Annotated in this window: 54 protein-coding genes; 28 read left to right on the plus strand and 26 right to left on the minus strand. The window is 57.9% G+C overall.

What is annotated here, in order from left to right; all coding sequences use genetic code 11:
- The 3 genes from ACIY1O_RS11150 to ACIY1O_RS11160 form a co-directional block, all read right to left on the minus strand.
- Positions 1-307, minus strand: a 307-nt coding sequence (locus tag ACIY1O_RS11150; RefSeq protein ID WP_397475162.1) for a type II toxin-antitoxin system RelE/ParE family toxin, incomplete at its 3' end; no start/stop codon positions are given.
- The gene (locus ACIY1O_RS11155; RefSeq protein WP_397475163.1) at positions 304-588 is read right to left on the minus strand and encodes a YlcI/YnfO family protein; all 285 of its coding nucleotides are present in this window, start codon (positions 586-588) and stop codon (positions 304-306) included. The genes ACIY1O_RS11150 and ACIY1O_RS11155, both read right to left, overlap by 4 nt.
- A gap of 269 nt (positions 589-857) precedes the next feature.
- Positions 858-4,208: a DEAD/DEAH box helicase gene (locus ACIY1O_RS11160; RefSeq protein WP_397475164.1), complete on the minus strand. Its 3,351-nt coding sequence runs from the start codon at positions 4,206-4,208 to the stop codon at positions 858-860.
- Positions 4,209-4,429: 221 nt separating this feature from the next.
- On the opposite strand from ACIY1O_RS11160, the gene ACIY1O_RS11165 reads away from it, so the two are divergent.
- Positions 4,430-4,669 carry a DUF2191 domain-containing protein gene (locus tag ACIY1O_RS11165; protein WP_397475165.1) on the plus strand — a complete coding sequence of 80 codons (240 nt, stop codon included), beginning with the start codon at positions 4,430-4,432 and terminating at the stop codon, positions 4,667-4,669.
- Positions 4,659-5,093, plus strand: a complete 435-nt coding sequence (locus ACIY1O_RS11170; RefSeq protein WP_397475166.1) for a TA system VapC family ribonuclease toxin — start codon at positions 4,659-4,661, stop codon at positions 5,091-5,093. Before ACIY1O_RS11165 ends, ACIY1O_RS11170 begins: the two co-directional genes overlap by 11 nt.
- A 144-nt stretch (positions 5,094-5,237) precedes the next feature.
- Here the strand turns inward: ACIY1O_RS11170 and ACIY1O_RS11175 are convergent, their stop codons facing one another.
- Complete coding sequence (locus ACIY1O_RS11175) at positions 5,238-5,984, minus strand: O-methyltransferase (protein WP_397475167.1); 747 nt, start codon at positions 5,982-5,984, stop codon at positions 5,238-5,240.
- 170 nt (positions 5,985-6,154) lie between these two features.
- Between ACIY1O_RS11175 and ACIY1O_RS11180 the strand changes: the two genes are divergently transcribed.
- From ACIY1O_RS11180 to ACIY1O_RS11205, 6 genes are all read left to right on the plus strand, one after another.
- Positions 6,155-6,250, plus strand: coding sequence for a TIR domain-containing protein (locus tag ACIY1O_RS11180; RefSeq protein WP_397475168.1), 96 nt, complete (start codon positions 6,155-6,157; stop codon positions 6,248-6,250).
- Positions 6,251-6,283: 33 nt separating this feature from the next.
- On the plus strand, positions 6,284-6,760 hold the full coding sequence (locus ACIY1O_RS11185) for a YkgJ family cysteine cluster protein (protein ID WP_397475169.1): 477 nt from the start codon (positions 6,284-6,286) through the stop codon (positions 6,758-6,760).
- A 323-nt stretch (positions 6,761-7,083) separates the two neighbouring features.
- Positions 7,084-7,626, plus strand: a complete 543-nt coding sequence (locus ACIY1O_RS11190; protein WP_397475170.1) for a hypothetical protein — start codon at positions 7,084-7,086, stop codon at positions 7,624-7,626.
- Positions 7,627-7,642: 16 nt separating this feature from the next.
- The gene (locus ACIY1O_RS11195) at positions 7,643-8,680 is read left to right on the plus strand and encodes a tetratricopeptide repeat protein (RefSeq protein WP_397475171.1); all 1,038 of its coding nucleotides are present in this window, start codon (positions 7,643-7,645) and stop codon (positions 8,678-8,680) included.
- A 351-nt stretch (positions 8,681-9,031) separates the two neighbouring features.
- Complete coding sequence (locus ACIY1O_RS11200) at positions 9,032-9,784, plus strand: class I SAM-dependent methyltransferase (protein WP_397475172.1); 753 nt, start codon at positions 9,032-9,034, stop codon at positions 9,782-9,784.
- Between the two features lie 72 nt (positions 9,785-9,856).
- Positions 9,857-10,198 carry a zinc ribbon domain-containing protein YjdM gene (locus ACIY1O_RS11205; RefSeq protein WP_397475173.1) on the plus strand — a complete coding sequence of 114 codons (342 nt, stop codon included), beginning with the start codon at positions 9,857-9,859 and terminating at the stop codon, positions 10,196-10,198.
- Between the two features lie 52 nt (positions 10,199-10,250).
- Here ACIY1O_RS11205 and ACIY1O_RS11210 read toward each other — a convergent pair whose 3' ends face one another.
- Positions 10,251-11,138 (minus strand): SIR2 family NAD-dependent protein deacylase, encoded by an 888-nt coding sequence (locus ACIY1O_RS11210; protein WP_397475174.1) that lies wholly within the window; start codon positions 11,136-11,138, stop codon positions 10,251-10,253.
- A gap of 154 nt (positions 11,139-11,292) precedes the next feature.
- On the opposite strand from ACIY1O_RS11210, the gene ACIY1O_RS11215 reads away from it, so the two are divergent.
- Together ACIY1O_RS11215 and ACIY1O_RS11220 are read left to right on the plus strand one after the other, a co-directional pair.
- Positions 11,293-12,441, plus strand: coding sequence for a cupin domain-containing protein (locus ACIY1O_RS11215; protein ID WP_397475175.1), 1,149 nt, complete (start codon positions 11,293-11,295; stop codon positions 12,439-12,441).
- A gap of 110 nt (positions 12,442-12,551) precedes the next feature.
- Positions 12,552-13,091, plus strand: a complete 540-nt coding sequence (locus ACIY1O_RS11220; RefSeq protein ID WP_397475176.1) for a YaeQ family protein — start codon at positions 12,552-12,554, stop codon at positions 13,089-13,091.
- Positions 13,092-13,117: 26 nt separating this feature from the next.
- Here the strand turns inward: ACIY1O_RS11220 and ACIY1O_RS11225 are convergent, their stop codons facing one another.
- Together ACIY1O_RS11225 and ACIY1O_RS11230 are read right to left on the minus strand one after the other, a co-directional pair.
- Positions 13,118-13,912, minus strand: a complete 795-nt coding sequence (locus tag ACIY1O_RS11225; RefSeq protein WP_397475177.1) for an alpha/beta hydrolase — start codon at positions 13,910-13,912, stop codon at positions 13,118-13,120.
- A 47-nt stretch (positions 13,913-13,959) separates the two neighbouring features.
- A complete protein-coding gene (locus ACIY1O_RS11230) occupies positions 13,960-15,039 on the minus strand; it encodes a 2,5-dihydroxypyridine 5,6-dioxygenase NicX family protein (protein WP_397475178.1) in 1,080 nt (359 codons plus the stop codon).
- Between the two features lie 229 nt (positions 15,040-15,268).
- Between ACIY1O_RS11230 and ACIY1O_RS11235 the strand changes: the two genes are divergently transcribed.
- The 4 genes from ACIY1O_RS11235 to ACIY1O_RS11250 all read left to right on the plus strand — a co-directional run bounded on the left by ACIY1O_RS11235 (position 15,269) and on the right by ACIY1O_RS11250 (position 17,914).
- A complete protein-coding gene (locus ACIY1O_RS11235; RefSeq protein ID WP_397475179.1) occupies positions 15,269-15,427 on the plus strand; it encodes a hypothetical protein in 159 nt (52 codons plus the stop codon).
- 87 nt (positions 15,428-15,514) lie between these two features.
- Entirely contained in the window at positions 15,515-16,249 is a 735-nt protein-coding gene (locus ACIY1O_RS11240; RefSeq protein ID WP_397475180.1) for an AzlC family ABC transporter permease, read from the plus strand.
- Positions 16,239-16,577: an AzlD domain-containing protein gene (locus ACIY1O_RS11245; protein WP_397475181.1), complete on the plus strand. Its 339-nt coding sequence runs from the start codon at positions 16,239-16,241 to the stop codon at positions 16,575-16,577. The genes ACIY1O_RS11240 and ACIY1O_RS11245 overlap by 11 nt, the downstream gene beginning before the upstream one ends.
- Positions 16,574-17,914, plus strand: a complete 1,341-nt coding sequence (locus ACIY1O_RS11250) for an MATE family efflux transporter (RefSeq protein WP_397475182.1) — start codon at positions 16,574-16,576, stop codon at positions 17,912-17,914. Before ACIY1O_RS11245 ends, ACIY1O_RS11250 begins: the two co-directional genes overlap by 4 nt.
- A 94-nt stretch (positions 17,915-18,008) precedes the next feature.
- On the opposite strand, the gene ACIY1O_RS11255 is transcribed toward ACIY1O_RS11250, so the two are convergent.
- The 7 genes from ACIY1O_RS11255 to ACIY1O_RS11285 form a co-directional block, all read right to left on the minus strand.
- Complete coding sequence (locus ACIY1O_RS11255; protein WP_397475183.1) at positions 18,009-18,965, minus strand: arsenic resistance protein; 957 nt, start codon at positions 18,963-18,965, stop codon at positions 18,009-18,011.
- Positions 18,966-18,980: 15 nt separating this feature from the next.
- Positions 18,981-20,093 carry a Rieske 2Fe-2S domain-containing protein gene (locus tag ACIY1O_RS11260; RefSeq protein WP_397475184.1) on the minus strand — a complete coding sequence of 371 codons (1,113 nt, stop codon included), beginning with the start codon at positions 20,091-20,093 and terminating at the stop codon, positions 18,981-18,983.
- 29 nt (positions 20,094-20,122) lie between these two features.
- Positions 20,123-20,902 carry an ABC transporter permease gene (locus ACIY1O_RS11265; protein ID WP_397475185.1) on the minus strand — a complete coding sequence of 260 codons (780 nt, stop codon included), beginning with the start codon at positions 20,900-20,902 and terminating at the stop codon, positions 20,123-20,125.
- Positions 20,902-21,657, minus strand: coding sequence for an ABC transporter permease (locus tag ACIY1O_RS11270; RefSeq protein ID WP_397475186.1), 756 nt, complete (start codon positions 21,655-21,657; stop codon positions 20,902-20,904). Before ACIY1O_RS11270 ends, ACIY1O_RS11265 begins: the two co-directional genes overlap by 1 nt.
- A gap of 11 nt (positions 21,658-21,668) precedes the next feature.
- Positions 21,669-22,412 (minus strand): ABC transporter ATP-binding protein, encoded by a 744-nt coding sequence (locus tag ACIY1O_RS11275; protein WP_397475187.1) that lies wholly within the window; start codon positions 22,410-22,412, stop codon positions 21,669-21,671.
- 77 nt (positions 22,413-22,489) lie between these two features.
- Positions 22,490-23,470, minus strand: coding sequence for an ABC transporter substrate-binding protein (locus ACIY1O_RS11280; RefSeq protein ID WP_397475188.1), 981 nt, complete (start codon positions 23,468-23,470; stop codon positions 22,490-22,492).
- Between the two features lie 94 nt (positions 23,471-23,564).
- Complete coding sequence (locus ACIY1O_RS11285) at positions 23,565-25,139, minus strand: sulfatase-like hydrolase/transferase (protein WP_397475189.1); 1,575 nt, start codon at positions 25,137-25,139, stop codon at positions 23,565-23,567.
- Between the two features lie 140 nt (positions 25,140-25,279).
- Here ACIY1O_RS11285 and ACIY1O_RS11290 point away from each other — a divergent pair, with 140 nt between their 5' ends.
- The gene (locus ACIY1O_RS11290; protein ID WP_397475190.1) at positions 25,280-26,236 is read left to right on the plus strand and encodes a LysR family transcriptional regulator; all 957 of its coding nucleotides are present in this window, start codon (positions 25,280-25,282) and stop codon (positions 26,234-26,236) included.
- Positions 26,237-26,346: 110 nt separating this feature from the next.
- On the opposite strand, the gene ACIY1O_RS11295 is transcribed toward ACIY1O_RS11290, so the two are convergent.
- The 3 genes from ACIY1O_RS11295 to ACIY1O_RS11305 all read right to left on the minus strand — a co-directional run bounded on the left by ACIY1O_RS11295 (position 26,347) and on the right by ACIY1O_RS11305 (position 31,900).
- Positions 26,347-27,825, minus strand: a complete 1,479-nt coding sequence (locus ACIY1O_RS11295) for a 4-hydroxyphenylacetate 3-hydroxylase family protein (RefSeq protein ID WP_397475191.1) — start codon at positions 27,823-27,825, stop codon at positions 26,347-26,349.
- 282 nt (positions 27,826-28,107) lie between these two features.
- Positions 28,108-30,222, minus strand: a complete 2,115-nt coding sequence (locus ACIY1O_RS11300; protein ID WP_397475192.1) for a hypothetical protein — start codon at positions 30,220-30,222, stop codon at positions 28,108-28,110.
- A gap of 235 nt (positions 30,223-30,457) precedes the next feature.
- Positions 30,458-31,900, minus strand: coding sequence for an NAD-dependent succinate-semialdehyde dehydrogenase (locus ACIY1O_RS11305; RefSeq protein WP_397475193.1), 1,443 nt, complete (start codon positions 31,898-31,900; stop codon positions 30,458-30,460).
- 302 nt (positions 31,901-32,202) lie between these two features.
- Here ACIY1O_RS11305 and ACIY1O_RS11310 point away from each other — a divergent pair, with 302 nt between their 5' ends.
- From ACIY1O_RS11310 to ACIY1O_RS11320, 3 genes are all read left to right on the plus strand, one after another.
- Entirely contained in the window at positions 32,203-34,218 is a 2,016-nt protein-coding gene (locus ACIY1O_RS11310) for a S8 family serine peptidase (RefSeq protein ID WP_397475194.1), read from the plus strand.
- Between the two features lie 34 nt (positions 34,219-34,252).
- A complete protein-coding gene (locus ACIY1O_RS11315) occupies positions 34,253-34,711 on the plus strand; it encodes a hypothetical protein (RefSeq protein WP_397475195.1) in 459 nt (152 codons plus the stop codon).
- A 139-nt stretch (positions 34,712-34,850) separates the two neighbouring features.
- Positions 34,851-36,857, plus strand: a complete 2,007-nt coding sequence (locus ACIY1O_RS11320; RefSeq protein ID WP_397475196.1) for a S8 family serine peptidase — start codon at positions 34,851-34,853, stop codon at positions 36,855-36,857.
- Positions 36,858-37,054: 197 nt separating this feature from the next.
- Here the strand turns inward: ACIY1O_RS11320 and ACIY1O_RS11325 are convergent, their stop codons facing one another.
- Entirely contained in the window at positions 37,055-37,519 is a 465-nt protein-coding gene (locus tag ACIY1O_RS11325; protein ID WP_397475229.1) for an Lrp/AsnC family transcriptional regulator, read from the minus strand.
- A 127-nt stretch (positions 37,520-37,646) separates the two neighbouring features.
- Here ACIY1O_RS11325 and metC point away from each other — a divergent pair, with 127 nt between their 5' ends.
- A complete protein-coding gene (gene metC, locus ACIY1O_RS11330) occupies positions 37,647-38,840 on the plus strand; it encodes a cystathionine beta-lyase (protein WP_397475197.1) in 1,194 nt (397 codons plus the stop codon).
- A 188-nt stretch (positions 38,841-39,028) separates the two neighbouring features.
- Positions 39,029-40,054: an acyltransferase gene (locus ACIY1O_RS11335; RefSeq protein WP_397475198.1), complete on the plus strand. Its 1,026-nt coding sequence runs from the start codon at positions 39,029-39,031 to the stop codon at positions 40,052-40,054.
- 33 nt (positions 40,055-40,087) lie between these two features.
- Here ACIY1O_RS11335 and ACIY1O_RS11340 read toward each other — a convergent pair whose 3' ends face one another.
- From ACIY1O_RS11340 to ACIY1O_RS11355, 4 genes are all read right to left on the minus strand, one after another.
- On the minus strand, positions 40,088-41,236 hold the full coding sequence (locus ACIY1O_RS11340) for an ABC transporter substrate-binding protein (protein ID WP_397475199.1): 1,149 nt from the start codon (positions 41,234-41,236) through the stop codon (positions 40,088-40,090).
- Between the two features lie 187 nt (positions 41,237-41,423).
- Entirely contained in the window at positions 41,424-42,593 is a 1,170-nt protein-coding gene (locus tag ACIY1O_RS11345; RefSeq protein ID WP_397475200.1) for an acyl-CoA dehydrogenase family protein, read from the minus strand.
- Between the two features lie 22 nt (positions 42,594-42,615).
- Positions 42,616-43,434, minus strand: a complete 819-nt coding sequence (locus ACIY1O_RS11350) for a crotonase/enoyl-CoA hydratase family protein (protein WP_397475201.1) — start codon at positions 43,432-43,434, stop codon at positions 42,616-42,618.
- A 16-nt stretch (positions 43,435-43,450) separates the two neighbouring features.
- Positions 43,451-44,461, minus strand: coding sequence for a 3-hydroxyacyl-CoA dehydrogenase NAD-binding domain-containing protein (locus ACIY1O_RS11355; RefSeq protein WP_397475202.1), 1,011 nt, complete (start codon positions 44,459-44,461; stop codon positions 43,451-43,453).
- A gap of 354 nt (positions 44,462-44,815) precedes the next feature.
- On the opposite strand from ACIY1O_RS11355, the gene ACIY1O_RS11360 reads away from it, so the two are divergent.
- The 4 genes from ACIY1O_RS11360 (at position 44,816) to ACIY1O_RS11375 (ending at position 48,983) form a co-directional block, all read left to right on the plus strand.
- Positions 44,816-45,169: a DUF1428 domain-containing protein gene (locus tag ACIY1O_RS11360; protein WP_397475203.1), complete on the plus strand. Its 354-nt coding sequence runs from the start codon at positions 44,816-44,818 to the stop codon at positions 45,167-45,169.
- Positions 45,170-45,424: 255 nt separating this feature from the next.
- The gene (locus tag ACIY1O_RS11365; protein ID WP_397475204.1) at positions 45,425-46,297 is read left to right on the plus strand and encodes a tripartite tricarboxylate transporter substrate binding protein; all 873 of its coding nucleotides are present in this window, start codon (positions 45,425-45,427) and stop codon (positions 46,295-46,297) included.
- Positions 46,298-46,414: 117 nt separating this feature from the next.
- Positions 46,415-47,944, plus strand: coding sequence for an FAD-dependent oxidoreductase (locus tag ACIY1O_RS11370; protein WP_397475205.1), 1,530 nt, complete (start codon positions 46,415-46,417; stop codon positions 47,942-47,944).
- Between the two features lie 40 nt (positions 47,945-47,984).
- Positions 47,985-48,983: an SDR family oxidoreductase gene (locus ACIY1O_RS11375; RefSeq protein ID WP_397475206.1), complete on the plus strand. Its 999-nt coding sequence runs from the start codon at positions 47,985-47,987 to the stop codon at positions 48,981-48,983.
- Between the two features lie 134 nt (positions 48,984-49,117).
- Here the strand turns inward: ACIY1O_RS11375 and ACIY1O_RS11380 are convergent, their stop codons facing one another.
- The 4 genes from ACIY1O_RS11380 to ggt form a co-directional block, all read right to left on the minus strand.
- Positions 49,118-49,852, minus strand: a complete 735-nt coding sequence (locus tag ACIY1O_RS11380) for an amino acid ABC transporter ATP-binding protein (protein WP_397475207.1) — start codon at positions 49,850-49,852, stop codon at positions 49,118-49,120.
- Positions 49,853-49,869: 17 nt separating this feature from the next.
- Complete coding sequence (locus ACIY1O_RS11385) at positions 49,870-50,559, minus strand: amino acid ABC transporter permease (protein WP_397475208.1); 690 nt, start codon at positions 50,557-50,559, stop codon at positions 49,870-49,872.
- Between the two features lie 10 nt (positions 50,560-50,569).
- The gene (locus tag ACIY1O_RS11390) at positions 50,570-51,310 is read right to left on the minus strand and encodes an amino acid ABC transporter permease (RefSeq protein WP_397475209.1); all 741 of its coding nucleotides are present in this window, start codon (positions 51,308-51,310) and stop codon (positions 50,570-50,572) included.
- A gap of 109 nt (positions 51,311-51,419) precedes the next feature.
- Positions 51,420-53,180: a gamma-glutamyltransferase gene (gene ggt / locus ACIY1O_RS11395; protein ID WP_397475210.1), complete on the minus strand. Its 1,761-nt coding sequence runs from the start codon at positions 53,178-53,180 to the stop codon at positions 51,420-51,422.
- 234 nt (positions 53,181-53,414) lie between these two features.
- Between ggt and ACIY1O_RS11400 the strand changes: the two genes are divergently transcribed.
- From ACIY1O_RS11400 to ACIY1O_RS11415, 4 genes are all read left to right on the plus strand, one after another.
- Positions 53,415-53,759 carry a hypothetical protein gene (locus ACIY1O_RS11400; RefSeq protein WP_397475211.1) on the plus strand — a complete coding sequence of 115 codons (345 nt, stop codon included), beginning with the start codon at positions 53,415-53,417 and terminating at the stop codon, positions 53,757-53,759.
- A gap of 348 nt (positions 53,760-54,107) precedes the next feature.
- The gene (locus ACIY1O_RS11405; protein WP_397475212.1) at positions 54,108-55,274 is read left to right on the plus strand and encodes an ABC transporter substrate-binding protein; all 1,167 of its coding nucleotides are present in this window, start codon (positions 54,108-54,110) and stop codon (positions 55,272-55,274) included.
- 308 nt (positions 55,275-55,582) lie between these two features.
- Positions 55,583-56,227, plus strand: coding sequence for a nuclear transport factor 2 family protein (locus tag ACIY1O_RS11410; RefSeq protein ID WP_397475213.1), 645 nt, complete (start codon positions 55,583-55,585; stop codon positions 56,225-56,227).
- 63 nt (positions 56,228-56,290) lie between these two features.
- Positions 56,291-56,806: a MarR family winged helix-turn-helix transcriptional regulator gene (locus tag ACIY1O_RS11415; RefSeq protein ID WP_397475214.1), complete on the plus strand. Its 516-nt coding sequence runs from the start codon at positions 56,291-56,293 to the stop codon at positions 56,804-56,806.
- Positions 56,807-56,908: the final 102 nt, after the last annotated feature.

Genomic DNA, 56,908 nt, shown 5'->3' on the forward strand with positions numbered 1-56,908 from the left:
AATGGTAGTCCGACTCGCGCTGATGACGCACGGCCAGTATCGTCACGATGTCGTCGCGCTCGATCTCGAAAAGCGCCACATATCCAGCGGCGCCAAACGAGATCACCAGTTCACGCAGATAAGGGTTGTGGGCCAACGTCTTGCGACATGTAAACGGAAATTGCTTCAGTAAATCGATGGCCTGGACGATACGCGCCAAGGCTCGTTCAGCTAACTCCGTGCCGTATGGGTCTTGCTCTAATAAGAGTTCGTACAGCCTCACTAAATCCGCCTCGGCTTCCTCCGTGAAACGAACGGTATAGCTCATGAGCGACTGGTACGCGCCTTGGCCGCATCCAGTTTGGCGTGCAATTTGCCCAACACTACATCGGCGTCGACATAGTGACCAGTCTGCCGGGCCCGGTCGCGCGAGGCCAAGCCACGCGCCAGGAAGGCTTCATTGGCTTTGCGTAGCTCAACCTGACTGCGTACGGCCTGTTCGATGAACTGCGACAGACTTTCTCCTTCGCGCAAGACGCTTTCAGTGTCTTGGCGCAACTGCGGGTCAACCCTGAGCGGTGGAAATGTGGCGGTTTTCATACTACTCATACTACCCTCGGATGCTTGCATAGCAATTGCGATACATTGTAGGTCATTGCCGATCACATCGGCAAGACGAGGCCGGGGTAATATTGTCTGTCCAGGGCGTTACCCCTAAACTGTTCCCTCGACATCAATCACTTTTCAAAAGGTTCAATGTTCATGCTGGCTTACGATCATTTTTCGATCGTGCCCCAGCCACCATTCGCCTGTCTCGCACGATCGGGGACGGGGATGGCCAAAGCCGTCGTCGCATGAACTGACGCACCGTTTACCAATTACCCATGCTGCTTATCTTCGGCAATTCTTTCTGTTCCTGGCACCCGGTTGTTAAGCACACGAAAATGTGGGCGCTTGCTCCAAGCAGCGCGATCTCCAATCACGTACAAGCGTGCCTTGGCCCGACTGACTGCAACGTTGAGCAAGTTAGGCGTTTTTGCAGCCCAATCCTTGGCTCCCTCACGCTGAGGACTCCCGCCCAGTACCAAGATGACGGCTGCGGCCTCCTTGCCCTGAGTCGTGTGCACAGTACCTGTCTTGGCGGGATCCAGCCCAAGCTCCTTGGCCATCGCGCGTAGTTGCGTCGCCGTGTCCTTGAAGGGTGAAATCAAGAAAATGTCCTTCGGCTCTACATCGTGTTCGGCCCGCAGGCGTTGCACCAACCGTCGAGCAGCCATACCCTCTTGGGGTATCCAGTTGCCCTCGCCGGTTTGCGCACGCACGTCAATCCAGTGAGAGTCCGGCCAAGCACATTCGGTCGTGGGTTTCCCATGCACCATCAGGCCGTCATAGGCAATGTCGTTACTGATGGAAAACATCGGGTCATCGCAACGCCGATGTACGCGCAAAGGAGAGCCCACCCACACTTTTTCGTTATCACTCCCCGGCAGCCAGGTGCCCGTCGACATGCTCTGATCAGACAGGCGCTGCGCCGATGTGGCGCTCGGCCACCAGTATCGGGGGACGCCATAGTGCTGTGCCAGCGCGCCTTCGACCGCGACTGGCAAGCCCAGAACAGGCTCGAGCTGGTTCGGGTCTCCTACCACTACAGTGCGTTCAGCGCGCCAGATGGCGCCCGCGGCCTGTTCGGGCAACGCCTGGCCCGCCTCATCGACAAGAAGCCAGCCTATCGATTCGCGCCCAAGCCGGCTGAACATTCGGGGCATCGAAGCGAAGGTAGTGGAAATCACCGGCACCACGAGTGCAAGGCTGTCGAGTGCCGTGCGCGCCATTTCTTCCGGCATGTCCTTGCCTTGCAGCCAGTTCGAGGCCAGGCCCAGATTTTCGATGATTTCTTGAGGATGCGCTTCAATGAAAGCACGGTGCACATCAAGCGCTGCCAGAAACAAATCCTGGCGCGTACGACGCCATTCAGGCGTAGACCACGGGGCGGAAAGCTCCCGCTCTCCGTCACTGCCATTGGTTTGAGGCCAAGCCGCCCCCAACCGCCGCATCGCCAACTGGCATGCTTGGCTATGGGCTTCAACCTGGTTCAATGCCTGTTGGTGGTCGGCCCTTTTTTGAGTCAACGCCGCCATCTGCTCCGCAACGCCTCTATTTTCCTTCACATGGGCCGCCTTGGCGTCTTCGTACTCGGCGGCCAAGGTGCCGTAATCAGTACTGGCTCGCCTGACTTGAGCGTCGATTTCCTGCCTCCTGCTCCACCATTCACGGTGCGAACGTCCCAAGGTAGAAAGCCAGATCAGGAATCCAGGTTTAGCCTTGTCGTGCGCCGCCAATTCTGTTTGCGCTGCGGCACGCCGATTGAGCACACCGGCAAGTTGTGCGTCCAGACTCTCAACGCGCGCCTGTAGCGTCGGCAGCCCGGCTTGTCCCGTGGAGAGGCACGCCTGGATATTTTGCACGGCATGCGCAAGTTCCTCGACCCGTGCCCGCGCCTGGGTAACATCGGCAATAAGTTTCGCGTTTGCCAGCAAAGCGTGTCGGCATTGACGTTCCGTTTTTTGAGCTTTCTGGAACCGGGCCACGGCTTCCGTCCACCTGATCGCAGGTTCACGCTTACCCTCCTGGATCCGTGTTAGATGGTAGCGCAGCCCTTCCCCGCCTAAAACAAAGGGGTCGGCGTCTTGCCTGGCCTTGAGCTCTGCCTCTTCCGCAGTATCGCCTTGCGAGTGCTTCCGATCGTGCCTGGATCTAATGCCAACAGGCTCTTTCCACCAGAAGCCGCTCATGAACGCATTGCGGTTGGCCTTCGACCCCATGCGCGCCGCCAAGAGTCCCCAGGCAGGTTTGCCCAAGACGTTTGTGGCGAGCTGCTTATAGTAGCCATCTTGATGCGCAACCCGCTCCGCGACATCAGCGGGTGCAGCCTTGATGCCAGGCAGCTCCAGCGAGATGTTTTCCACCGCGCCATTGTTGGCCGAAGCGACGACGATCGAAAATCCCGTCAGATCGGGACGCAGCGGCTGATAGTTGCACCAGAACTCACCCAGTTTCTTCTTCATGCGACCGGCAAATGCCCGCTCCCCCACCTGCACCAGGCGCGCGGCGCGCGCGGTGACGACCGCGGCAACAACATCACGCAGCAAGGTGGTTTTCCCTGTACCCGGCGGCCCGTTAATCGCGAAGATTCCAGGCTCGGCTTCGAGCCGGCGCCATAACTCATTGACCGCCAGTTGCTGGCTGAATGCCAGCGGATGATCCGACGGCCAACTGCCGTCGGGGAAGCGCGTGGGATCCAGTTGCTCGAAGGCGCTTGACACTCCGTCTGCTGTTCGGACATCCAGACGCACGGGATTTTGCTGCGCTACCGCTCGCACATACTCGGTCAGCCCCTTCCCGACATCCCTCTTGGCCCAGGCGCGGCTCAGCGCATTGAGATCATTCACAAAAAAACTATTCAGTAGGTCTACTTCCGGGCTTTGAACCGGCTGCGGAGCCGTTTTGCCAGGCGTAGCTTCGGGCTTCTTTACCTGGAAGCACTTGGCCACGTGAGTCGATGTAACCAGCCCGGCAGGCAGCAAACAAATGTCGGAGATACGCCCGGTCAAGGCATCGAACCAAGCGCGAGAGGGCGGGGTTTCTTTTCTGCGCGCTTCAGCAGCTTCGTCAGTGATCCATTGGATTAACCGCTGTACGAGCACGTCGAACCCCGAATAACCGCTATACGGGCTTGGAATGTCCTTGTCAGCCTCGGGGAGGCCATCGGTGATAGTCGTGCCGCCGTCTTCCAGCACGGCGATGCCGTTGGGATAATGCAGAATCTGACCGGCAGCCCAACACGCCAAGGACAACACGAAACTCTGCGCAAGAGGGTAACCATCTTCATCGCAGGCCAGATCAAAAAGACGGGCCTGGCCAGAGGGCCGGCGCTCATCGAACACGTCCTCGTGCGCGCCCAGCTTGTCTTCCAACAAGGTCGAGAACTTCTCAATGTCGTATACCCCGGCTTGCAGCGTATAGCGCCAGACGCGATTGGGCGCGACTCGCTTGCTCCGGTGCTTGGGATTGAACCAAGGCAAGGGGTCTGGCACGCTCAACCTATAGACAGGCTCGGTGGTGTGACTCGGGTTGGTTTTTTCGACTTTCTGCGGAACGCACGCCTCAACGGCGCGCCAGAATCGTAGTATGCGTAGTTCCTGGGCATGTGCCTGTTGTTCTATCATCATTCTTTCACTTATAGCCCAACATACGGCTCCATGCTGGCTGGGCGTTCTCCATGAAGAGGACCATAACCTGCAGCCAGCAGTTCAGACCAATTCTCCCTTTCATAGAGCATGCACATCTGGCGAGCATGACTGACGCCCCACGCCCATCGGCATGACACCATGGTTGCATCTAGACGTAATCGGAACTAAAATACAGAAATCTGTATTGAGAGGATCAATCCATGAAAACCACTCTCGACCTCAACGACACCTTACTCGCTGAAGCAAAAGTCGCCGCTGCGCGACAGCGCACGACCCTAACCCGTCTGATCGAAGAAGGACTTCAGTTGCGCCTGCAGAAACAGCGGATGTCCGCCAAGCCCGTTCACCTGCCTGTCTATCGTGGAAAAGGCGGGCTGATGCCTGGTCTTGATGGCCTCAGCAACAAAGCCTTGCTGGACGCCGCCGACCATGACGCCTGACGTCAATATTCTTGTCGCCGCATCGCGCAGCGATCATCCTCATCACGCACCCGCACGTGCTTGGCTGGAACAAGCTATTGCCAACTCAAGCCAAGGAACCGCCTTTAGTTTGCAGCCCATGGTGATTGCAAGCTTCCTTCGGCTAGTCACGCATCCAAGAATTTTTGTGCATCCCACGCCCATGACTGATGCACTGAATTTCATTGACGCGCTTTTAGAAGCGGCCGATATAGAGCCTGCCACCTTGAGCGGCGAATGGTCCATTTTGAGCCAATTATGCTTGGATAAAGATCTTTCCAACAACGACGTACCAGACGCGTGGCTGGCCGCCGCGGCGATCCATCAGAGCGAACATGTCGTAAGTTTCGATGCTGACTTCAGGCGCTTATTGCCAAGAAACCAGTTCACCCGACTTCCGCTGTAAGTTCGAACAAACTGCAAGCCCAAAAAGATGCCTGCATCCTTCCGCAAACCGAATACTCAATGCGACGCTGCAAAACCTATCCCGCAGTGTCCACAACTGCTAAAGATGCGCACCAGCTCACTCATCAAGCCTCCGGCTTTCGAGCTATCCAACTCTGTTGGGCGTCTTGCGTCGTATAACACTGATGCCATCTGCGACCGGCAGCATGGTCACCTCTAGGTCGGGGCGAGCAGCAAGCAGCGCTGAGCAGCGGCGCATGCCCGCTGTGTCGGCGTCGCCGCGATCCGGGTCCAGCACCCAACCATGCCACAGGACGTTGTCCAGCACGATGAAGCCATGCGGCGTCAGATGCCGCAAGACAACCTCGACATACTCATGGATGCCAGCCTTATCGACGTCGATAAAAACCATGTCATACAGCTCATTCGCCGGCATAGCGTCCAATATTGCGGCGACTTCGCCCACCCGCACCTCGATACGGTCTTGCAGCCCCGCCATACGCCAGTAGGTTTCGGCCATTTTGATCCAGGCGGGATTGCGATCCACCGTGACAACGCGCCCCTGCTCGCCCACGGCCTCGGCCAACGCCATCGCTGAAAGCCCTGTGAACGTGCCCAGATCGAGTACCTGCCTGGCGCGAGCCAACGCGGCCAGGAGTCGCAGCACGCCGTACTGCTCTGGAGCGATCATCATAACGGCAGGCTCTCCGAGCGCCGCAGTGGCCTGCACCAGTGCCTCTCCCGCTGGGCCGTAGCTCGTACTGTGCGTCAGCAAATACTGGGCAATATGAGGCGGCAGCTCAAATGCCATCGTACCCGGTGTCCAGTCCTCAGCGACATCCGCTGGCTGACCTTGACGGGCGACCCCAACAACGGTGTCGCTTGTCTTCATGTTCTTTGCCCCTCCGCACCAAAATTTGCATGCATAAAATGTTATTTGCATACAATATTAGATGTAAACATACAGCCAGTCAATGCTTCAGATGGGCCCTAGGGATTTACCCGAAATCAGGAAGGAATATTTGAGGTAATCGCGAGGAGTTCCGCCTAGGTGAGCGCGCTGTGAACACCCGAGGCACTGAGAAACTAGCGGTTCGAGATAACGTTTTGTTCGAACTGGGTCTCTTCATCGGAAAGCTTGGGCGAGCGCCGGTGTAAAATTCACGCTCTCATTTTTCGTGTCGAACGTTTATGAACGACAAGCGCACTGGCCTGGCGCAGGCTCGGTTCCCCATTTTGCGGGGCCACACAGCTTCGAACGACGACATTCATACGAATCCATGCCTTAGCTGTGGTGCATGCTGCGCGCATTTTCGCGTCTCTTTCTACTGTGGCGAAATCACGGGTGAAGATGGAGGGACGGTCCCACCGGAACTGGTCAGCCAAGTCGGCCCTTTACGTGCATGCATGAAAGGCACGGAAGAAGGCGGGCAACGCTGCGTAGCACTTCGCGGCGAGATAGGGCTCGAAGGAATACATTGCTCTATTTACGAGCAGCGTCCTTCACCCTGTCGAGACTTTCCTGCCTGGGAGGAAGACGGCGCCCCGAACCCGGACTGCCAAAGAGTAAGGGCCAAGTTCGGTCTGCCTGCCTTGCCGTCCATCCCCGGTGATGACGGCCTGAACTCCAGTAATACACCCCCCAGGCGGGGTGACGTGGCGGCGTAAGCCCGCAATCGGCGCCGCAGCTGAACATCGCACTTCATTTATAAATCAAAGGGTTGGCAAGAAATAAGCTTGTTCAACAGGACAGTTGTGGCTACTATCGTTCCAAACTGGAGTTCAAAACGGAAGCCACCATGAAACCCAAGCATGAAAACTGCAGTTTTTCGTCTTATTCAGGCTGGCTGGCTGCTTGCATGTCGGTTACAGTCCTCTGTGTGGCGGCAATCGGGCTCTCTCCTGCCCAAGCTCAATCGGCAAGCTCAATAAATAACTGCGGTCAGCGCATATTCTCAGACATCTCCCCCGCAACCGCGAAGCAGGCCGGCATGGCTGTTACCCCTGATGGCCTGTACGAGATGAACATGGACGAGCTGGCGGCAGCAGCCGGAGGGCCCGCTCGGCTTTTGCGATTGAGCCGTCAGCAACATGCATCAAACCTGCACTGGTTGTCCGCGATGGAGCGCTTGGTTGTCGACCCTGGCACTCCCGTACTGCCCGAGGCCCAGGCGGTTTACCAGCAGGGCTGGGAAACCAATGTCGTTGAAATGTCGATTATTCACGCGATGGAGTGCCGGCTCGGCCTGCCGCTGTCTGATTTGACGACCCCAAAGCCACCCGCCGCCGCCATAGCCGAACGCGAAGCTCGTATCGCCCAGGCGAAGGCCGACGAGCAGGCGCGGGTGGATGCAGACGCCCGCCGGCTAGCCAATAAAGCCGGTATCAACAAGACGCTAAGCGGCCTGGCCAACGTGCTCGGCGCCGCGGCAAGCGTCTTGGGTTCGGGTTCGGCATCCGGCGCGCGACCAAGCGGGGGTGATTGTCCGTGGGATGGGCACGATTACAGTTGCGAAACCGCCCGGGGAAATTAGCCGAAATTCAGACGCCATGAAAATCAATTCGACGCCTGGCTGTGCCTCCCTCTTGAATCACAACGTTCGCAGTCTAAGCCGGCGCTGGCTTGCCGCCCTGCTTCCGCTACTGCTCGCGGGTTGCGCAGCCAACAACGGTATTCAACTTTCCGACGTATCGCTGGGCGGCTTGTTTGGAAGCAAGCAGCCCGAATCTATCGTGCCAGCCCAAGCTTTAGCCGATATCGGCGTGACGCAGTGTGACCGACTCACCGCCGATAGGAATGATCCGGACCGCGCACCGGGAATCGCTCACGTGCAATGGCACGAATTGGACGCCGCTGCCGCAATTCCCGCCTGCGAGCAGGCGTTGGAGCAACACCCCGGCCATCGACGGCTGCAAGCGCAACTTGCGCGAGCCTATATAAAAGCGCGCTTTTACGACGATGCCTATGTCGTCGGCAACGAGGCCGACCGCGCCGGCAGCATCCATGCTGTTTATCAATTGGGGCAGGTGTATAGGGACGGCAAAAAGGATAACGAAAAAGCGATCGAGGCCTTTGCCCGTGCGGCAAAGGCCGGGCACCCGGACGCGATGACAGATCTAGGCTGGCGTCTGTTCGAGCGGGATGGCTGGGGAGACAAACGCGAAGCAGCATCCTGGTTTCAAAAAGCAGCCGAGACAGGCAACCCATACAGCCTGGCAAGTTTTGGCGACATGTATGTTCTTACGGATAGGCAATTCGATAAAGCTTTCCCTTGGTATCAGCGCGCCGAGCAACAAAATTACAGACATGCCCTATACATGATCGGCCGGTACTACGTAATGGGCTTCCCTCCTGTGGCCAGCAACCCCGATCTGGCCCTGTCATATTTTGAGCGCGCCGCACAACAAGGATACGAATTCGCCAGCGTTGACGCGGCAAAGCTGTACTTACAGACGCGATATTCATCGGCAGCATCGGGAGGCGGCGGGGTAAGTGAGCCACTTCTGGAATCGGAACGCAGGGAAAAGGCGTTGTACTGGCTCAATTACGGCATGCCCAAGCTGTCGCCACGTAAGGCCAGGCAATAATCCGAGCCCTATGCGACATGTCGAGCCGAAGCGCCCCGACAGTGTTATGCTTTATTGAGGGTCCTCGGTTACAGGCTTCAGTATTGCCTCAAGGCACGCATGCCACGAGCCGAGCCGCATGCGGCGCTACCAGGCCATGGACGCCATAAACTATATCTGCCATATCGACCATAGCCGTAGAAAACCTCGATCAAGCTGGGTCCATGGCCACATCGACCCATGCCCAAACAGCTGAAACGCCTTTTGCTGTACAGATTCGCCCGCCATCCGGTCTGATATCCGCCGACGCTCTAGCCAGGGCCTTTATCCACACTCCCACTATGCCGACTCTTAATCTTTTGGGTGTTGCCATTGTTTAGTGATTTGATCGACGACTTCGACAACTATTCACCCCAGCCGGACAAATTTCTAGACGTACCGTTCGTGCCGACGGATGACAAGGTTATCGAGGCCATGTTGAACTTGGCCGAGCTCAAGGCCGAAGACGTGCTCTACGACCTGGGCTCGGGTGACGGCCGCATTGTCGTTGCCGCTGCTCGCGACTATGGCGCCAGCAGCGTTGGCATCGAAATGGATACCGTGCGTATCGCAGACGCCATGGAGTACGCCGGCAACTCTCGTGTTGAGTTCATGGTCGACTTTATTGAAGAAGATATCTTTACCGCCGACTTCAGCGAAGCGACGGTCGTCACCCTATACCTTCTGGATGCCGTGAATGTCAGATTGCGGCCTCGCCTGTTAAGTCAGCTTCGTCCGGGCACGCGCATCATTTCACAGACTTTCGACATGGGCGACTGGGAAGCCGATGAGCGGCTTCATTTAAGCGGCGTCAATATCTACAAATGGATCGTGCCGGCTCAGGTTGAAGGCGCCTGGGAATGGGAAGGCCTGGACGGCGCCCTATACTGCGTGAAGCTGCAACAAAAATACCAGGCAATTACCGGAAGCGCCTGGATGGCGGGCGCAGCAGCGCATCTGGAAAGCGCATCGCTAACCGGCGGCTCTTTAGAGCTTAGTATTCGAGAAAACGAAACCGCCCCGCTAAAAAACTTCACGCTGGAATTTGAAGACGTTGAGCTGCAAACCGTCTTTGAAGAAATCTAGCCAGGCTGCGGCTTGGCCTTGGGACCTTATGGCATCCAAAAGCAGATGCTTATAGAAGATATAGAGTTCACCATGAATAATTTACCTCCTTGTCCTTCGTGTCAGTCAGAATACACATACAACGATGGAACGCTTCTTATCTGCCCTGAATGCGCGCACGAATGGCTGCCACAAGACAGCGCATCCGCCGAAGACGAGGGCAAAATCTACCGCGATGCCGTGGGGAATATTCTGCAGGACGGCGACACGGTCACAGTGATCAAAGACCTGAAGCTCAAGGGCTCGAGCGCCACCGTCAAAATGGGTACGCGCGTAAAGAATATCCGCCTGGTCGACAGCGACCACGATATTGATTGCAAGATTGATGGCTTTGGCCCCATGAGCCTGAAAACCGAATTCGTCAAAAAGGTATAGGTCCGGCAAGGCAGGGGCCCGGCAAGGCAGAGGTCCGGCAAGGCAGAAGCTACTACGCGACGGTTCCTTCCTTATTCCACCTTCGGTCCAGCTCAGACAGGACTTCAAGCGCGCGTCCGGCCAATCCCACGCCTTGGCCTTTGCTGATCTCGCTTTCGCGCAAGTTGATGCGGATCAACGGCACATTCAGCATAGAGCCGAACCATCGAACGGTGGGTACCGCTGTGCCGGCTCCCAGCTCGACGACTACAGGCTGCGAGACGCCCGACAGCCAAGTCTCCAGCCGCTGCTGCTGGTGATCCGTGCGGGTGGAGACCCAGTCGCCGTCGTTGAACATCAACACATTGGGGCGAGCCAGGGCGCCGCAAGCAGGGCAAGTCGGCAAGGGCGACAATAATCGGCAGGCCGTTGCATCCACTTCAGGAACCCAGCCATCCGCAGTCCATAAAGCATCGCGACAAACCTCCATGCACTGCAACCAATGCAAAGTACCGTGGCATTCCAAAATGCGATCCGCAAGGAACCCGGCCTTTTTAAACTGCCCGTCTACATTACTGGTGTAGACGAATGCGCCTTGCGCCACACGATCAGCCCAACGACGCAGAATGGCGAAGCCTTCATGCGGCGTGGTCTTGCGATACAGTTCGAGACGATGACCATAAAACCCCCAGGCTAGTTCAGGCTCCCTGCGAAACGCGGCGGGCGATGCAATGCGTGTAAATTCCAGCCTGCTCTGCCTGAGCGCCGGATACGCTCGCCACAGACCTTCGTTGCCGCGAAAATCAGGCAAGCCAGAATCAACCCCCATGCCTGCGCCTGCTGTAATGATTAATCCGTCCGCTCGCTCCAGCCAGTACAAAGCCTGTTGCCAGGCACTTTCCGAAATCGGTGAGTCGACATCGGTCGAGCGGTCGTAACCGGTGTCTATGTTCGTATCCATTACCTAACCCGAGTTATTGATCCTTGCAGAACATCATGCCAAGCGCGACCTGAATAGACAAGCCTATCGAAACAACACTGCGCAAGCTTGCACGACCGAGAGCTCGGCAAGGCCGGCTGATAGAATAAGGAAAGCCCAATTACACGAGACCATCATGAGCGTAACAAATGCCGTTCCCTCTCCCGTTCGCCTATCCGCTGTAGCCGCCCCGGGCCAGCCAGAGCCTAGTCCCGCACTCGAAAAGTTGTATCGAGGCTTCGAGCAAGAGCTGCTGGTGCCGCTCTGGACCGAGATCGGCGATCTCATGCCGCAGGCGCCGCAAAGCAAGGCCAGCCCTCACCTATGGCGGTGGGACAGGCTGCTCGAGCTGGCCGACGAAGCCGGCCGCATCGTGCCGGTGGGTCGCGGCGGTGAACGCCGCGCCATCGCATTGGCCAACCCCGCGCTGGGCGGACGCCCCTACGCCACTCCCACGCTGTGGGCCGCCATCCAGTACCTGATGCCCGGCGAAGACGCGCCCGAACATCGCCACACCCAGCACGCCTTCCGTTTCGTGGTCGAAGGCGAAGGCGTATGGACGGTGGTCAACGGCGACTCCATCCGCATGTCGCGCGGAGACTTCCTGCCCCAGGGCGGCTGGAACTGGCATGCGCACCACAATGCCGCAAGCGAACCGATGGCGTGGATCGATGGGCTGGACATTCCGTTTTCGTATTACACCGAGTCATCGTTCTTCGAATTCGGCCGCGACAAACTCAATGAGGCCGAGCTTATCTCGCCGCAATTCTCGCGCTCGGAACGGCTGTGGGGCCATCCGGGTCTACGGCCGGTATCACAGCTGGAATCGACGCCCAGTTCGCCGCTGTTGGCATACCGTTGGGTGGATACCGATCGCGCGCTTGACGAGCAACTGGCGCTCGAAGAGGAAGGCCATGCCGTAACGCTAAGCTCCGGCCATGCGGCAGTGCGCTACACCAATCCCACCAACGGCCGCGACGTTCTCCCCACCATCCGCACCGAGATGCACCGGGTTCGTGGCGGGGCCGGCACCTTGGCGCGACGCGAAGTGGGCTCGTCCGTGTTTCAAGTATTTGACGGCCAGGGCACGGTCACGGTGGGCGAGCACCAGTGGCAGGTGCGCCGAGGCGATATGTTTGTTGTCCCATCGTGGGCCAGCTTCCAGGCTCAGGCCGATGCGGACCAGGCCTCGCTTGATCTGTTCCGCTTTAGTGACACGCCGATTTTTGAAGCTCTGCACGCCCAGCGCGTAGAGGTAACGCAGCCCACAGGCTCCTCACTCTAAAGCTTCTTGCCGGCGTTGCAACACGCCGCCGCCTGGGCGCTGCGCTGAGCACCGCCAGGCGGCCTGAACTTTGCCCATAAGCCCCAAGCGGCAATACTGAAGACCTATCCATGGCCCTGCGCGCCACCATCTACAAAGCCGATCTGCATATCGCCGACAATGATCGCGGCTACTATGGCAGCCACAACCTTACGGTAGCCCGGCACCCCTCGGAAACCGACGAGCGCCTGATGGTGCGCCTGCTGACATACGCCTTATATGCCGACGCCGACGACAGCCTGGAGTTCACTCGCGGGCTTTCGGCCACCGACGAGCCCGCGCTCTGGCGCAAAGACCTTACCGGCGCAATTTTGCAATGGATGGAAACCGGCTTGCCCGACGAGCGCCGAATACTCAAGGCCAGTGGCAAGTCGGACCAGGTTATTGTCGTGGCCTACGGCCGAAATGCCGAACTTTGGTGGTCGGGCTTGCGGGATAAACTGGCACGCACCGACAACCTGGCCGTGTACATGCTGGACCCAGAAGAAACAATGGAGCTTGCAAGCCTGGCGCAACGGAAGATGGCGCTGAACGTCAACGTACAGGATGCAGGCGCATGGGTATCAAGCGACGCGGGCAGCGCCAGCCTGCAAATCCGCAAGCTACGCTAATGCCTGTGCCGGCGCGCCGCCTGCCATCACGGCTGATCGCGCAGTACCCGGGCGGACCAGTTATCGAATGCCAAAGGCCAGCGGCCTCCAACGTCACCGGCAGCATAGCTGGCTGTGAAATGATTGCAGTTCGGTAACTCCAACGTCTCGACCGGCACATCAGCCTGTTCCAATGCAGCGGCCATCTCGTGCGCTTGACGCTTCAGGTGGGGGAAATCGTCGTCGCCCCAAGCCAGCAAAAACGGGGGCAAGCCGGCGCGCACCTGGTGAATGGGAGAAGCCTGGTTTTCAGCGGCGAGTTCAGGCGGGCCCAGGAACCGCGGACGTACCGCCAACCCTGAATTTTCTCCGAAGTAATAAGTACCCGACAGCGGCGCCGAGCCACGCAAACGAGCGGCGCACGGCACGCCGGGAATAGCTTCGTCGGTAACCGCCAGCAGTGCGGCGTAGTGTCCACCTGCCGAGTGGCCGCTGACAAACAACTGCGTCGGGTCACCGCCCCAGGTGGATATATTTTGCGCCAGCCAGTCGACGGCCCGCGCGCAATCCTGGAACCCTGTCGGGAAGGCATGGGCGGGCGCCAAGCGGTATCCGCCCGATACAAAGCTTATGCCTTGTGCATTGAGCGCGGGCGCCATGAAGTACATCCATTCCTTATAGCCGTTCGTCCAGCCGCCGCCGTGAAAATACAGCAGAACCCGGCCATCGGGTTTTTCGGCCGGAAAAATTCCAAGGCTTTGATACGGATCGTCCCCGTAATTCACCTCGACAGGTTGCAGGCCTTTGGCGCGTTCAATGAGCAGGTCGTGATATTTCGCCATGTTCTCATTGAACGGCTCCTGGGCAGGGTAGGCATTTCTGTCCATTTTTAACGGCGCTCCCGGGGAACAATCATCTTGGGGTCGATCAGGCGACCGGCATCCACCACGCGAACGCCGTCCAAGTCAATCGAGCAATCGCGCATGGGCAGGTCGTAGTGGCCTCGCGTAGTGCGCTTTCCGCCCCCTTGGCTATTGGGCCCGGTGGAAAAGAGGAAATTGCCGGGAAAGCACCGCGATGCGGCGTGGCTGCGCTCGGGTGTGCTTCCGTACATGGCGATGGAGTCCCATCGGCACTGCGGATTCAAGCCCCATCCTAAATGCGAAATCGCATAAGGGTCCATGTCGTCGTCATGTTCTTTGCCTTCGGCCAGCCATTCGCTCATTAGCGTGGCATCAAGCCCGCCTTCGATAGAAACGATATGTCCGTCGCGCACCTCGATCTGGATTTCGTCCTGCACATAGCGGCAGTACGGCAGAATGACGATATCGCCCGGTTGAACCACAACGCGTCCGGTGGCGCTGCCCTCATTCGGGAAGGTGTGGATCAGGCCGACACCCCAATGATCAAACCGGCCGGGCTCGTCCGCGAAGCCGTATTGGCTCATCACGGGATACTCGCCGCATTCGTAGGTAAGATCGGTGCCCGCCTTGCTGGTGACATGGACTTGCCTTGTTTTTTCGTATATTTGATGCGCGTGCAGCACGGCCTCTTTAAGCCCGGCCGGCGCTTGCAGGGCGTGCAGGTCATCCGGAGCGTCAATAACCATCTGCACCCGCGTACCCGCCTGGCGAACCTCGCGCAACCACGATGCAAAGAGCGGCACATGGAAGATCAGGATCATGTCGGCGGCTTTCAGGGCCTCTAGTGTTCCCTTGCATTGGCCAATAGTCGGCACGCCCACCTTTGTCCAGCCAGGAATCATGTTCACTTTCAGCTCATAGATGTCTGCTCCCAGCATGTCGGCCGCGGCGAACGCCGCTTCGATATACTCTGTGCGGGTGCCCAGGTCGCTGACGATGGCGATGGTTTCTTCCTGTTTTACGTTGCAGAGCTCAAACTGCTTCTTGAACAACACCGCCAGCTTAGCGGGGTTCAAGGTTTGTGTGCGCACATCAGCTTTAATCATCAATAGTCTCCTCGCGGACATAAGGGATGTCGAACCGGCCGCATCAATAACAAACGTCGTTCGATTTTATAATATACAGGTCACGAATCCGGCCGTCTGTTCATCGCCATCTGGCAAACATTGCCCGCGGCAGACGGCGGTTTTTGCGGCACGCTCATCGAGGCGTTGTCAGACCGGTCGAACCCAGACAAATATTCCACCCTTCTGCGTGCCCCTACCGGCAAGGCGATTGGACCAGATGCTGGCGCACTGCCTGCCGTCTGCGCCGTCCGAAAGCCGCCTGGCCATTTCCACCATGCTGATCGACAGCACCAATGTTGATGAAGTGCTGAACACCATTCGCAAGGCGTTAAAAGTCCGCCGCGATGTATCATTGAGCCCGTATTAGCGTTGACGCCTGTTCGCTGGTCCGCCAGACTCGCGCCGAAGTGTGTCCGCTGCTTTCCGAGCAATAAAGCCCTGGGCCCGAAGCGACATGAATTCCCGGCAAGCAATATCCAAGAAGCGTCCGTGGCGCGCGGGAGCGCGTGAAGCCATTCCCCTCTTTGGTGGTTATATACCCATAGCGATCTCCTTCGGGCTGATCGCCATACAAGCGGGGTTTAGCGCCTGGGAAGCTGTGGCCATTTCCTTCTTGATCTATGCCGGAACCTCGCAATTCCTGTTCGTCGCCATGGCGGCGTCAGGAGCACCTCTGTGGCTGGTTACGCTGATGACGCTTCTGATCAATGCACGCCACATGGTGTACGGGCCCAATCTGGCGCCCTGGCTGCCGCCAAGCCGTTGGTGGCCGTGGGTGATGCACGGGTTGACGGACCAGGTCTTCGCCCTGGCCCATACCCGTCTGCCGCAGTTGCCCGCCGAGCAGCGTCTGGGTTGGTTCGCCGGTGCTTCGCTGCTGGCTTGGTTCAGTTGGGTCGCGGGCACGGCATTGGGAGCCCTGGCGGGGGCGGAACTTACTGCACGCTGGCCTTTGCTTGGCGAAGCGATGTCCTTTGCTTTGCCGGCTCTGTTCGTTGTGTTGCTGGCGCCGCGCTTTACATCCAAAATCTGGGCCGCCACGCTGGGCGCCACCATTCTTGCAGCGTTCCTGCTTCAGCTTAATGGGTGGACGAACGCCGCGATCCCATTGGCCGCGGCATGCGGCACACTTGTTTTTTATGCGATGAGAAACAATAAAAACTTCAAAGGCGGGTTTCATGGCCACTGAACTCTGGGTCTCCGTCATCGTCATCGCCATCGGAACGTTTCTGATGCGCGCCCTGCCTTATGTGTGGATGCAGCGGCGGCTGTCCCGGCAGAACCGCCGGGACGCTTCCGACGGCGTGCCCGCCTGGCTTATTGTTCTGGGGCCGGCCATGATCTCTGCCATGTTCGGCGTGTCTTTGGCGCCTTCCTCCGACACCACGGGGGCCTGGCTGGCCACCCTGTGCGGCATCGCGCTTACCTTGTACATCTGGTATAGAACCAAATCACTAAGCTGGCCGGTTTGCGGGGGCGTTGTCATGTACGCGGTCGTATTGATTCTGGCTGCATGAACCATTCCGCCTCCAAACCCATTGGCTACCGGCAGGTATTGTTTCTTGCCATTCCCATCATCCTGGCCAACCTGACCCAGCCTCTGATGTCGGCCGTCGACACGGCGGTGGCCGGCCATCTGCCCGGCGCCCACCACCTGGCAGGCGTAGCGCTGGGCAGCCTGTTCTTCAACTTGCTGTTTTGGGTATTTGGCTTTTTGCGCATGGGCACAACCGGGGTGGTGGCGCAGTATTTCGGCGCCGGCAACCCCGGGGCGGTTGTGCTGACCGTAGGGCGAGGTGTGCTTATCGCCTGGGCCATCGGATTGTCGATACTGCTATTGCAGCAGCCCCTTATCGAAGGGGGCCTGGCCTTGCTGGGCGCCTCGCAAGAGGCCGCCGAGCAAGCGCGATTATATGCCTACGGTCGGGTATGGTCGGCGCCGCTTACGCTTACCAACTACGTCATCCTGGGCTGGCTGCTGGGCTGCCAACGGGTACGCGTGGCGCTTGCAATTCAGATACTCATTAACGTGGTCAACCTGGCGGCAGTGTTCAGCTTCGTCTATGGCCTCGATTGGGGCGTAAGCGGCATCGGACGGGCCACAGCGGTGGCCGATTTCAGTGGCGCGGCGGTTGGCGCCGTGCTGTTGTGGCGCACATACCGGTCGCAGATCAAGACCACGCGATGGGCTGAAATTCTGGAGCCCACGGCGTTGCGCCGGCTGATACAGATCAACAGCCATATTTTTGTACGCACTGCCTGCCTTCTGGCTACGATGGCATGGTTCACCCACCTTGGCGCCAGACAAGGCGACGCCCTGCTGGCCGCCAACGCCATCCTGCTGAACTTTCTAAGCTTCACCTCATACGGGCTGGACGGCTTCGCGCACGCTGCGGAAACCCTTAGCGGCTCGGCCGTGGGACAACGCAACAAGGCCAGGCTGGCCCGCGTCATCCGCGTTTGCATGGTCTGGGGCCTGGTCGGCTCTTTGCTCTATGTATTAGTCTATAGCGTGGCCGGATCAGAATTGATCCGCTTGCTGACCGATCAGACAGACATCGCGCACCTTGCCGATACCTTCTTGATCTGGGCCGTACTCGCACCTTTGGTATCGATGCCCGCCTATCTGTACGACGGCGTTTTCATGGGGGCGACTAGAACCCGCCCCCTGATGCTTATCATGGTGGCGTGCTCCATCGCCTTCCTGGCCCTATCGTTGATTTTGCTTCCAGTGATGGGGAATCACGGCTTATGGCTGTCGTTCCTGATCTTCAACGGTCTGCGGGGCGTGGGCCTGGCGCTGGCGTTGAAACCTGCGATATACAAGTTCATGGGAGCGCAACGGCCTGGCTAGACACGGAACGGCAGTGTCAGCGCCGATTCATCTCGCACATGCCCCGAGCTTTGCGCAACCGTGCGGGCGCCAGGTCGGCCAAGGGTCTGTATTCTTATTCGCGCCCCAGCCTTGCGATCAAGCGCACGTAAACCAGCTCGGCCAGCAGCTCAACAAGCGTCTGGGCCACGATGATGGCGGGCAGTATGGGAAGTGCACCGGGCACGGCAAAAGCCAGCGGCAGAACCACCAATGAGTTGCGCGTGCCCGTACTGAATGCGATGGCGCGGCCGGCGCGTACCTCAATGCCAAACAAGCGGGCCACACCCCACCCAATCAGGGGTGCTACGGCTGCAAAGGCCACATATATCGGGATAACCGGCAACACAGAAGACATGGCGGAACCCAGCCGCGGGACCACGGCTGCCACCACCACGAAAAGCACCAGCGCCGTCGCCGGCACAGGCAAAAGCCCAAGCCCCTGGGCAAGACCCGCCCGCGATGCTTTGGCGCCCGCCCACTTCTGCGTCAGCGCGGCAAGCAATAAGGGGACAAGAATCAGCCACACGAAGACATTTACGAAAGGCTGTATCTGGACCAGCCCGCGTGCCTGGTCGCCCAGCATCACACCAAGATAGACCGGCAGCAGCAACATCTGGGCGACAAGCAAAGCCGGGGTCGCTGCCAGAAGCATACGGGCGTCGGCCCGCCCCAGGTGGGCGAATGTGATCACATAATCTATGCACGGCGCCATCAGCACCAGCAAGACACCCAGCCGCAGCATGGGGTCGGCCGGCAAAAACTGCACCAGCCCCGCCACGAGCAAGGGGATGACCACGAAGTTGGCGGCCAGCAGCGCCGCCATAAACCGCAGCCGGCCAAAAGCACGCCCCAGTTCAGCCATGGGCACCTGCAAAAAGGTGGCATACAGCATCAAGGCCAAAGCCGGATTGATGAAGGCCTCTAGGCGTGCGGTCTGCGGAAACAACAATGCGGCCGCGCCTGCCAGCGCGACCGCACAAAAATAGACGGTGATTTGACGCCCTTCCAGGACGTCGCGAAACTGTTGCATTATCCGCCTTTTAACTCAACCAGGCTGGCTTTCCTCGTGAATCAATTGTTCAAGTATGCGCTGGCATCGCACGGCGCTTGAGTCAATGGGCAGCAGTACTGGCTTGAGGGAATCATTTCCACCTGCCAGATCCAGGTTACGTTGCTGGCCCTCGAGTATAGGCCTGTCCTGTTCGTCAAACGCAATGCGCCTCAAATCGCCCAATTGCGCCCTGAAGCTGACTTCCTCTTCAGGCGAGAGCGGTACTGGATTGTTGCGAACGGCACAGAAGAAGTAATGTGTCGTGGTATCTGTTTCCGGCGTCAGCAGGTGCGCACCCAAAGCACCCGTTCCCTGCGAGCGGGGCTCCCCCGGAGGGCAAACGCCGCTGTCATTCATCAAGCATGAGGGAGCGTGCCACGTCATATCGGCCCACGCATCGCCACGGCCTTCTTTATTGTGCAACTGAGCCTGGTATCTTCTGGTCAACTCGCTGGAATCGGAGGCGACCTCTTCGGTGATGCCCAACAACAGTTGGTGGAAACGGGATATCCTGATGTTGGGCATGGAGCGTTGAGCAGTAAGGCTGCGTTCCGCTTGCTCGGTAGAGGTATCAGCACGGATCATGTCGGCGTTGCCCAAAACGCCGCCATGCAAAAACGGAACATGGCTCAAGTCAAGCAGATTATAAACAATCAGCTCATAGCTCGCATTGATCTTGATATAGTCCCTGGGGCTGGTATGTTCTGGCGGGCTGGTGGCCAGCACGCTTAAATCGGGAATCAGATCGGGATCAGCAGCCTGGTCTCCCATCCATATCCAGACGATGGAGTGGCGCTCAATGACCGAATACGTAGCGACCTTCATGGCCGCAGGCGTCTTCTTGGAGTCATGCGGGTTATGGATACATTCTCCGCTCGCATCGAACTCCAAGCCATGATAGCTGCAACGTAAGCGATCGCCGCAAAGGCTTCCCATGCTCAATGGAGCAAACCGATGAGGACAGCGGTCCGCCATTGCCACTGCCTCGCCGTCTTCCTGCCGGAAGAACACCACGGGCTCATTCAAAATCACCTTCGATTCAAGCCTTCCCTGCCCGAGATTCTCGGACCACATGGCCACATACCATGCGTTGCGCAAAAATGCCATTTCATTGTCTCCTGAAAAATACGATATTGCTAATGCTTGCTCGCGGCCGCCTGGCGCATGTAGTGCCACGAGAGCAAACGTTCTTCACTCCACCTGAACATCCCATTTACAATAAGCGCCGTGACGGCGATTACGACGATAGCCGCCAGGCCCAGGGCAATTTGAAACTGCTGTTGCGAGCGCACGATGTAGTAGCCGATCCCATCCGTGGACAAGAGCATTTCAGCACTGACACTTACCAGAATGGCCATGGCGACCGCGATCCGGATGCCCACCATGATTTTTGGCAAGGCCTCGGGCAAGTCGATTTCCCACATGGTTTCGCGGCGGCTAAGTCGAAGGCTGCGCGCGACATTGGACAACATGGGGTGTGCGCTTTTGACCGCGTCGATCGTACTCAGGGCGATCGGGAAACACACGCTGTAATAAATCACCAGAATTTTCGCCGTGCTGCCCACTCCGGCCACGATCATTGCCAACGGCACGATAGCCAATGCCGGCAACGGACGCAGGAAATCAAAGATGGGCTCGAATAAGTCGCTGAGGAGCTTGATACGCCCAATCAGGATTCCCAATGGGAGCATGGTGACAATGCCCAGCAACAAACCTACGGCCGCGCGCCAGAGGCTCGTAGCCATCTCCGACACTAAATCCGTACCATGATGCGCCAGCGCAATAAGCACCTGCAGCGCCCCTGGAAAGCTTGCCGAATTGGCTCGCTGTGCGGCGAATTCCCATAACGCAGCCAGCGCAATCAGAAAAAGAAAGCCGGGTGCATGACGGCTGCATAACTGCTTTACATGTCCCATTACAAGTTCCCCAACTTACTCAAAGCGTCCTGCCAACCGGCGAAGGGACGACGCAGCCACATGACGATCTGATTGAGAAGAATGCCGTTCAATGCCGCAACCAGCATAGCGGCGAACATTTCGCTGGTGCGTAGCGAGAACGCCGTGTCGAACAGCAGAAAACCCAATCCATCCTTGCCGGCCAGCATCTCCGACGCGACAGCGGCTATAAGTGCCATGCCGGCCGTCACGCGAATGCCTGTGAATATTTCCGGCCAGGCGGCAGGCAGACGAACCCGCAGCAAAGTCTCAACCGGCCCATAGCCGAGCGTTCGGGCCATATACACCTGGATCGGCTCAGTATTGCTGAGCGCACGCAATGCCGGAATATAGACTGTGGAAAACCCGGCAAATACCACCACCCCGATAAATAGGGTGGGCGTCAAACCCAGTGCGAAAATGCCCAATGGCACAATGGCCGCCGGAGGAATAGAGCGGATGATCTCGACCAGGGGGGCCCACATGCGGGCCAAGACGGGTATACGCGCGGCGAATAAAGCCATGACCAATCCCAGAGCAACGCTCAAAACTCCGCCCAGCAACGCTCTTGTGAGAGTATGTATCTCGGCGTCCACCAACTCGCCGCTAAGCGTCATTTCCCATCCCGCGCGCAGTATGGAATCGACCGACGGCAGATAAGTCTGAGATACGACGCCGCTCATCGTTACCAGTTGCCACGCCACCGCAAAAAGAATAAGACTGAACAGTTTCCTCATCTCCGGCTCCGTCAGTGCAACGGCTCAGGCCCCGGCGCGGGCGCACCGGTATTACGGATGAGGGTGATCACCTTATGCCGCAGGGCCAGGAAATCAGGGTGCTCCCGCGTCGTAAGCTGATCGCGCACGGGTGGAAGAACCACGTCAAAGTCCTCCACAACGGTGGTTGGCCGTTTGGACAACACAATGATGCGGGTGGCCATGTAAACGGCTTCGTCCACGTCGTGCGTCACCAGAATGCAGGTCTGTTTGTACTTCTGGGCAAGTTCAAGCAACAGATCCTGCATCTCGGCCCGGGTTTGGGCGTCGACCGCCGCCAGCGGCTCGTCCAGGAGCAATAACCGGGACCGCGCCGCCAGTCCCCTGGCAATGGCCACACGCTGCTGCATTCCACCCGACATCTGCCACGGATAGTTGGACTCGAATCCCTCAAGACCCACGCTTTTTATCAGTTCGCGGGCCCAATCCTGTTTTTCTCGCATGCTCATATCGGTAATGCGCCTCATACCAAACAGCACATTATCAAAGCAACTTTTCCAGGGCAGCAGCGAACGGCTGTAATCCTGAAAAACCACCGACACCCCTGGAGGCGGCTCGGTGACCTTCTGATCCGCAAATCTCAGTTCACCGCCATCGACGTTGAGCAGACCAGTCAAGCACATGAGCAAAGTGGTTTTACCGCAACCCGAGGGCCCCACTATGGAAATGAAATCCCCTTGCTGAGCGTCGAATGACACCGATTTGATAATCGGCACCCTTGACTGAACGCTCCCAAAAGACTTGGCGATGCTTCGGACGGAAAGTAAAGTACTGGACATTGACTCGCAACCCTTTAGTTCGCCGCAACGGCGTCATCGATCAGTACTTCGTCAGCCGTCATCGGTTTCGCGAGAATCTTGACCAGATGCGCCGCATCCATGATCGCCTGTACACCGTTCGCGTCGATACGCGTGTCATACGGCGGGATATCAATAGCTTCCAATAGATCATCCTGCAAGCGCATTTGAGCCTTAAGAATCTTTTTGGCCTCAGCCGGATCTTCCTTGATCAACTGATTGGCGCGATCTATGGCCCTGCGTACCTTGGCCAATGTGCCAGGGTGCTTTGCCACCCAGGACTCGGTCGCATAAAAGCCGGCAACGGGTACGGGCTTGGCGAGATCTTCTTCTTGTACGTAGCCTTCGGCGATGACCTTGCCAAGATCCTTCATGAGAATGGTCGTGCTAAAAGGCGCCACGGTACTGACCACGTCCGCGTTGCCCAACTCAAGCGCCGCCGGCATCTGCGGAAAGGGCACGGCCAGGATCTTGACTTCATCGGCCGATATGCCCGCGCGATGCAGCTTGATGCGCACCTGCAAATCCGAAATCCCACCCGCGTTATTGATGGCTATGGTTTTTCCGTTTAGGTCTTCGATGCGCTCGATACCCGATTTCTTGCTTGCAAGCATGACGGTATCAGCATAGACGCCTTGCTGATCGGCATAGCCGCCAAGGACAATCTTGAACGGAATGCCCTGCGCTCGCGCGGCGATGATCGGCAGCGCCCCTCCATACCCCATATCGGCACTACCGCTAACCACCGCCGTCGCCGCCCCCGGACCACTGTTGATAGGAAGCATTTCAAATTCCAGGCCCTCGTCTTGAAAGTAGCCTTTTTTATCCGCCACATACACCGGCAGGACACCCGCAGCGGGAACGACGGCCATCTTGAGTTGTTCCTTCGCGGCCGCCTGGGCGCCTGCGCTCACCAAGATGCCTACCAACGCGGCGCAGGACACTCGCGCAGCCTTACTGATCCATTTCAAAAACATGACGTCTCTCTCCTTGTAATAACGTCCTCTCACCGTGAATTCGATGAGGAGCGCTTGCCAAATTATTAGCGTGTGTAAAAAGTTGATTGCCGGATCACCAAACCCCGATCTTCATATCGACTTGTTTCCAGCCTTCGGTTTGCCGCTCCACAGTCTGATGATCCACTGTGGTACGACGTTTTCTTGTCAACAGCCACTCAAACAGCTTGGCTTTCATCAGATGGCGAGTCTGCTCGTGTGCGGGATCGGCTCCCAAGTCGACAAGTTCGTCGGGATCATCGCGCATGTCGAACAACTGCGGCCTATAACCCATGTAGTGCACGTATTTCCATTCATGGTCGCGCACCATCCAGGCGTAGCACTCGTCCACTTCTCTTTTCAGATAGCGACGGGCATCACGAAAGGAATAGTCCAACTCAGCAAAGACGGCGTCCCGCCAGTTTTCCATCACCTCTCCGTGGACAAGTGGCATGAGCGACCTTCCTTCAAGCACATGTTCGGGGATCTCCCTTCCCAAGGCGTCAAGAATCGTGGGGATCACGTCAATGGATTCCACTAGATGGCCGCATGCGGCGCCCCGCGTGGAGTTTGCGCCCGGGCGCGGATCATAGACAATCAACGGGGTCTTTACGGCAGCCTCGTAGAACAACTCTTTTTCGCCCAGGCCGTGGTCTCCCAGCATATCGCCATGATCAGCGCAAAAAATGATCAGGGTGTCTTGCAGACGGCCCATGGAATCCAGCTCCGTCATCAGGCGACCAATGTGATCATCGAGCTCTTTGACGAGTCCCATGTAAGTAGGCCTGACATGCTCGACCACCTCTTTTCTGCCAAAGCTCAAGCAATCTTCATGGGCGTTGCGGTAGGCCTCAACCACCGGGTGAACGTCTTGTGTGTCCTGCGCACCAATGATGGGACCGATATCCTTCCCTCTGTACATCTCGTGGTACGGCGCGGGCGCCATCAAGGGCCAATGCGGCTTAATGTATGAAAGATGCAGCACCCAGGGTGCCTCTGCCTTCTGGCGAATGAAATCGATAGCGCGGTCCGTCATATAAGCCGTCTCAGAGTGCGCCTTATCCACCCGCGCAGGCAGATGAGCATTGCGCAGCAGCCATCCGTCCGCGAATCGCCCATCGTCATCTGAAGCACCGATTACGAATTCCGTCCAGGGATCCTCGCTGTCATAGCCCTTGCCGCGCAGGTAATCGGCGTATCCGCTTTCCACGCCGGGACGCGCATGGCCGTCGTACCGGTCGAGCTCGTCAAAGCCACCAACCCGGTAGTATTTACCCAGTTCGGACTGCACCGGGATATTGAACCGCCGCAATCCCAACTGATCTGGAATGACATGGGTCTTGCCCGCTACAGTTGCCTCGAGACCCGCGCTGCGTAAATGATCACCAAGGGTATTTTCAACAATAGAAAGCGGAACGTAGTTCCATGTCGCGCCGTGGCTGGTGACATAACGGCCGGTATAATAAGACATGCGCGATGGAACACAGGACGCCGACTGCACATATGCCGCGTCGAAGCGCACTCCACGCGCGGCCAATTGATCGATATTGGGCGTGTGCATAATTGAACTTCCATAACAGGAAAGATAATCCCAACGCAATTGATCGCTCATAATGAAAAGCACGTTTTGCACGTGTCTGGCAGCATTCATTGGCATAATCCAGCCTCTCCCACCGGCCCAGGTTCTTTGATTTCGGGTTGTACTATGGCAGAGGATCGGGGGGTCGATCCAATGAAAATAAAACTGCGTGATATAACCTTTCCGTAATATCTTCTCTAATACCGTTATTCATGGCCCGTCTGGATTGGTACATCCGCGCAAACCTGAAACCGCGCCACTTTCAGCTTCTTGTCGCCCTAGACGAGACACGCCACGTCGGGCGCGTCGCCCAATACATGAATGTGACGCAACCCGCTATCTCCAAGGCGATCACCGAGCTCGAGCGAGGACTGGAAGTCAAGCTCTTCGAAAGAGATCCAAAAGGTCTGATTCCCACGCCATATGGGGAATGCCTCATTCGGCTTTCGCGCTCGATGCTGCGCGAACTGGACATGACTCGTAATGAACTCAAGCACCTGCTGGCGGGAACCGCCGGCAGCGTCCGCATTGGAATGCTGCCGGCGGCCGCTCCTGTGCTGGTGCCCCGGGCGGTCATCGCTTTCAAGCGGACTGCCGCCGACGCCGTGGTTGCCCTCCACGAGGGCAACTCAGAAAGCCTGATGAGCCTCATGCGAGAGAACAAGCTCGACCTGATTGTCGGCACCCTTCCGCCCACGGTCAGGCAAGGCATGCAGTACCACTCACTGCATCAGGGAGAAGCTATCGTTGCCGTATGCGGCGCGGACCATCCTTTGCTGGAACAAGCCAGTATTTCCCCGGCCGATCTAGCCGGATATCCAATGGTAATTCCGCCTGCGGGCTCCTATTTCCGCGAGCACTTTGAGGCGGTCATGGATAAGCTGGACGTCGAGATCACCGCCGATGCCATAGAATCGGGCTCCATGGCGGCTTCCAATACGCTGATATGCGAAATGGGCGCGGTCAGTTTCTATTCACGTCATCTCGCCGAGCACTACTTCCATGTTGCCGGCATCAATACACTGGCGCTGGAGATTCCCGTGCTTACCGCTCCTATAGGCATCGCGTGGGCGACCAACCCGGGCCTACCCGTCGCGGCACAGCAATTCGTCTCTCAACTCGAAGATGTAGCGGCGAACATTTTCGAAAATCACGAGCCCGCCTCTTGAGCCGAGCATCAGCCTACGCTGAGCAACTACAGGGCGGGCAGGCGCGACAAGTTAAAAACAGCGGCCACATCCGCTGTTTTTAACTCGATCCGTCATGGCTTAGCCAGACGTCAAGGCCTCAACACCTCAGGCAAGTCGTACTGGCTCATTAGCCCGTCCACCATGCCGGTGGCCGAGTTCCAGTCATAGGTGCGGAACATATTTCCTCGTTGAAAGACCTGCGCGCCGGCATAGAACATTTCGTACTGCACGTGGCGTGAGGCAAACTCCGACCCCACCGCATCCCAGGCGAGCTTCATCATCTTGATCCGGCCGTAGGAGTCTGTAACCGGTGAACGCTGCGTCTTGCCGATATAACCGCGAACCTCCTCATTCTCGAAGTCCATGGCCGACGACGGCAACATGATCATGCCCCCTCCGGACAGCTCTCGGATCAAGCTGATGAACTGTGGATACAGTTCCTGAGTCACGCAGGTGGCTGCAAACATCTGATGCCTGTTGGGTGCGTAATAGGACCCGACTTTTTCACCCGTTACTTCCATGCTGTGCGTGAAACATTCAACCATGGATGCGTAGGCCGCCATGCGACCCAACTGTTCACGAACCTGGGGAAATTCAAGCACTCCGTTGGTTTCCGCCACCTTTCGCGCAATACCCAGCAGGAATTGCAGCTTTACCATCAATCGGATCTGCGAATGGTGATTCTGCATAGGCGCCGCCCAGGTGTCACGAAACTGGGCTCCGGCCATCGCGACATCCTTATAGACGAAGACCCGGTCCCACGGCACCTTGACATGATCAAAATAAATGACGGCGTCGTTTTCATCAAATTTTGAGGACAGGGGATTATCGAACTCGGATTGTGCGTGCTGCTCATACGACTTGCGCGACATGATCTTGATTCCGGGCGCATTCAAAGGCATGGCGAATGACACGGCATATTGTTCGTCGCCCGGCTTGAGCGGCTGGATATTGGCCGTAAAAACCTCGTGCGCAAGCACTGCCCCTGTGGCAAGCATTTTTGCCCCATCGACCGTAATGCCCTCGCTGTCCTCATCCACGACACGGCAGGCCGGATAGCTGTCCCCGCCCTGCTCGCTGGGACTCTTGGACTGATTGGACTGCGGGTTGACGATGCTGTATGTCAAATACAAGTTGCGCTCTCGCGCGTATTCCATGTACTGCTTGAGCGCATCCGCCCGCTTGGGGTCATGCTCGCGAAATCTATCCGCCGCCATAAGCATGCCGCATAGGGCGGATGGAATGTGGTCGGGTGAACGCCCGAAAAACCCACAGGTATAGCGGCTCCAGGCGGTCATGGCGGCCCGCCGCTGCACCAGGTCATCATTGGATGTGGGCATTTTCCAATGCAGCGCCACCCGCTTGTCGCTGACGGGCGAAGCAAATGTCATCAACTCCTGATTCTGGCTTTGCATATCGTACAGGCCTGCAACCGTCATCGCAGCGTTCTTGAAGGCGGGGTGTTCCGCAGCGTTGTCAATACGCTGACCATCCAGATAAATGCAACGACCATCATCGAGACTTGCCAGATAGCCTTCCCCGTTCTGTAGCATGGCGGTGCCGAGCATCGCTTTTCTCCTTTGCATATAGGCGATTGCCTGAGATTCATATCGTGGCCCTATTTCATTACTTCTCGACCCTCATCGTCCAATGAAATAGGCCTAGCACGGCAATAACTAAGCGGTTATGTGCAGGCGCCATGGCCCTGCGCCAGTCACCGGAAAAATACTAATCTGAAGGGGTGAAAATATGCGCCGTAGCGCAGCAATCAGGCTGCCGGCGGGTTAAACAAACAAGTGGACACCGCCATGCGGCGTGTCCACTTGCTAAACCAGTTCTAACGAAAGCTGCTAAGGCAGATAGTTAACCGGCACGCCAAAGCTTATGTAGTTCTTGGTAAGGTGCTGGGCTTTCTCGTCCTTGGCCTGGTTGGGGTTGGCGGTATCGCACCAATTGGTCGATTTGGGATGAGTTGCGCCATTGGTGTCAACAACAGTGCACTTCGCTTTGTTCAAGACATCTTTATTGTTTTCGTTGCATGTCTCAAAGGGCGTATCCACCGGGCACTCTGTGAACTTGCGCTCGACCTCGAAGGTATACACATTGTCGTCCATGTCGGTAAAACGCACCTTGATCGGGTAGCCGGCTACCGTGCCCACCCTGAACCCCGCAATCAGGTTGTTGGTGGGCATGATCACGTCTTGCTCGATCTGGTCGCAGTTCTGACCGTTACCGATTACACACACGCCATATTTCTTGATGATCGGCGTGGTCGGCCGGCCGGCCATATCGGAGTCTACGCCAATGGCTACCGAAAAGCCGTCTGCATAGCTGAACTGTTGCGGGTTTTCGAGACCTTTTTCCCCGCCTACGACGAAGTTCAGCCCCGAGCCCAGTTCGCTCATGAAGCCGACTGCGTCATCCACCGAGAATGCGTAAGCGTTCATCTTGAGGCTGTCGTGGATTAATTGCACATACGGGTTGAACAGCAGATTGGGGTCGTTCTTGGCTTCGGCCAGGTGGTTGTATTGCAGGTTGTGTATGTACATGGACTGGATTTCGGCGTGATCCCAGTTCGGAATCTGCGTTGCAACCAGGGGGTTGGCCGCCGCCCCGCAACCTTCGTTGAACGGTACCCAGCCATAGACATGTACCAGGGCCTCCCAGTAGTTGAACTTGGGTTTCTGCGGGGTGTTTCCCTCGCATTCACCCCTGCCGTACATAGCGAGGTAGTTTGCATGGTTTTGAGCGAAGAAATCGGTCACCGCCTGCATCCGGTCTTTCAAGGTTTGATCGCAGGATATGGTGCTGGTTACATACTTGCTGATATCTTCGGCGCCCCAATCCACGCAAGAACCCCACAAGTTCTGCATCCGCTGAACGGCCTGCTCAAAGCGTAGGCCGTTTGTTCCATCGCCGGCTTTCTTTTCGTCGTCAGTACAGTTTTCCTCGAGGCACCTCAGAACGGTCAGGACAGGCGGAGGAAAGCCGGGGACCTTGACCGGCACACCGTTGTCGTCGATCAAATAGCCGCCGCGCTGCGCAAAAATATTGTAGCCGCCGGGCAACTTCAAATGGTCGGTGTCGCCCAGGTTGTAAACCGGCCATCCCTCTCCAACCGAGCCGGATGCCAGAAAGTTCGTCAAGTGCGTTTGGAACTCGGGCAAGGTCTGTACCGAGCCGCTATACCCGATGTAAGGGTTGCTTTTTGGCCCGATGGCAACGGGCATGTATACGTGGTCTACATACGAGATGTTGTATCCCACGTTCTCGGGTTTCAAGAGACGAACCTGTTGCCCGGCAACTTCAACCGAATCACCGAAGGTGTACTCGGATAGCTGCGCAAAGACATTCTCATGAAACTGCTCGTTGCTGGAATACGTGGTTAAAGCGCATGCCGTGTTTTCGCCGCGGCAGCTTAGTCCAACTGGATCTATTACTTCTTTATCGTCAGGGTTGCGCAACCGGTCGTCTTTATCAGCCAGCACCACTCGGCCGCCGTTCCACCATGTGATGTAGCTTTCTTCTGCAAGCCGGCTATACAAAGGAAGCGTGATTGTCACCGACGAATTGGGAGGCAGGCCTTCGCCTTCGTTCACGTACAGCTTGTAGACACGCTCTGTCGGATGAAGATCTGCCGTGCGGAAGCAACCTTGAAGCCATTGGTTGACCTCGTTTGTGCTGGTTGCCAGCACCGGGTATAGGCGCCTGTCGGAATTATTGTGAACAGTAACGGTTTTGGGCTGAACTTCTACGTCGTTGAAGTTGTAATCCTTGCATCCGATAACGGCGTCCGGAGGAGGGGGAGGCGGCGGCGGTGGCGTTGGGCTGTCTCCGCCGGAAGAGCCGCTGCTCTCGAAAATGCACCCCGACAAGACAAGTGTCAGCGCCAGCGCAAGGCCAACACGCAGCTTGGGTGATTGAGAAACGCTATTTTCTGTCGCCTGTTGAATCTGGGGTTCCATTTGTTCCGTCCTTTGAAGTTGGACAACCGGACAACCGCTGGCGATGCCGCAACCGACATCGCCCGATATAACTCAACGAACTGCGAAAAGCTGAATGACTTTGACTTTAGAAAGTGCGCTGCAAGCGGCCCACAACCGGGCACAAACAGCACCAATGTTACTTAGAGTTTCTTTTTTTAATATTTATAACATAGGGCACGGCACAGGGACAGTGTTCCGTTATTCCGGAAGCGAGTCATCCCACCACCGAAACCGCCTTCGTATTGAGATACGCCTCAAGCGCCTCGGGCCCGCCTTCCGTGCCATAGCCCGAATCTTTGACACCGCCAAAAGGTAGCTCAGCCGAGGGTGTGGAAGGCTGGTTGATCCACAACATGCCGGTCTCGACGCGGTCGGAAAGCAGCTTCACATTCTTGAACGAGCGCGTAAATGCATAAGCGGCCAGGCCATACGGCAGGCGATTGGCTTCGGCGACGGCCTCTTCCAACTGATCGAACACACGTACGCCGGCGATCGGGCCAAACGGTTCTTGGTTGAACAGGCTGGCCTCCAGCGGAAGATCGCTGATGATGGTGGGCGCAAAGAAGTTGCCTTCATCGCCCACTTTCTCGCCCCCGGTAAGAATGCGGGCGCCATGTTGCCGCGCATCGGCAACCATGCTCTGCATGGCCGTGACCCGGCGGGGGTTTGCAAGAGGCCCCATGGTGGTATCGGCCGATAGACCGTCGCCCAGTTTGAGCGACTGCGCATACTGGGCCAAACCATGGGTAAACGCTTCGGCCACACTTCGGTGAACCAGAAAGCGGGTGGGAGAAATGCACACCTGGCCAGCGTTGCGAAACTTGGAGCCTGCGGCAACCTTTATGGCCAGATCAATGTCGGCATCTTCAGCAACGATGACAGGCGCGTGCCCACCCAGCTCCATGGTCACGCGTTTCATGTGCTGCCCAGCCAAGGCGGCCAATTGCTTCCCCACCTGTGTGGAGCCTGTGAACGTAACCTTGCGAATTACGGGATGGGGGATCAGGTAACTTGAAATCTCGGCCGGGTCGCCAAACACCAATCCCACAACCCCGGGCGGAATGCCGGCATCCACAAAGCAGTTGAGCAAGGCCGCCGGAGATGCGGGCGTTTCTTCAGGCGCCTTGCATAGAAATGAACACCCTGTGGCCAGGGCGGCGCCCAGCTTGCGCACGATCTGATTGATCGGAAAGTTCCACGGAGTAAAGGCTGCAACGGGCCCAACCGGCTCTTTAACAACCCACTGCTGAGCGGCGACATTGCGCCCCGGCACGATACGTCCATAGACGCGACGGCCCTCATCGGCGAACCACTCGATGATGTCGGCGCCCGCGTTGACCTCGCCCTTGGCTTCGGCCAGGGGCTTGCCATTCTCGAGCGTCAGCACGCAAGCAATGTCATCGGCGCGCTCGCGCAGCAAGGCGGCCGCTCGGCGCATGATGGCGGCGCGCTCATACACCGAAGCATCGCGCCAGATTTGAAAGCCGCTCTGGGCTGCGGCCAATGCGCGATCCAGGTCACTAATGTCGGCGTGAGCCACTGTACCGATTGTTTGTCCAGTGGCGGGGTTGCGCACATCAATGGTTTTGCCGCTTGCGGCCCCCACCCATTTATTGGCGATCAGGAGCTGTGTGTCGGGATAAACGGAAGTAGCCATGCGGGTGCCTTGTTTTCGGGAATTACGGAAGCGTGCATAGCCAGCGCGGCGAGAGCTGTACGCACTGGGTCTCATTGAAATGATAACGCGACAAAGAGGGCGACGGCGGTGTGCGAAGTGCCGCGGCGGTTCCACTGGTGTGGATTGCCGCAGGGTGTTTTCAAACCAGAGGACAAAGCTTATTGTTAGTTTATTTTTCTTATAGTATTGTTCAATTACATTTTCATTGCCGTGCGCTCCCATTACTCCATTCACACATGTAACAAGCGCCATCGAAATGATCAACCTCACGCTCAAATACCATGACTAAAAACCCCTTGCGTTTTGGATTGCTTCCGCTTGTCGTCGCAATGCTCGCCGCTTGCGGCAATAGCGGCTCAAGCGACACAGCAGCGGCCTGTATGGAAACTGGTGCATATGCCTGTCAGACAGGGGAAACCGAGCCTCTATATACATTCCAATGGGCGCTTAATTACGCTGACAGCTATTTCAAAGACTTTCCCGAAACGTTCAGCGGCGGCCTCGACCTCAACATCGAGCCTGTCCACAGGCAGGGCATCAAGGGCCAGGGTGTCAACATCCTTGTGCTCGACTCGGGCACCGACCTGCACAATGAAGACCTGCAAGCCAACGCTGACTGGACCATGTCTTGGAATTTCGTCTCGAACTCGAACGACCCCTACCCTACCGACGGCGATGCACACGGCACCGCCGTATCAGGAATTATCGCTGCGGCCCAAAACGGGAAGGGAGTCATGGGCATCGCGCCTTTGGCCAATTTGGGCGGCGCCAACTTTCTAAGCGGCCAATCGTATTTTATTGAAGCATATGGCGGAGCACCGTGGTCGGAAAAAGCCCATGTATTCAATGCTTCGTATGCCGCTGACACATGGGCGCAATCGTACGAGTCGCCGGACTATGATTCCGGCAGCTACGCCAGAACCATAACCTATCGAGGCATGAAGAACCTGCGTGATGGCAAAGGCGCCATCTTCGTCAAAGCAGCGGGCAATTCGTTTGATCCCGGTTTGTGCGGCGTGACGCCCAGTTACTACGACTGTACGAATCCAGCCAACGATCCTAAAAACCTTGAACCCAATATAATCACCGTCGCCGCCCTCAACACCATGGGCGGTGCAAGCAGCTACAGCAGCGCCGGCGCCGTGGTGTGGGTATCAGGAATGGGCGGCGAATATGGCAACATGGGCGTGTACGGCGAGGGCGCTTCGTCAGATCCTCATGAAGAGGGCCCCACCATATTCAGCACTGATCTAAGCGGGTGCATAGAAGGGTATAGCCACACTCATGCCGAAACGCCGTTTCTGCGCGGACAATCCCAGCGCGACGGTGAGCCCGACAATGCAAATTGCGACTACAACTACATGAACGGCACTTCAGCGGCAACGCCCACCATTACAGGTGTAGCGACGCTGGCACTCAGTGCCAACCCAGCGCTTACCTGGCGCGATATGCGCGACATCCTGCGGCAATCCGCCCGCAAGGTGGATGCCGGCTACCTTAATGGGAAACCCGCTTACGGCGACAAGCGCTACGGTTCTTTATACGACCTGACTCGCAACGAGCCCATTGATCAAATGGGTTCCGCAGACGACATCCGCGATGGGGAAACGGTTTATCCGATGAACCTCGGCTGGCAGACCAATGCCGCAGGCCATGAATACTCCGACTGGTATGGTTTTGGTGTCCCCGATGCGGAAAAAGTGGTGGCGCTGGCACTGGAATATAAAAAGAATCCAAGCCTCAGCCGTGACAAAGATGTTTTGATTCCGGATTTCCGGCCGGTGGCTTATTGGCACTTGAATGACCCGCCCGACGCTGACGACGACCCCCTCGAAACCGTTAATCTGCGCGAGGGCCTGCCTTTTCCTTATCAGCGCATAACGGCTTTGGGCACGTTTGCCTGGGAAGACCAAATCGTCGACCAACTGCAGGTTCGGCTGTCCGGCGAACAAGTTTGCCTGGGGTCGGTGGGCATTGCCGCCGAATCCCCCTCTGGCACAGTTTCATTGCTGAAGCTTCCCGAAGACCATTTCAAGGCAGGCATCGGAGAAAACAGGGGCCCCTGGAACGAATTCCACGACTATACGCTGGGCAGCTATACCTTCTATGATGAGTCGGCCAAAGGAAATTGGAAGCTCTTTGTCATCGCGTCCAACCCCGACACCCAGATTACAGTGCGGGAACGCGTTGGCGACACAATAATATTTCGTGACTCGGAACCTTGCCCCTCACTCAATGACGACGGCAGCGAACGAGACTTTTTCTTTGCCGTCGAAGCACGCATCATTGCACAATAAGTGTCTGACGCAACACACATCAGGAATCTGAAACATGAAAAAAAGTATTCAAGCTTATTTGGGGCTGTTCGGCCTGCTGTTCGCGTTAACCAGCTACGCGGCCGGCGGATTCGCCCCCGGCCAAAAGCTTTCCGAAGCCGAAATTTCCGAACTGGGCGAACTGGTTGAATACAAAATAGGCAAAATGCGGGTTCAGGTGATGCCGTCGCCGTACACCGACGGCGATACAACCTGGTTGGTCAACTCTCGCGGCATAGTGGGCGTTAGCCACAACCAGATCATGGTCGCCGAAGCCGAACCAGACGCGCAGGAAACCGTCCAGCATACGCAGCCGCGTCCTGTCTCGGTTCAATACCACAAGCAAACCGGCATCATGGTCGCAACATACTCCGACTTTGGCCAGGCGGTCCAGGCATTGAAGGCATTGCAAGCCGCCTTGCCCCACGCCAAGACGGCTTTGCCAATGGTGTTCAACCAGCAAACTCCTCAATGAGCTTCCTCCCGCCGGTCCGGGCTTGAGCCAGCCACGCTCACTTGTCGCCAACCCACCCAAACTGCCTCACACGCGGGCTCTGCCCGTGCGTGCGCCTTAGCGCCGTTTCGGGCGTCAACCTCACGCTTAGATAACAGCCATGAATAAGAACACCCTGCGTTTTAGCTTGCTTTTGTTGACCACAGCAACCCTCTCGGCTTGCGGCAACAGCGGCTCGAGCGACACGACGGCGGCATGTACGGAAACAGGCGCGTATGCCTGTCAGACAGGGGAAACCGAGCCTCTGTACACGTTCCAGTGGGCGCTTAATTACGCAGACAGCTACTTCAACGACTTTCCGGAAACCTTCAATGGCGGGCTCGACCTTAACGTCGAACCGGCTCATCGCCGGGGCATCAAGGGCCAGGGCGTAAACGTGCTGGTGCTCGACAGCGGCGCCGACCTGCACAATGAAGACCTGCTGCCCAATGCAGACTTCAGCATGTCATGGAACTTCGTTTCGAGTACCGACGACCCCTATCCGATTCCATCCGATCCTGACGAAGCTCATGGCACAGCCGCAGCCGGCGTCATCGCCGCCGCCCAGAACGGAAAAGGGATAATGGGCATTGCACCCCTGGCCAATCTGGGCGCCGCAAACTATCTTCAGGGCCAGATGTATTTCGTCGAGGCATACGGCGGCGCCGCGTGGTCAAGCAAGGCCCACGTTTTCAACGCATCCTATGGCAGCGACGAGGACGCCGAGTCCTACGAAGCGCCCGGCACCTTAGGGCAAACCTTGGCCATTCGGGGTATGAAAAAACTGCGCGACGGTAAAGGCGCGGCATTTTTCCAGGCTGCGGGAAACTCCTTCAGCTCGGGCCTGTGCGGCAAAGGCAGCAACCTCTTCAATTGTGTCAACCCATCGAACGATTACTCCATGCTTGAGTCGAACGTCATCGCGGTCGCCGCCCTGAACGCCAAGGGAAGCGCGAGCAGTTACAGCAGCGCCGGGCCGGTGGTGTGGGTAACAGGAATGGGCGGCGAGTTCGGCGGCGACGGCAATTACGGTGAAGGCCCCGGAGACGACCCCGTGCAAGACGGGCCCACCATATACAGCACCGATCTAAGCAACTGCATGAAAGGCTACAGCCGCACCGACGCCCAGGCACCGCCCTTCAAACGCGGCCAAACCGCGCGCGACGGCAAACCCGACAATGCCAACTGCGATTACACGTACATGAACGGCACCTCGGCTGCCACGCCCACCATTTCGGGTGTTGCTGCGCTGATCCTTAGCGCCAACCCTGAACTTACTTGGCGCGACCTGCGCGATATTCTTCGCCTCTCGGCTCGCAAGGTGGATGCCGGCTACATAAACGATACGCCGCAGGGCGGCAACATGCGCTATGGCTCTTTATACGACCTTGCCGCCAACAAGCCCATCGACCAACTGGGAACAGCAGCAGACATTCGCGAAGGCGCAACAGCCTACCCCATGACCCTGGGCTGGCAAACCAACGCTGCCGGACACCAGCACTCGGACTGGTACGGGTTTGGAGTGCCGGACACGGAAAAGGCTGTGGCCCTGGCCCTGGAATATAAAGCCAACCCCGGTCTGAGCCGCGCCCAAGATGTGCAGATGCCCCAGTTCCGGCCCATGGCCTATTGGCACCTTAATACTGCGCCGGATGCCGACGAGCTCGAAGAACTTGGCAGTATCGTCCCCCGCGATGGCGAACCTTTTCCATATAAAAAAGTCTCTTCGCTAGGTACGTTTGCGTGGGACAAAGACCAAATCGTCGACCAATTGCAGATCCGTCTATCGGGCGAGGAAGTGTGCCTGGGCTCGTTCGGTATAGCAGCCAAGTCGCCATCAAAAACGGTTTCCTTGCTTAAGCTTCCAAACGACCATTTCAAGGCCGACGGCCTAGACGTGTTCGAGAGCTACACCTTGGGCAGCTACACGTTCTATGGCGAACCCGCCCAGGGAAACTGGGAGCTCTTCATCATCGCCTCCAACCCTGATATTGGCATCACTGTAGAAGAAACCGATGAAAACGACGAGATAATAGAGAGGCCCTCGGTACCTTGCCTCTCAACGGATGAGCACGGCGTCGACCGAGACTTTTACTTCTTCGTCGAAGCGCGCATTGTCGCCCAATAGTTGTTTACACGAGCCGGGCGCCAGCCGCAACCAAGTGATGGCCGCCGGCGCCCGGCCAAGCGCACAGCGGGTCATTCAGCAAACGCAGCCGCCACCTGTGTCGGCCGCAATACCATGAACAGACAGAAATTATTATTGCGACATACTCCCGCTTTAGCCAGGCTGTCGAAGCGCTAAAGGCCCTAAAAGCCGGACTGTCAGGCGGATAGATAATCCAGCGGAAGCGCGGTTGTGTATTTAATCTGTTCCATGGCGAAGCTGGAACTGACATCGGCGAGTTCCGCCATCCGGATCAAGCGCTTGTAAACCTGATCGTATGCCGCCACATCAGGTACCACCACACGCATCAAATAGTCGGTGTCGCCCGACATGCGATAAAGCTCGACTACCTCAGGTATGGTGGCCACCGTTGCATGAAACTGCTCGAGCCAGCGGGCATCGTGCCGACTTGTACGTACCGCTACAAATACCGTTACGCCGACATTCAGGCGGGCCCCGTCCAGCAACGCCACTCGTGCCCGGATCACGCCCTGCTCTTCGAGCTTTTGCACTCGACGCCAGCACGCCGTGGGGCTCAGCCCCACACTTTCTGCCAATTCATTGATGGGTAGGGAGCAATCTGCTTGAAGCAGCTTCAGAAGGTGCCGATCGAACTTGTCCAGACCGCCTCCAAACTTGCGAAATAAAAATCTATAAAAATAAGAAATTTTGGAATAATTTTCTTATTATTGCCTTTTTCTTCACATAAAAGCAATAAATATGCGGAGCATGCGGCATATCATATTCATCATGAACTCTTCTCCTGACGACACCCTGCTTATACACTCTGGCCGTGCACCGTCAAGCTTCGGCGGCATGGTCAACACCCCAGCTTGTCGAGCATCGACCTTGCTGGTTGGTTCATACGAGGAATTACGAAAACGCCGCGCGAATGGCAATGCCTACGGCCATTACGCTCGCTTTGGCACGCCCACCACACAGGCGTTCTGCGACATGCTGGCCGAACTAGAGGGCGCCCGTGGCGCAGTGGTCTTCCCGTCCGGCCTGGCCGCCTGCACCCATGCGTTGCTGGGCTTTTTAGCACCCGGTGACCATGTGCTGATGACCGACAACGTCTATGGGCCCACGCGCGCATTCGCCACATGCACGCTGGCACGCATGGGTATTGAAGTTACGTTCTTCTCACCCCTGGACGGAGCCCAGATCGCATTGCATATGCGGACAAACACCCGTGTCGTCTACCTGGAGTCACCTGGCTCACAAACATTCGAAGTGAGCGATACGCCCGCCATTGCCGCAGCCGCCCGCCAACGCGGCGCCATCGTCATGATGGACAATACCTGGGCAACGCCGCTGTACTTCAAACCACTGGAACACGGCGTCGACGTATCCATCCATGCCGCCACAAAATACCTGGTCGGACACTCCGACGCCATTCTGGGCGCCGTCTCCGCCAACGCCAGGGCTTGGCCCGGCTTGCGCGATGCGGCACACGCCTTCGGCCAGATTGCCGGGCCTGACGACCTGTATCTGGCGCTACGCGGCCTGCGCAGCTTGTCGGTGCGGCTGCAACGACATCAGCACACTGCACTGCTGCTTGCAAAACGCCTGATGGAACACCCGGCGGTGCAAGATGTACTGCACCCGGCATTACCTCATGCCCCCGGTCACCATTACTGGAAGCGTGATTTCAAGGGCGCAAGCGGGCTGTTCGGCGTAGTGCTACGGCCCGTGCCTGACCAGGAACACGCGCTGGCCAAGGTGTTCAATAGCTTGTGCCTGTTCGGCATGGGCTTGTCATGGGGTGGTTTCGAAAGCCTCGCCCTACCCATCGACCCGCCGGTAAGGGCCGTCGCCTCGTGGCAGGCGGAAGGCCCACTGTTGCGGCTGCACGCGGGGCTGGAAGACGCCGAAATGCTCTGGCAAGACCTGTCTTGCGCCCTGGACGCTTATGTACAAGCATCCGTACATGCCGTTAACTGATGCAATCGCACAAAACCTGAAGGCTTGCGCCCCCTTGTGCGCTCTCGTTCACTTTCGGCAACATCTCGCAGTGGGTGGTAAAGCCGGGCGGGACGCCGGCTGCTAAGGTGGGGGCTGTTTCAACCGCTATATGTGACATGTCTTCTATACCCGCCCGGACCCCGGGTAGCACAACAGCGCTCCCTGCTGTGTCCGCGCAGTTTACAGCCGCAGAACAGGCCGACTACGATAAACTCGATGCCGCCCGCTGGATGGCGGCGCTGGCGGTCGTGCTGCTTCACTGCGCCGCTTTCCCCTTGACCAGCGTGTCAGAATATGGAACGTCCGATTGGCAATGGGCCAATCTCTATGACGCCGCCTCGCGCTGGTGCGTGCCTGTTTTCGTCATGATCAGCGGCGCGCTGCTGCTGAACCCGGAAAAGCGTGAGGCATTCAAGCATTTCTACCAGAAGAGGGCCGCGCGCATCGCGCCGGCCATCGTGTTCTGGACGGCCTTCTACCTGCTTTGGGGCGGGCTGATGTACCGCCTTGACGGTGTCCCCATGGACGCTGCCGCCTGGTTGCGCAAGGCAACCGGCGGCGAGCCCTACTACCACTTGTGGTACCTGTACATGCTGGTGGGCCTTTACCTGTTCGCCCCCTACCTGCGCGCACTGTACGCGCGCTGCTCTCACCGTCAGCAGCTGGCGGCCGTAGTGGGCATATTTGTGCTGGCCATGCTCCAAACCGTGCACCGCGAACTGAACGCAGGCGGCTATGGCTTCTTTTTGACTTGGTTCTTACCGTATATCAGCTACTTCGTAGCGGGCCGCATGATGTTCGAAGGCCGGCTTCGCCTGCCCAGGCCGGGGTTGATCTTGGTTCTTGCCATCGGCGTCACGGCGGCGGGCGCCAGCGCGATGTCCACCGCCGACGCCCTGAATGTGTATTTTTATGACACCTTCAGCTTGACCGTGCCGCTAATGTCGCTAGCCGTCTTTCAATTGATATTGAACGCCCGCAAGCTGCCACGCATGACCGCGATAGCGCCCCTTACATTCGGCGTCTACCTGGCGCACCCGATCTTCCTGGACATTGCCAAGCGATCAGGCGTGTATGCGCCCACAACAGGCACCGCGTGGCAAACCCCGTTGGCCGCGACAGCCATCTTTGTCCTTTCGATGGGCTTCGTGCGGGTGCTTCGGCGCCTTCCGGGCGGAACTCGAATTACCTGAGCCGCGAAACAAACCGTTCCGCGGCTTCAGCGTTTACTCGACCAGTTTCCAGTCGCCCTTCTCGACCTGGACAAGGGCGGAAGCACGCTGGTCGACCCCGGTATGGTCTGTGGGCGACATGTTGTACACGCCATGGGTGCCAACGATTTCTTCACTATTTTCAAGCGCGTCGCGCACGGCGGTACGGAATTCCGGCGTACCGGGCTTTGCGCTTTCGAGCGCGGTTTTGATGGCATTATCCGCCAACAGGTAGGCGTCCCACGAATAGGCGGCAAAGGCGTTCCGGGAGCCCTCGCCGAATTTACCCTCGTAAGCTTGGGTGAACTCTAGAGCGACCTTCTTGATGGGGTTGCTGTCGGGCAACTGCTCGGCGACCATAACCGGACCTGTTGGCGCGTAAGCGCCTTCAAGTGCCGCGCCGCCCACCCGCAGGAAGTCTCTGTTGATAACACCGTGATTATGGTAAATGGGGCCTTTATAACCGCGTTCACGCAGGGCCACCTGAGGCAGCGCGCCGGGCGTGCCCGACCCGCCCAGCACCACCGCGTCGGGCTTGGCGGCGATGAGCTTCAGCACCTGGCCCGAAACACTGGTGTCGATTCGCCCGTAGCGTTCTTCGGCGACGATTTCGATGCCAGCGTCCTTGGTGGTGTTCTTAAGACCCGTTAAGACAAGCTCGCCCCAGGAATCGGCGAAACCCAGAAACCCGACGGTTTTGATGCCGTCTTTTTGCATGTGCTCGACTTGCGAGCCCATCATGATGTTGATGGGTTGCGGCACCGAGAACGCCCAAGGATTGTCCTCGGGTTTGACAGGCAGGGGCGAAAGCGAAATTTGTGGTGTCTTGAGTTCGTTGGCCACCTCGGAGACGGCGATCGTCGTGGGAACGCTGCTGGAACCGATGATCAGGTCGACTTTGTCTTCCTGGATAAGGCGGCGCGCCAACCTGACCGCGTTGGTGGTGTCGGTGGCATCGTCAAGAATCACATAACGAACCGTTTCGCCGCCCATAGTGCGGGGGACGACTTCAAAAGTATTTTTATACGGAATGCCCAGCGAAGCGCCCGGCCCCGTCGCCCCCGTGATGATACCCACGGTAACCTGGGCGCCGGCGGATGAAGGGATCGCGGCCGAAAAGGGAATCGCGGCCGCCATGGCCAGCGCAAAAAGCTTTTTCTTCATATCTTGTCTCCAATATATCGGGGGATGAACTTCGGATGAACTTCAACTTATAGTTAACTGATTTCCAGGCGGCGGACGGTTCACCATGGGCGCGATAAGCAGCATCATTCTTGTATGAATATCCGACCTTGAAACTATATGCACTAAGTTGCACCAAAAGAATACTTTAGGAAACCCGTACTTACCCTCAGAAGCCAAGCTGGCGCGCCACGATCAGGCGCATGATGTCGCTGGTTCCGCCGCCAACCAAAGGAAAATAGGCATCTCGTAAAAATCGCTGCACCGGGTATTCGTTCATCAGCCCATAGCCTCCGAAAATCGACATGGCCATCTGGCACACCTCGTTGCAGCCGTCAGCGGCGACAATCTTGGACAAGGCGGCTTCGGTGGTTATGGGCTCGCCCCGGTCGGCTAGTTCGGCCGCGTGATAAGTGTACAAACGCGCTTGCTCGAGCTTGGCCAACATGTCTACCAGCTTGAACTGCACCGCTTGGAATTTTCCGATAGGCCGGCCGAATTGCGAGCGCTCTTGAGCGTACGCAAGGGCGGCATCATACGCCGCGCGCCCATTGCCCAGCGCCAACGCCGCTGTAAAGATGCGGTCAACAGTCAGGGATTTATAGGCGTTCAAGAAACCCGAGGCCTGCCCATCGTTCAAATGGTGGTCATCGGGTACGAACACATCCTGGAACACCAGTTCGGCCGTATCCGACGCCCGCACTGAGAATTTTTCCAGTTTGCGCCCCACCGAGAAGCCTGGCGAATCAGTGGGCACCAAAAATAGGTCCAGGCCTTTCAGGCCCTTGGCCGGATCGGTGGTGGCTACCACGGTGATGAAATCAGCCACCGTGCCATTGGAGGTGAATATCTTGGAGCCGTTCAGACAGAAGCCGCCGTCGACACGTACGGCCCGGGTGCGCAACGAGGCCGCGTCCGACCCCGCATTGGGCTCGGTGATGGCGAACGCGCCTATTTTCTCGCCTCGTAAAGCCGGAAGCAGGTAGCGCTGGTGCAGGGCGGGGCCGCCCCATTTGAAGATTGTGTGGGTGGCTGTGGAGCCCTGCATGCAAACCGACGCCGCGAAAGACATCGACGCCCGTGCAAGCTCTTCGCACAATATGGTAAAGGCGGTATAGGGATAGGCCAGGCCGCTGCCGCCCGCGCTTTCCGGGTACATGGCGCCGTAATAGCCCAAGCCGCCCAGTTCACGAAACAGTTCATGGCCAAAGTCAGAGTCTTCGTCGAGCCGCGCCGCCTGCGGCGCCAATCGTTCGTCGACCCAGCGCGCCACGTGGCGTCGAAACTCCTCAGCTTCGGCACGCAATTCGTTTACGTCAAATTCGGCAAGTCGTTCCACCGTAAACCTCTCTTTTCTTGATTTAACCGCGCTGGACCTTGTCCGCCTTGCGTTCCAAAAAGGCTCGCAAGCGCGCCTTGGCCTCTTCATCGCCCTGCGCCACCCCGACCATCAGCATTTCGGTGAATAAACCGGCTTGGGGATCTTGCTCGACGATGCGCGGAATGGACTGGATGATGGCGAAGTTGGCCAGAGGCGCGTTGCGAGCGATCTTGGCGGCAAGCTCAACGCCCCTTTCCAACCCCGCACCCGGTTCGACCAAATACTGACTAAGGCGCAATACCGTATGAGCTTCTTGAGCTTCATAGACGCGCCCGGACAACATCATGTCCATTACCGTCGCTGCGCCGATCAGCCGGGGCAACCGCACCGAGCCACCCGAACCCAGAAATATCCCGCGCGTGCCCTCGGGCAGCGCGTAGTAGGCGGTGGCCTCGGCAATACGGATGTGCGCCGAGGCAGCCAGTTCGAGGCCGCCACCGATCACAGCTCCGTGCAGCACGGCAATGACCGGCACCTTGCAAAACTGAATGGTGTCGTTCAGCCTTTGGCCGATGATCGAGGTTTCAAAGCTTTCGGCGGTGGTGGTTTCCTTCAGCTCGTTCAAGTCAAGCCCGGCGCAGAAGTCATCGCCCGCGCCATGCATGACCACGCCTTGCACGTCGGCGGGAATCGAGGAAAAGAATGTCTGCATGCCCAGCACCAGCTCATCGCTTAGCGCGTTGCGTTTGGCCGCACGATTCAATGTCAAAACAGCGATATTGTCCCGACGCGAAACGCTCAGGCATGAAGGCAGGCCAACAGGCCAATTGGCGGGAGCATCAACAGCACTATCGCTCATCTGAATAATCCTTTTGCTAGTTGTCGTCCGTGTCGCCGCCGGCCTTATAGCCTGGCTCGCCGGACTCAATTTCAGTTTGCATTGACAACACCTCGACCAGTGAGCGGTCGCGCCATTGCACCCAATCGTTTATGGGCCGCCCCGCCGATACCTCTTGAGCCGCTTCCACCAAGCGCTCAATCACCTCGGGAGTCAGGCGCGGCTCCGGCCCGGGCTGCCACCACTGCTGGATGGCGTCGCCCGCATGATCGAGTATGCCCTTCATTCCTCCTTCGCCCCCGGCCAAATGCAAGGTCATGAGGCCGCCCATCAACGCCCAGCGCGGCGCCAGGCCATAGCGCACGGCAGTGTCGATATCACCGGCGCTTGCAATACCTTCGACAAGACAAGCCACCGCTTCGCGCATCAGCGCAAACTGCAGCCGGTTGGTCATGTGGCCGCTGGCTTCAGTGTGCAAACGGATGGGGCGTTTGCCGACATATCGGGCAAAATCCATCGCCCATTGCGCAACTTCGGGCAAGGTCTGCTTGCCGCCCACCACCTCCACCAGTGGAATCAGATGGGCGGGGTTAAATGGATGCAGCACCACCAGGCGTTCCGGGTGCCGCAAGCCGGCTTGCATTTGCGTGGGAGGAATGCCGCCCGTGCTGGAGAGCACAATCTTGTACGCTTCGGCCGCCGCATCCACCTCGGCCAGCACAGCGGTTTTAAGGCCGGGCTTTTCGGGAATGTTCTCTTGTATGACCTGCGCCTCGCGGGCCGCCGCCGCGGGCGACTCGACAAAGCGCAGCCGTGTCCATTCCGGCTCGGCCGCCTTCGTACGCCCCAGCTCGATTAGCGCCGGCCAAGCCTGGCTAATGAAGCTGCGGGCACGCGCCCGGGCGTCGGGCGCCGGATCGTATGCCACCACCTCAAGACCCCTGGCCATAAACAGAGCCGCCCAACTAGCGCCCACCGAACCCAGGCCCAACACGGCAATGCGCTCAATCTGGCTGGGTGGCGGAAAAAATTCGTGTGAAGAGCTCATGGAGCCTCGCTAGGTGTATCGTCGGCGTTGCGGCCACAAACCATGTCCGCACTTGAATGCCGCTTCAGTGTACGTAGCGGCTACCCCATTCGCATAGCACCGATTTTCTATAAGAGTTAATCAAATGGCGTATAGCCAGACCGCACTGTCCTTGGCCCCTTCGGGCATTGCTCGGCCCGCGGGTGCCGCCACCCGCTACCAACACGGCGCTGATTGCCATGCGCTGGCATGACCCACGCCTGCCGGCTCTATCCGGCACTTTATTTGCTGGTGGCGCCGGCGGGCTATATGTTCGTATTGGAGTAAATACTGTTCGCCCAACCATAGGGCGGGCATTCCTCAAAGGAGACAAGCATGAAATACGTTGAAGGATTCATCGTGGCCGTGCCGGCCGCCAATAAAGATGCCTATTACGACATGGCAAAAAAAGCGGTTCCCCTGTTCAAAGAGTTTGGCGTCGATCGCTTCGTGGAGTGTTGGGAGGACGACGTGCCCGACGGGAAGGTTACGGACTTCCGCCGCGCCGTGCAGGCCAAGGACGACGAAAAGGTGGTTTTCAGCTGGTTTGAATATCCCTCCAAAGAGGCACGCACGTCGGCGCAGGAAAAAATGATGAGCGACCCGCGCATGAAGGATATGGGCGAAGCCATGTGTTTCGACGGAAAACGCATGATTTTTGGCGGCTTCGTGCCTATTCTGGACGAGTGAAAGCATACGGTCATGGTGGCTCGAACCGCAGGAGGTATTTACCGGGCCAAGGAAAGAAAATGCACGCAGCGATGGACGAAACCTGGGTCGCTTGTGTAAATTTGCGACATGAAAAACTTCGTCCTATCTTCGATGAGCACCTTCGTTTCAACTCTGTTTGTCCGAATCAAACGAATACTGCCAACATGGGTTGCAGCGATATGGCTGGCATTGTGCGGCACCGCCTTCGCCGCAAGCGATTACCCGGCAAGGCCGGTGAAGCTCGTTGTGCCCTTCCCGCCCGGAGGCAGTTCCGACATCCCGGCCCGGCTTATCGCCCAGAAGCTGGAGCAAATATGGAACCAGCCGGTGGTGGTCGAGAACCGCGCCGGCGCCACCGGCACCATAGGTGAGGGCTACGTCGCCCGGGCCAAGCCCGACGGCTATACGCTGCTGGTGGCAACCAGCAGCAGCCACACCATGGGGCCTTACACCATCAAGCAGTTGCCATACAATCCAATGGCCGACCTGCGGGCAGTCACCTTGTTCGCCTGGGCGCCGCATCTGATCGTCGTCCATCCGTCGGTCGGCGTCGGAACAGTGCAGGAATTAATAGAGCTGGCCAGGCAGCGGCCCGGCGAGCTTAACTACTCCACCTCCGGCAACGGCAGCTCGGTCCATCTGGCCACCGAGATATTCAATCGCAAGGCGAACATCAGCATGGTGCAGATTCCCTACCGCGGCGTGAACCCCGCGGCGATAGCCGTGGCAAGCGGCCAGGCCCAACTGATGTTCCCACCCGCCGTGGTGGCGTTGCCGCACATTGAAAACGGCACGATGCAAGCCTTGGCCACACTATCATCCGAAAGGCTGCCCGCGCTGCCCCAGGCGCCTTCCATCCAGGAAGCGGGCTTGAAGGACTACGAGTTCTCAACTTGGGTCGGGCTGCTTGCTCCGGCCGGCACACCCGACGACATTGTCGACAAAGTGCATGCTGACGTTGCCCGTCTCATGACCGATCCCAAGCTGCGCCGCACCCTCGAAGAAATGTCGTTTATTCCGTCAGCCGCCACGCCGGAAGAATTCAGCGCCATCATCCATCGCGAAACCGCCGAACATAAAGCTCTGATCACCGACCTGGGGCTGTAACGGCCCAGCGTCGCGCCAGGCTCGAAGACCGGCGTTAACCACAAAGGAGGCATGTTGTTTGCTACGCACGCTGCTGCGGCCGTTTCTTGACGGCCCGCCACTAGCGAAAGGTGCGTCATGGGAAAATCAGAAACTCAAACATACTGGGAAGCCGTATCCAACGACCTGCCCACGACTTACCCCTCTTTGGCAGAGGATACCCGCGCAGATGTCGTCGTCGTAGGCGCGGGCATCGTCGGCCTGACCGCTGCCTACGAACTGGCACGGGCCGGCAAAAAAGTCGTCGTCCTGGAGGCGCTGCAAGTCGCCTCACAAGCCACAGCCCGCTCCACCGCCAAGATTACTTCGCAACACGGATTGCTCTACGGCACCCTGATTCGAAACTTCGGCGAGGACAATGCGCGCCTCTATGCACAGGCCAACCAGGAAGCCGTCGAGCGCATCGCGACCATGGTCGAAAAAGAACGCATAGACTGCGCCTTCGAGCGCAAGCCTGCCTTTATCTATGCTCCCGACATTGAAACCGCTTCCGAAGTGAACGACGAGGCCCTTGCGGCGGTGATGCTCGGTCTGCCGGCACGGACAATGAAGGAGATTCCAGCGCCGGTATCCTGTACCACGGCCATGTGCTTTGACGACCAGGCTCAGTTCAACCCTGTTCAATACTTGACCGGCTTGGCCCGCACAGTCGCTCGCATGGCGCAGGTGTATGAGAACAGCCGAGTCGTAGGTGTCGTGCAGGACGGTGACGCGCAGCAGGTGAAGACTCAGGCCGGCCAAACAGTACGGGCGAGACACGTATTGGTGGCCACCCATCTGCCCGTGGTGCCCGACGGGAAGTTTTTCGCCAAGGCCTTCACCTTCAGCCATAGTATCGCGGCCGCTCCGATTGCAGCCGGCTCTTCATTGGATGGCATGTTCATTGCCGCGGGCGCCTCCAGCTACTCATTCCGCCTCGATTCATCCAGCGGCGCCGACCACATCATTGCCGCTGGTCCGGCCTATGAGACCGGAGTTCCCGAAGATTTGTCCGAAAGCTTCACCAAATTGGAAGCCTTCTTGCGCGAGCACTTCGACATCGAAGAGCCGACTTTCCGATGGACGAACGAAGACTTCCGCTCGATGGACGGCATGCCTTTTGCGGGCAGGGCCTCGTCGTCAACGCCCCGGCTATACGTCGCGACGGGTTTCAACGCGTGGGGTATTACCAATGGCGTGGTCGCCGCACACGTCATCGCGGATGAAATATTGAAGCGCGAAAACCCATGCTCAGACCTTTTCGATGCTGCACGCATCAAACCCTTGGCCGGAGGCACCGAATTTCTTAAGGAAAACCTGATGTCCGCCAAGCAGTTTGTGGTGGACCATTTGTCATCCAGTTCGCCTGAAGCCGCAGAACATCTGGGCCTGGGCCGGGCGCGTGTCGTTCGCAACGACGGCGACAGCATCGCCCAGTACCGCGATAGGGACGGACGCCTTCACGAAGTATCTGCAGTTTGTACACACATGGGATGCGTTGTCGAATGGAACGAGATCGACTTGACTTGGGACTGCCCCTGCCATGGCTCGCGTTTTCGTCCAGACGGGGAGGTGCTGCACGGGCCCGCCACGACAGCACTCGAAAGCATCAAGCCGACGGCTGAGTGAAATTCGCGCCTCGCCATCCACTTGAACCCAGGAGTTGAAAATGACCAAAGATACCCACGATGATCGCAAACAGGCTGAACAGGCCGCCGACAAACAGCGCCGCCTACAGGACGAACAAGACCGGATCGACAAAGAAAAATCGGGCTCTGGCGGCTCTTCAAAACAAGGCGCCGCGCAGACTGGCCCTCGAGAACATCCTGAACCGCCCATGCCAGGCCAAAAGCTGGAGAAGCCCGGCGAAGAAAATGATATGGATCCACGCCCGCAATTTCTGGCGCCCGACTACCAAGGCAGTGAGAAGCTGCGCGGCATGTCGGCCATCGTGACGGGCGGTGATTCAGGCATAGGCCGCGCCGTTGCGGTGCTGTTCGCCCGCGAAGGCGCCAATGTCGCCGTTCTTTACCTGAATGAACATGAAGACGCCAAAGAAACCTGCCGCTACATTGAGGCCGAAGGCCGTCGAGCCATCTGCATTCCGGGCGACGTAAAGAACCCCACCTACTGCCGCGATGCCGTCCGGCAAACCGTCGAAGCCTTTGGCCAACTGGATATTCTCGTCAACAACGCAGCCTTCCAGGAACACGCCGCTTCGCTCGAAGACATCACCGACGAGCGCTTCGACGAAACCATGCGCACCAACATCTACGGGTATTTCTATATGGCCAGAGCGGCGCTGCCATATCTGAAGGCGGGGGCCAGCATCATCAACACCGGCTCGGTCACGGGCTTGAAAGGTCAGGGGCAACTGATCGACTACTCTGCCACCAAAGGCGCCATCCACGCCTTCACCATGTCCCTGGCCGCCAACCTGGTTGAAAAGGAAATTCGCGTCAATGCGGTAGCCCCCGGCCCGGTTTGGACCCCACTGAATCCTGCCGACAGACAGCCGGAGCAGTTGGAAAAATTCGGCAAGAGCGCCAAGCTCGGCCGTCCGGCCCAACCCGAAGAGCTTTCTCCGGCGTACGTATTCTTGGCATCGCCGGTATGTTCCAGCTACATCACCGGCATCGTGCTGCCCATAACGGGAACGCCGGGATAATTGTGCTCGGCAGATGCGGCTCGGAGCGGTGACGGGTCGGCTGGGAGCCCTTTACCCAGGCAGCGTACCAGCTTGGCGCGACAGCGCCGACCGGCGTGCCGCGCGCGGCCGGCTGCGAGTAACGGGGCGCAGCATCAATGCGACAAAATTTTGGACAAGAACTGCTTGGCGCGATCCGAGCGTTCTTCAGGGCTGCCAAAAAACTCTTCCTTGAGGCAATCTTCTACCACCGCCCCCTCGTCCATGAACACCACCCGGTCGGCGACCTTGCGAGCAAAACCCATCTCGTGCGTGACCACCATCATCGTCATCCCTTCGCGGGCCAGATCGACCATGACGTCCAGCACTTCGTTCACCATCTCTGGGTCCAAGGCGGAGGTGGGCTCATCAAAAAGCATCGCAACCGGGTCCATGGCCAGCGCCCGTGCTATTGCCACGCGTTGTTGCTGACCGCCCGACAATTGCCCCGGGAACTTGTCCATGTGGGCGCTGAGCCCCACCCGTTCGAGCAGCTCCCGCCCCCTTTTCTTGGCTTCGGCCTCGTTGCGGCGCAGCACCTTGACCTGTGCCAAGGTTAAATTCCGCATTACCGACAAATGGGGAAACAGCTCGAAGTGCTGAAACACCATGCCTATCTGCGAACGAAGCTTGGGCAGGTTCGTATCGCGCGCGCCCACCGAAACACCGTTAACCCAGATTTCGCCCTCTTGAAAAGGCTCAAGCGCATTGGCCGTCTTGATCAAAGTAGACTTGCCGGAGCCCGAGGGGCCGCACACCACGACGACCTCGCCTTTCTGAACCGAAGTCGAGCAGTTCTTCAAGACTTGGAACGAGCCATACCATTTACTGACATCCTTGAATTCAATCACTGCAAAGCTCCTTGCGCCTAACGAGCAATAACCATGCGCCGCTCGATTACCTTGACGAGGCGTGACGCGGTGTACGAGATAACGAAATAGACCACAGCGGCAAAGACAAACATTTCTATCAGACGCCCATCGCGCTGCGCCACGTTATTGGCCGCACCCAGGAAGTCGGTTAGCGAAAGCACATAAACCAGCGACGTATCCTGGAATAGTACGATCATCTGTGTAAGCAGAAGCGGTGTCATATTGCGAAACGCCTGCGGCAACACGATCTTGCCCATAACCTGCCAGTAATTCAGGCCCAATGCATAACCAGCTTCCGCCTGACCACGAGGAATTGACTGTATGCCCGCCCGCATGATTTCGCAAAAATAAGCCGCTTCAAACAAGATGAATGTGATCAACGCCGAGGTAAAACCGCCCACAGCAATGGGTCGGCCGGCCTGGGTGATCCAGCCCACAATGTAGGGCACCAGAAAATAAAACCAGAAGATAATCAGAATCAGCGGCAAGGCCCGCATCAGGTTCACATAGCTTCCGGCCACCCCTGACACCAGCCGGTTGGATGACAAGCGCATCATGGCCAGCAACGTGCCAAGAATGACGGCCCCGATGGTGGACAGCGCTGTGAGCTTCAAGGTGAACATCAAGCCCACCTGGATCACGTACGGCGCCGTGCGGATAATTGTGTCGAAATCGAATCCGTTCATCGTGCGCCCCCTACCTTGCCGCGCCCAGGTACCCAGGTACCTGATAGCGCTTCTCGATGTAGCGCATACCGGCCACCACCACTATGTTGATGATCAGATACAGCACCGTCGCAGCCGCAAACGACTCGAATATCTGGAAGGTGAATTCCTGCATGGCCCTGGCCGCGCCGGTAAGCTCCAGCAAGCCGATGGTGAAGGCCACCGACGAATTCTTGATCAGGTTCAAGGCTTCGGACACCAGCGGAGGCATGATGATGCGCGCCGTAATCGGCAGCAGCACGTAGCGATAGGTTTGCGGGCGTGTCAGCCCCAGCGCCGTCGCCGCCATGTCTTGCCCGAGCGGCAGCGATTCGATGCCGGCACGTATCTGCTCGGCGATACGCGCCGAGGTGAACAGCCCCAGTGCAATAACCGCCGTCCAGAATGTGCTCCAGGTGGGGTCGGCCGACTTGATGGTGTCGCCCAGCGCCTGGGGCACCACTTCGGGCATGACAAAATACCAAAGGAATATCTGCACCAGCAGGGGTATATTGCGAAACAGCTCAACATAGCCCGCGCAAATGCGCTCAAGCCAGCCAATACGGCTGGTGCGCAGCACGCCCACCACGACGCCAAAAACCAGCGCAATGATCCAGGCCGCGGCGGACGCGCCGAGCGTCCAGTAAACCCCGCGTATCAGGGTATAAAGATAGGTACCCGAGCCATCCGGCGACGGCTCCCAAAAAACCATCCAGTTCCAGTTGTAATTCATGATTCAAGCCTGGTTCAATAAGATGCATCGCATCCGATTGTATTCATAGGTTGTTATCTCGGCCGAATTGCCGGCTGCGCCAAACCCCATCTGTATCTGATCGCCGGCATCAATCGCCCAGCACAACTCCTTCGCGACGGGGGTCGGCGCCACCCGACAAACCATTTTGATCCATGACGATGCCTTGCAGGCCGCTCGGGAATTCATGCAGGCTCACATCGTGACCCATTGCGCGAAGCGGCTGCACCAATTGCTCAAGCGAAGTCCCGCGTTCTAGCTCGGTCTGCTTATTGCGACTGCCATAGTTGGGCAACGAAATGGCCTGTTGGACGTTGAGCTTCCAGTCAATGACGCCGACCAGCGTCTTGGCGACGTAATTCATAATGGCGCTGCCTCCTGGCGACCCCACCGCCATGAAAGGAAGGCCGGCGCGAAACACGATAATCGGCGCCATCGTGCTGCGCGGCCGCTTGTTGGGCTCAACGCGATTGGCAACCAACTTTCCATCTTCATCCACCGGATTGCGAGAAAAATCGGTGAGCTGATTATTAAGCAGGAAGCCACGCACAAAAATCTTGCTGCCGAATGCCGACTCGATGGAGGTTGTCATGGAAAGCACATTGCCTTCAGCGTCTGCGGCCACTATGTGGGTAGTCGATGGTATCTCCAGGGCATCGTCCCGCCCCAGCTCCGCCAAGCGGGAAAGAGGGTCTCCAGGCGGGGCCGTTCCCATGCTCTGTTCCGGCTGAACAAGGCCGGCTCGCGCCTTAAGGTACACGGGATCGATCAAGCTCTTGACCGGAACCTCGACAAAATCCGGATCGGCAAAGTAGTAATCGCGATCCGCATACGCCAGGCGGCCTGCCTCTGAAAAGTAATGCACCGCCTCTTTACTGGTTGGGCCGAAGGTAGCCATGGGAAACTGCTCGAGAATTCCCAGCATTTGCAAGATGCCAGCCCCCCCCGAACTAGGAGGCGGCATGCCGCAAACACGATAAATGCGATACATCCCGCACACCGGGCCGCGCTCCTTCGCTTGGTAGGCAGCCAAATCCGCCAGCGTCATATCGCCCGGCCGTTCGTGCCCATTCACGGCAGCGACAACGTCAGCGGCAATGTCGCCGGTATAGAACACTTTGGCGCCACCTGCCGCCGCCCGCCGAAACACATCGGCCAGCGCAGGATTCTTCAGCACATGGCCGACAGGCCACGGTTTTCCTTCCTCGTCAAAGAAGTAAGCTGCCGCCGCGGCCTGCTCGGCCAGCCCCTTGCTACGGCTGATCATCGAATGCATCCGGTGCGAAACGGGAAAGCCCTCTTCGGCGAGCTTGATCGCGGGTGCGAAAAGGTCGTGCCAGGGCAGTTTTCCCTGTTGCATGTGCGCCAGTTCCATTGCACGTAACAGGCCCGGCACGCCCACTGAAAGACCGCTGTTGATCGCGGCGCCGAACGGCAGTGGCCGACCATCGCGCATGAAGCGCTCGGGTGTGGCCGACGCCGGAGCGGTCTCACGACCGTCATAGGTTTTGACGGTGTCATTAGCCCTGTCGTAATACACAATAAAGCCGCCACCGCCTATTCCTGACGACTGGGGCTCTGTCAGATTAAGCACAAGCTGGGCGGCAATTGCGGCATCAATGGCGCTACCGCCCTTTTTCAGCATCGCATAGCCCGCTTCCGAGGCCAGCGGGTTTGCACTGGCCACCATGAAGTGCTTTGCGCGCACCAGCTCTTTTTCAACGTAGCCGCTGCCAGCCTCGGGGTTGAGGTCTTCGTCGGCCAACGGTGCTGTCACGAGTTGGGCGGCAGCCGCGGCGCCATATAAAAAAGCCGCCATCGCCACAGCAAGGCATTTCTTGTGAATCTGCATAACCTTGGAAACCCCTTTGATAACACTTTGGCCCGTCTGCGGCTTTGCAAACGCACTCACAAACTGTACGAATTGTGACTTCAGCGGCGGCCCGCTGCAACAAAGCGGTTACCAACTACCCCGTGGCATGCATCAATAGTTTCAGTTCGCTGCAAAACGCCGCTTGAGACTTGTGGCTGCTAGGCGGGCTGGCTACGCTTGACCCATTACTTAATGGCAAACGGAGCAAACCCCATGAATAAGCCGTTCAACCTCGTTAAGCTGTCCATCATAGGCATACTGGCCTTTGCCATGGCCGGATGCGCTTCGGCACGTGACCGCAAAACCGACAATACACTGATAGGCGCCGGCCTGGGCGCCGCCGCCGGGGCGGTCATTTCCCAGGGCGACCCTCTGTACGCCATCGGTGGAGCAGCCGCCGGCGGCCTGCTGGGCAACATTCTTACCGAAGAGCGCCGCTCCAATCGTCGCGACTGGAATCGAGGCGGCCGCAGCCATTACAACGGTCCTCCACATCGGCAGGTACACAAGCGCCATCACCACAAAGGACCCAAGCACCATCATCGCCGTCACCGCTGATTGTGTCTCGGCCAAGGCATAAGTCAGTGTACTGAACTGCTGGTTCACGCCTAAGAAAACCCGTTTCCGCATACGCGGGAAACCAGTTCAGAGCAGCATAAAATCGGCTTGTCTCCACTTTTAGACAGGCCGATTTTTCGTCTGGTGGAAAAATTGCGTTCTTAGGGGCTATACCTAAAGACAAAGCACACTGAATGTGACAAACTGTCGGTCAACTTGACGCGCGCCAATTTCTTTTGTGGCTATACGTTGCTAATATTGAAAAATATTAAAAAACAACGATGGAAAACCACCTGCGCGCGGTCAGGTCGGCATGAACAATTCGAGTCTACCCTTGGAGAAGACAACATGAAGCGCATTCTGAAAACCGTGCTTGCAACCAGCCTGCTTGCTGTAGCAGCAACGGCGCAGGCGGCAGAGCCGTTCAAAATCGGCTTGATCCTGCCCATGACAGGGCCGTTCGCCTCAACCGGCAAACAAATCAACACCGCAGTCAAACTATATATGGACCAGCACGGCGACACCGTTGCAGGCCGCAAAATCCAGGTTATCCTCAAAGACGACACCGGCTTGGCCCCCGAAGTTACCCGCCGCCTCGCACAAGAGCTGGTCGTGCAAGAAAAAGTCAACGCCTTGGCCGGTTTCGGGCTGACCCCGCTGGCTTTTGCCGCCGCTCCGGTTGCCACCCAATCCAAGACGCCCATGGTGGTGATGGCCGCGGCCACCTCCTCCATCATGGAAAAGTCGCCCTACATCGTGCGCACGTCGCAAACCGTGCCGCAAATCGTTACGCCCATTGCACAATGGGCGGCGCGTCCCGATTCCGGCATCAAGCGGGTTACCACGCTTATCTCCGACTACGGTCCGGGCCACGATTCCGAAAAAGTCTTCGTTAAAGAGTTCACCGCCAATGGCGGAGAAATCGTCGAGTCGCTGCGGGTACCCCTGCAAAACCCCGATTTCGCTCCCTTCCTGCAGCGCGTAAAAGACAGCAAGCCCGATGCGGTCTTCATCTTCGTGCCTTCCGGCGCCGGCACCGCCCTCATGAAGCAGTTCGTTGAAAAAGGCCTTAAAGAAGCCGGCATCAAGCTCATCGGCACCGGCGACGTGCTCGACGACGACCTGCTGCCCAGCATGGGCTCCGAAGCCCTTGACATCGTTACCGGCCAGCACTACTCGGCTGCGCACGACTCCCCCGAAAACAAAGAGTATGTCGAGGCGTTCCGCAAGGCTTCCGGCAACATGCGGCCCAACTTCATGTCGGTGGGCGGCTACGACGGTATGCACGTAATCTATGCCGCGCTTGAAAAGGCCGGCGCCGACGCCACGGGCGATCAACTGCTCGACGCCATGAAGGGCATGAGCTGGACCAGCCCCCGCGGCCCCATCTCCATCGATCCCGAAACCCGCGATATCGTGCAAAACGTCTATATCCGTCGCTCTGAAATGGTCGACGGCGAAATCTACAACGTCGAATTCGAAACCTTCAAAGACGTAAAAGACCCCGGCCTATAAGCCGGCACCCAGTCTCGGCGCCCCGCTCAGCTCGCAAGTTGCGGGCCATAGTCGGGGGCGCCGAGCCATCTCCTCCCCCGCCGGTTATGTTGCGCAAGCTTCATAACCGGTGCGGCACTGCTTCACTTCCCTAAGCCCTGCACCAATTGCCCTTGGCGAGCAAACGCGCCCAGGCGCCACATTGCCATTGCCATTGCCAGCCCCGGTCCATCGCCATCGCCATCGCCATGCCTGTCGGCCCGGCCGCGCCATGCGCTGCAATGATGTAGCATAATCCGGAGCATGGATTCACTTTCCGGAGAGTCGGCATGGACCAAGACTTCAAGAACAGGCTGCAAATCGCAGAAGTAGTGCAGAATTGGGCGATATGGCGCGACGCCGGTTTTTGGGACCGCTTCGCCACTGTTTGGCACGATGACGGCTGGATGTCCGCCACTTGGTTCCAGGGCCCCGCCTCGCAATTCATTGAGGTTAGCCGCAGCGGCTTCGAAAAAGGCGTTTCCATCCTGCACTTTCTGGGCGGCGGCAGCGTCGACGTGCAAGGCAAGCGCGCCATTGCCCAAACCAAAATGACCATCAGCCAGCGAGCCGAGGTGGACGGGCAGCGAGTGGATGTGCTGTGCACCGGCCGTTTCTATGATTTTTTCGAACAGCGCAACATCGCCGGAAGGGACGAGTGGCGTATCGTACGCCGTCAGCCCATCTATGAAAAAGACCGCATCGACCTTCTGAACCCTGCGGCACGTCTTGAGCTGGACCAAACCCTGCTTCAGCAATTTCCACAAGGCTACCGCCACCTTGCCTATCTGCAATCCCGCCTTGGCTTCAAGATCAAGCCTGATATGCCCGAGCTGACCGGCCCGATAGTGCAGGCCTTGTATCAGCGCGGCCAGAAGTGGCTGGAAGGCGCCGAGTCGGCTTTCGACGAGCACCCTGTTGCCAGCGGCATCTGACCAGGCCCCCGCCATAAACTTTTTTGCGGGTTCAGACCTACACACTTCGAGCCCCGTATTTCGATGTCCAGCACCAAGAACAGTAAACCAAAAATAGCCATCCCTTCAGCCGATCCGGCTTCTTCCGAGCCGGCCGCGCCGCATGCTGCCGACCCCCACTGGCGTCGGGAGAACATTGGCCGCCTATTGAATGAGGCCATCGACCGCTTTGAAAGTGAAATCTTGCGCCAGATGGAGGCAGCCGGCTACCACGGCTTCTCGCTCAGCCATATCACTGTCACCCGTAATCTCGACCAGGCAGGTACCCGCGCAACCGAATTGGCGCGGCGAGCCGGCATTACCAAACAGTCCATCAGCGAACTCATAAACCAGCTCGAAGCTACCGGCATCCTCGAACGCAGGCGCGATCCGGCAGACGGGCGCGCCAAAATCGTCTATTTCACCGAGGCCGGCCTGGCTTGGCTGGACGCCTTCGGCTCGGCCCTGCACCATGCCGAACAGGAAATGGCCGGCGAACTGGGCGAGGCCCGCTTCAAAGCCCTGAAACAGGCGCTGGCCGCGTACACGCAGTCTTCATAACATCGCAAATTCTTAGTAGCCGCAGCAGAACGATTCCCTGCATCTACTTCGCGATCATCGTCTACGAAACCCGTGCTATTACGGTTTCTAAATTCAGTCGTC

This window comes from Pusillimonas sp. (assembly GCF_044464525.1).
Classification (GTDB): Bacteria; Pseudomonadota; Gammaproteobacteria; order Burkholderiales; family Burkholderiaceae_B; genus Pusillimonas.

Excerpts from the sequence above, each read along its gene's own strand:
- ACIY1O_RS11270 (WP_397475186.1), bottom strand. The coding sequence starts at position 21,657 with ATGAGGAAACTGTTCAGTCTTATTCTTTTTGCGGTGGCGTGGCAACTG.
- ACIY1O_RS11410 (WP_397475213.1), top strand. The coding sequence starts at position 55,583 with ATGGACCAAGACTTCAAGAACAGGCTGCAAATCGCAGAAGTAGTGCAG.
- ACIY1O_RS11240 (WP_397475180.1), top strand. The coding sequence starts at position 15,515 with ATGAATTCCCGGCAAGCAATATCCAAGAAGCGTCCGTGGCGCGCGGGA.
- ACIY1O_RS11205 (WP_397475173.1), top strand. The coding sequence starts at position 9,857 with ATGAATAATTTACCTCCTTGTCCTTCGTGTCAGTCAGAATACACATAC.
- ACIY1O_RS11400 (WP_397475211.1), top strand. The coding sequence starts at position 53,415 with ATGAATAAGCCGTTCAACCTCGTTAAGCTGTCCATCATAGGCATACTG.
- ACIY1O_RS11215 (WP_397475175.1), top strand. The coding sequence starts at position 11,293 with ATGAGCGTAACAAATGCCGTTCCCTCTCCCGTTCGCCTATCCGCTGTA.
- ACIY1O_RS11280 (WP_397475188.1), bottom strand. The coding sequence starts at position 23,470 with ATGTTTTTGAAATGGATCAGTAAGGCTGCGCGAGTGTCCTGCGCCGCG.
- ACIY1O_RS11390 (WP_397475209.1), bottom strand. The coding sequence starts at position 51,310 with ATGAATTACAACTGGAACTGGATGGTTTTTTGGGAGCCGTCGCCGGAT.
- ACIY1O_RS11245 (WP_397475181.1), top strand. The coding sequence starts at position 16,239 with ATGGCCACTGAACTCTGGGTCTCCGTCATCGTCATCGCCATCGGAACG.
- ACIY1O_RS11260 (WP_397475184.1), bottom strand. The coding sequence starts at position 20,093 with ATGGCATTTTTGCGCAACGCATGGTATGTGGCCATGTGGTCCGAGAAT.
- ACIY1O_RS11230 (WP_397475178.1), bottom strand. The coding sequence starts at position 15,039 with ATGATTAAAGCTGATGTGCGCACACAAACCTTGAACCCCGCTAAGCTG.
- ACIY1O_RS11355 (WP_397475202.1), bottom strand. The coding sequence starts at position 44,461 with ATGAGCTCTTCACACGAATTTTTTCCGCCACCCAGCCAGATTGAGCGC.
- ACIY1O_RS11310 (WP_397475194.1), top strand. The coding sequence starts at position 32,203 with ATGACTAAAAACCCCTTGCGTTTTGGATTGCTTCCGCTTGTCGTCGCA.
- ACIY1O_RS11160 (WP_397475164.1), bottom strand. The coding sequence starts at position 4,208 with ATGATGATAGAACAACAGGCACATGCCCAGGAACTACGCATACTACGA.
- ACIY1O_RS11190 (WP_397475170.1), top strand. The coding sequence starts at position 7,084 with ATGGCTGTTACCCCTGATGGCCTGTACGAGATGAACATGGACGAGCTG.
- ACIY1O_RS11185 (WP_397475169.1), top strand. The coding sequence starts at position 6,284 with ATGAACGACAAGCGCACTGGCCTGGCGCAGGCTCGGTTCCCCATTTTG.
- ACIY1O_RS11320 (WP_397475196.1), top strand. The coding sequence starts at position 34,851 with ATGAATAAGAACACCCTGCGTTTTAGCTTGCTTTTGTTGACCACAGCA.
- ACIY1O_RS11285 (WP_397475189.1), bottom strand. The coding sequence starts at position 25,139 with ATGAATGCTGCCAGACACGTGCAAAACGTGCTTTTCATTATGAGCGAT.
- ACIY1O_RS11405 (WP_397475212.1), top strand. The coding sequence starts at position 54,108 with ATGAAGCGCATTCTGAAAACCGTGCTTGCAACCAGCCTGCTTGCTGTA.
- ACIY1O_RS11165 (WP_397475165.1), top strand. The coding sequence starts at position 4,430 with ATGAAAACCACTCTCGACCTCAACGACACCTTACTCGCTGAAGCAAAA.
- ACIY1O_RS11195 (WP_397475171.1), top strand. The coding sequence starts at position 7,643 with ATGAAAATCAATTCGACGCCTGGCTGTGCCTCCCTCTTGAATCACAAC.
- ACIY1O_RS11370 (WP_397475205.1), top strand. The coding sequence starts at position 46,415 with ATGGGAAAATCAGAAACTCAAACATACTGGGAAGCCGTATCCAACGAC.
- ACIY1O_RS11250 (WP_397475182.1), top strand. The coding sequence starts at position 16,574 with ATGAACCATTCCGCCTCCAAACCCATTGGCTACCGGCAGGTATTGTTT.
- ACIY1O_RS11210 (WP_397475174.1), bottom strand. The coding sequence starts at position 11,138 with ATGGATACGAACATAGACACCGGTTACGACCGCTCGACCGATGTCGAC.
- ACIY1O_RS11315 (WP_397475195.1), top strand. The coding sequence starts at position 34,253 with ATGAAAAAAAGTATTCAAGCTTATTTGGGGCTGTTCGGCCTGCTGTTC.
- ACIY1O_RS11375 (WP_397475206.1), top strand. The coding sequence starts at position 47,985 with ATGACCAAAGATACCCACGATGATCGCAAACAGGCTGAACAGGCCGCC.
- ACIY1O_RS11360 (WP_397475203.1), top strand. The coding sequence starts at position 44,816 with ATGAAATACGTTGAAGGATTCATCGTGGCCGTGCCGGCCGCCAATAAA.
- ACIY1O_RS11290 (WP_397475190.1), top strand. The coding sequence starts at position 25,280 with ATGGCCCGTCTGGATTGGTACATCCGCGCAAACCTGAAACCGCGCCAC.
- ACIY1O_RS11385 (WP_397475208.1), bottom strand. The coding sequence starts at position 50,559 with ATGAACGGATTCGATTTCGACACAATTATCCGCACGGCGCCGTACGTG.
- metC (WP_397475197.1), top strand. The coding sequence starts at position 37,647 with ATGAACTCTTCTCCTGACGACACCCTGCTTATACACTCTGGCCGTGCA.
- ACIY1O_RS11295 (WP_397475191.1), bottom strand. The coding sequence starts at position 27,825 with ATGCTCGGCACCGCCATGCTACAGAACGGGGAAGGCTATCTGGCAAGT.
- ACIY1O_RS11255 (WP_397475183.1), bottom strand. The coding sequence starts at position 18,965 with ATGCAACAGTTTCGCGACGTCCTGGAAGGGCGTCAAATCACCGTCTAT.
- ACIY1O_RS11265 (WP_397475185.1), bottom strand. The coding sequence starts at position 20,902 with ATGGGACATGTAAAGCAGTTATGCAGCCGTCATGCACCCGGCTTTCTT.
- ACIY1O_RS11340 (WP_397475199.1), bottom strand. The coding sequence starts at position 41,236 with ATGAAGAAAAAGCTTTTTGCGCTGGCCATGGCGGCCGCGATTCCCTTT.
- ACIY1O_RS11305 (WP_397475193.1), bottom strand. The coding sequence starts at position 31,900 with ATGGCTACTTCCGTTTATCCCGACACACAGCTCCTGATCGCCAATAAA.
- ACIY1O_RS11155 (WP_397475163.1), bottom strand. The coding sequence starts at position 588 with ATGAGTAGTATGAAAACCGCCACATTTCCACCGCTCAGGGTTGACCCG.
- ACIY1O_RS11220 (WP_397475176.1), top strand. The coding sequence starts at position 12,552 with ATGGCCCTGCGCGCCACCATCTACAAAGCCGATCTGCATATCGCCGAC.
- ACIY1O_RS11415 (WP_397475214.1), top strand. The coding sequence starts at position 56,291 with ATGTCCAGCACCAAGAACAGTAAACCAAAAATAGCCATCCCTTCAGCC.
- ACIY1O_RS11175 (WP_397475167.1), bottom strand. The coding sequence starts at position 5,984 with ATGAAGACAAGCGACACCGTTGTTGGGGTCGCCCGTCAAGGTCAGCCA.
- ACIY1O_RS11350 (WP_397475201.1), bottom strand. The coding sequence starts at position 43,434 with ATGAGCGATAGTGCTGTTGATGCTCCCGCCAATTGGCCTGTTGGCCTG.
- ACIY1O_RS11225 (WP_397475177.1), bottom strand. The coding sequence starts at position 13,912 with ATGGCGAAATATCACGACCTGCTCATTGAACGCGCCAAAGGCCTGCAA.
- ACIY1O_RS11170 (WP_397475166.1), top strand. The coding sequence starts at position 4,659 with ATGACGCCTGACGTCAATATTCTTGTCGCCGCATCGCGCAGCGATCAT.
- ACIY1O_RS11300 (WP_397475192.1), bottom strand. The coding sequence starts at position 30,222 with ATGGAACCCCAGATTCAACAGGCGACAGAAAATAGCGTTTCTCAATCA.
- ggt (WP_397475210.1), bottom strand. The coding sequence starts at position 53,180 with ATGCAGATTCACAAGAAATGCCTTGCTGTGGCGATGGCGGCTTTTTTA.